This window comes from Desulfococcus sp., assembly GCF_041737845.1.
Classification (GTDB): Bacteria; Desulfobacterota; Desulfobacteria; order Desulfobacterales; family Desulfococcaceae; genus Desulfococcus.
This window is the reverse complement of record NZ_JBGSQX010000018.1, coordinates 115,053-171,919: the sequence shown is the minus strand read 5'-3', so window position 1 is coordinate 171,919 and position 56,867 is coordinate 115,053. Positions and strand designations below refer to the sequence as shown.

53 protein-coding genes (2 of these 53 cut by a window edge) are annotated in these 56,867 nt (G+C 59.5%); 28 read left to right on the top strand and 25 right to left on the bottom strand.

The window, feature by feature from the left end; all coding sequences use genetic code 11:
* Together ACEW8N_RS02550 and cytX are read right to left on the bottom strand one after the other, a co-directional pair.
* Positions 1-407, bottom strand: the 5' portion of a protein-coding gene (locus ACEW8N_RS02550; protein WP_373498223.1) for a DUF3786 domain-containing protein. 202 nt of this gene lie to the left of the window's left edge; the window shows 407 of its 609 coding nt (coding positions 1-407); the start codon lies at positions 405-407; the stop codon falls past the left edge of the window.
* Entirely contained in the window at positions 404-1,678 is a 1,275-nt protein-coding gene (cytX, locus tag ACEW8N_RS02545) for a putative hydroxymethylpyrimidine transporter CytX (RefSeq protein WP_373498222.1), read from the bottom strand. Before cytX ends, ACEW8N_RS02550 begins: the two co-directional genes overlap by 4 nt.
* A gap of 264 nt (positions 1,679-1,942) precedes the next feature.
* Here cytX and ACEW8N_RS02540 point away from each other — a divergent pair, with 264 nt between their 5' ends.
* The 9 genes from ACEW8N_RS02540 (at position 1,943) to fusA (ending at position 11,466) form a co-directional block, all read left to right on the top strand.
* Positions 1,943-3,610 carry a 4Fe-4S dicluster domain-containing protein gene (locus tag ACEW8N_RS02540; RefSeq protein ID WP_373498221.1) on the top strand — a complete coding sequence of 556 codons (1,668 nt, stop codon included), beginning with the start codon at positions 1,943-1,945 and terminating at the stop codon, positions 3,608-3,610.
* Positions 3,610-5,457 carry a ShlB/FhaC/HecB family hemolysin secretion/activation protein gene (locus tag ACEW8N_RS02535; RefSeq protein ID WP_373498220.1) on the top strand — a complete coding sequence of 616 codons (1,848 nt, stop codon included), beginning with the start codon at positions 3,610-3,612 and terminating at the stop codon, positions 5,455-5,457. Before ACEW8N_RS02540 ends, ACEW8N_RS02535 begins: the two co-directional genes overlap by 1 nt.
* A gap of 151 nt (positions 5,458-5,608) precedes the next feature.
* A complete protein-coding gene (locus tag ACEW8N_RS02530; RefSeq protein WP_373498219.1) occupies positions 5,609-6,004 on the top strand; it encodes a CrcB family protein in 396 nt (131 codons plus the stop codon).
* Between the two features lies 1 nt (position 6,005).
* Entirely contained in the window at positions 6,006-7,292 is a 1,287-nt protein-coding gene (locus ACEW8N_RS02525) for a DUF190 domain-containing protein (protein WP_373498218.1), read from the top strand.
* Positions 7,293-7,339: 47 nt separating this feature from the next.
* Positions 7,340-7,843 carry a zinc ribbon domain-containing protein gene (locus tag ACEW8N_RS02520; protein ID WP_373498217.1) on the top strand — a complete coding sequence of 168 codons (504 nt, stop codon included), beginning with the start codon at positions 7,340-7,342 and terminating at the stop codon, positions 7,841-7,843.
* Between the two features lie 332 nt (positions 7,844-8,175).
* Positions 8,176-8,409 (top strand): ribbon-helix-helix domain-containing protein, encoded by a 234-nt coding sequence (locus tag ACEW8N_RS02515; RefSeq protein WP_373498216.1) that lies wholly within the window; start codon positions 8,176-8,178, stop codon positions 8,407-8,409.
* Positions 8,396-8,653 (top strand): type II toxin-antitoxin system RelE/ParE family toxin, encoded by a 258-nt coding sequence (locus ACEW8N_RS02510; RefSeq protein WP_373498215.1) that lies wholly within the window; start codon positions 8,396-8,398, stop codon positions 8,651-8,653. The genes ACEW8N_RS02515 and ACEW8N_RS02510 overlap by 14 nt, the downstream gene beginning before the upstream one ends.
* Positions 8,654-8,739: 86 nt before the next feature.
* Positions 8,740-9,264, top strand: a complete 525-nt coding sequence (locus ACEW8N_RS02505) for an O-acetyl-ADP-ribose deacetylase (protein ID WP_373498214.1) — start codon at positions 8,740-8,742, stop codon at positions 9,262-9,264.
* A gap of 168 nt (positions 9,265-9,432) precedes the next feature.
* Entirely contained in the window at positions 9,433-11,466 is a 2,034-nt protein-coding gene (gene fusA, locus ACEW8N_RS02500) for an elongation factor G (protein WP_373498213.1), read from the top strand.
* Here fusA and ACEW8N_RS02495 read toward each other — a convergent pair.
* On the bottom strand, positions 11,432-12,943 hold the full coding sequence (locus ACEW8N_RS02495; RefSeq protein ID WP_373498212.1) for a M48 family metalloprotease: 1,512 nt from the start codon (positions 12,941-12,943) through the stop codon (positions 11,432-11,434). The genes fusA and ACEW8N_RS02495 overlap by 35 nt on opposite strands.
* 155 nt (positions 12,944-13,098) lie before the next feature.
* Here ACEW8N_RS02495 and ACEW8N_RS02490 point away from each other — a divergent pair, with 155 nt between their 5' ends.
* The 5 genes from ACEW8N_RS02490 to ispH are packed head-to-tail and all read left to right on the top strand — an operon-like array spanning position 13,099 to position 17,181.
* Complete coding sequence (locus ACEW8N_RS02490) at positions 13,099-13,863, top strand: ParA family protein (protein WP_373498211.1); 765 nt, start codon at positions 13,099-13,101, stop codon at positions 13,861-13,863.
* Positions 13,856-14,800 (top strand): ParB/RepB/Spo0J family partition protein, encoded by a 945-nt coding sequence (locus ACEW8N_RS02485; RefSeq protein ID WP_373498210.1) that lies wholly within the window; start codon positions 13,856-13,858, stop codon positions 14,798-14,800. The genes ACEW8N_RS02490 and ACEW8N_RS02485 overlap by 8 nt, the downstream gene beginning before the upstream one ends.
* Entirely contained in the window at positions 14,797-15,222 is a 426-nt protein-coding gene (locus ACEW8N_RS02480; protein WP_373498209.1) for a DUF3842 family protein, read from the top strand. Before ACEW8N_RS02485 ends, ACEW8N_RS02480 begins: the two co-directional genes overlap by 4 nt.
* Before the next feature lie 10 nt (positions 15,223-15,232).
* Positions 15,233-15,436 (top strand): CooT family nickel-binding protein, encoded by a 204-nt coding sequence (locus ACEW8N_RS02475; RefSeq protein ID WP_373498208.1) that lies wholly within the window; start codon positions 15,233-15,235, stop codon positions 15,434-15,436.
* 8 nt (positions 15,437-15,444) lie between these two features.
* A complete protein-coding gene (ispH, locus tag ACEW8N_RS02470) occupies positions 15,445-17,181 on the top strand; it encodes a 4-hydroxy-3-methylbut-2-enyl diphosphate reductase (protein WP_373498207.1) in 1,737 nt (578 codons plus the stop codon).
* On the opposite strand, the gene plsY is transcribed toward ispH, so the two are convergent.
* Complete coding sequence (gene plsY, locus ACEW8N_RS02465; protein WP_373498206.1) at positions 17,182-17,796, bottom strand: glycerol-3-phosphate 1-O-acyltransferase PlsY; 615 nt, start codon at positions 17,794-17,796, stop codon at positions 17,182-17,184. It lies immediately after the preceding gene.
* A gap of 145 nt (positions 17,797-17,941) precedes the next feature.
* Here plsY and ACEW8N_RS02460 point away from each other — a divergent pair, with 145 nt between their 5' ends.
* Entirely contained in the window at positions 17,942-19,369 is a 1,428-nt protein-coding gene (locus ACEW8N_RS02460) for a transferase (RefSeq protein ID WP_373498205.1), read from the top strand.
* Positions 19,370-19,580: 211 nt separating this feature from the next.
* Here ACEW8N_RS02460 and ACEW8N_RS02455 read toward each other — a convergent pair whose 3' ends face one another.
* The 3 genes from ACEW8N_RS02455 to ACEW8N_RS02445 form a co-directional block, all read right to left on the bottom strand.
* Positions 19,581-21,068, bottom strand: coding sequence for an SLC13 family permease (locus tag ACEW8N_RS02455; protein ID WP_373498204.1), 1,488 nt, complete (start codon positions 21,066-21,068; stop codon positions 19,581-19,583).
* 60 nt (positions 21,069-21,128) lie between these two features.
* A complete protein-coding gene (locus ACEW8N_RS02450; RefSeq protein WP_373498203.1) occupies positions 21,129-21,686 on the bottom strand; it encodes a CBS domain-containing protein in 558 nt (185 codons plus the stop codon).
* 135 nt (positions 21,687-21,821) lie between these two features.
* On the bottom strand, positions 21,822-22,319 hold the full coding sequence (locus ACEW8N_RS02445; RefSeq protein ID WP_373498202.1) for a CBS domain-containing protein: 498 nt from the start codon (positions 22,317-22,319) through the stop codon (positions 21,822-21,824).
* A gap of 483 nt (positions 22,320-22,802) precedes the next feature.
* On the opposite strand from ACEW8N_RS02445, the gene ACEW8N_RS02440 reads away from it, so the two are divergent.
* Positions 22,803-23,771, top strand: a complete 969-nt coding sequence (locus ACEW8N_RS02440) for a sigma-54 interaction domain-containing protein (RefSeq protein WP_373498201.1) — start codon at positions 22,803-22,805, stop codon at positions 23,769-23,771.
* A 30-nt stretch (positions 23,772-23,801) separates the two neighbouring features.
* Here ACEW8N_RS02440 and ACEW8N_RS02435 read toward each other — a convergent pair whose 3' ends face one another.
* From ACEW8N_RS02435 to ACEW8N_RS02405, 7 genes are all read right to left on the bottom strand, one after another.
* Positions 23,802-25,232 (bottom strand): DNA integrity scanning protein DisA nucleotide-binding domain protein, encoded by a 1,431-nt coding sequence (locus ACEW8N_RS02435; RefSeq protein ID WP_373498200.1) that lies wholly within the window; start codon positions 25,230-25,232, stop codon positions 23,802-23,804.
* 1 nt (position 25,233) lies between these two features.
* Positions 25,234-25,977: a hydrogenase gene (locus ACEW8N_RS02430; protein WP_373498199.1), complete on the bottom strand. Its 744-nt coding sequence runs from the start codon at positions 25,975-25,977 to the stop codon at positions 25,234-25,236.
* Positions 25,978-26,044: 67 nt separating this feature from the next.
* Complete coding sequence (locus ACEW8N_RS02425) at positions 26,045-27,565, bottom strand: NADH-quinone oxidoreductase subunit C (RefSeq protein WP_373498198.1); 1,521 nt, start codon at positions 27,563-27,565, stop codon at positions 26,045-26,047.
* Positions 27,565-28,992, bottom strand: coding sequence for a proton-conducting transporter membrane subunit (locus ACEW8N_RS02420; RefSeq protein ID WP_373498197.1), 1,428 nt, complete (start codon positions 28,990-28,992; stop codon positions 27,565-27,567). Before ACEW8N_RS02420 ends, ACEW8N_RS02425 begins: the two co-directional genes overlap by 1 nt.
* Before the next feature lie 4 nt (positions 28,993-28,996).
* Positions 28,997-29,626: a hydrogenase gene (locus ACEW8N_RS02415; protein WP_373498196.1), complete on the bottom strand. Its 630-nt coding sequence runs from the start codon at positions 29,624-29,626 to the stop codon at positions 28,997-28,999.
* Positions 29,627-29,634: 8 nt separating this feature from the next.
* Positions 29,635-30,630, bottom strand: coding sequence for a respiratory chain complex I subunit 1 family protein (locus tag ACEW8N_RS02410; RefSeq protein ID WP_373498195.1), 996 nt, complete (start codon positions 30,628-30,630; stop codon positions 29,635-29,637).
* Complete coding sequence (locus tag ACEW8N_RS02405; RefSeq protein ID WP_373498194.1) at positions 30,623-32,218, bottom strand: proton-conducting transporter membrane subunit; 1,596 nt, start codon at positions 32,216-32,218, stop codon at positions 30,623-30,625. The genes ACEW8N_RS02410 and ACEW8N_RS02405 overlap by 8 nt, the downstream gene beginning before the upstream one ends.
* Positions 32,219-32,941: 723 nt before the next feature.
* On the opposite strand from ACEW8N_RS02405, the gene ACEW8N_RS02400 reads away from it, so the two are divergent.
* From ACEW8N_RS02400 to ACEW8N_RS02390, 3 genes are all read left to right on the top strand, one after another.
* Positions 32,942-33,412, top strand: coding sequence for an HAD family hydrolase (locus tag ACEW8N_RS02400; RefSeq protein WP_373498193.1), 471 nt, complete (start codon positions 32,942-32,944; stop codon positions 33,410-33,412).
* A gap of 79 nt (positions 33,413-33,491) precedes the next feature.
* Positions 33,492-34,961: a leucyl aminopeptidase gene (locus ACEW8N_RS02395; RefSeq protein ID WP_373498192.1), complete on the top strand. Its 1,470-nt coding sequence runs from the start codon at positions 33,492-33,494 to the stop codon at positions 34,959-34,961.
* 9 nt (positions 34,962-34,970) lie between these two features.
* Complete coding sequence (locus ACEW8N_RS02390) at positions 34,971-36,533, top strand: ABC transporter substrate-binding protein (RefSeq protein WP_373498191.1); 1,563 nt, start codon at positions 34,971-34,973, stop codon at positions 36,531-36,533.
* A 59-nt stretch (positions 36,534-36,592) separates the two neighbouring features.
* Here ACEW8N_RS02390 and thrC read toward each other — a convergent pair whose 3' ends face one another.
* Together thrC and serS are read right to left on the bottom strand one after the other, a co-directional pair.
* Positions 36,593-38,095 (bottom strand): threonine synthase, encoded by a 1,503-nt coding sequence (gene thrC, locus ACEW8N_RS02385; protein ID WP_373498190.1) that lies wholly within the window; start codon positions 38,093-38,095, stop codon positions 36,593-36,595.
* Between the two features lie 12 nt (positions 38,096-38,107).
* Complete coding sequence (gene serS / locus ACEW8N_RS02380) at positions 38,108-39,388, bottom strand: serine--tRNA ligase (RefSeq protein ID WP_373498189.1); 1,281 nt, start codon at positions 39,386-39,388, stop codon at positions 38,108-38,110.
* Positions 39,389-39,619: 231 nt separating this feature from the next.
* On the opposite strand from serS, the gene ACEW8N_RS02375 reads away from it, so the two are divergent.
* On the top strand, positions 39,620-40,207 hold the full coding sequence (locus tag ACEW8N_RS02375; RefSeq protein WP_373498188.1) for a 5-formyltetrahydrofolate cyclo-ligase: 588 nt from the start codon (positions 39,620-39,622) through the stop codon (positions 40,205-40,207).
* Here the strand turns inward: ACEW8N_RS02375 and ACEW8N_RS02370 are convergent.
* The gene (locus ACEW8N_RS02370; RefSeq protein WP_373498187.1) at positions 40,204-41,235 is read right to left on the bottom strand and encodes a TrkA family potassium uptake protein; all 1,032 of its coding nucleotides are present in this window, start codon (positions 41,233-41,235) and stop codon (positions 40,204-40,206) included. The two genes, ACEW8N_RS02375 and ACEW8N_RS02370, sit on opposite strands and share 4 nt — an antisense overlap.
* A gap of 201 nt (positions 41,236-41,436) precedes the next feature.
* Here ACEW8N_RS02370 and ACEW8N_RS02365 point away from each other — a divergent pair, with 201 nt between their 5' ends.
* Both ACEW8N_RS02365 and ACEW8N_RS02360 read left to right on the top strand, forming a co-directional pair.
* Positions 41,437-42,096, top strand: coding sequence for a protein-L-isoaspartate(D-aspartate) O-methyltransferase (locus tag ACEW8N_RS02365; RefSeq protein ID WP_373498186.1), 660 nt, complete (start codon positions 41,437-41,439; stop codon positions 42,094-42,096).
* Positions 42,093-43,118, top strand: coding sequence for a DUF368 domain-containing protein (locus tag ACEW8N_RS02360; RefSeq protein WP_373498185.1), 1,026 nt, complete (start codon positions 42,093-42,095; stop codon positions 43,116-43,118). The genes ACEW8N_RS02365 and ACEW8N_RS02360 overlap by 4 nt, the downstream gene beginning before the upstream one ends.
* On the opposite strand, the gene ACEW8N_RS02355 is transcribed toward ACEW8N_RS02360, so the two are convergent.
* From ACEW8N_RS02355 to lpxC, 7 genes are all read right to left on the bottom strand, one after another.
* The gene (locus ACEW8N_RS02355) at positions 43,084-43,980 is read right to left on the bottom strand and encodes a selenium metabolism-associated LysR family transcriptional regulator (RefSeq protein WP_373498184.1); all 897 of its coding nucleotides are present in this window, start codon (positions 43,978-43,980) and stop codon (positions 43,084-43,086) included. The genes ACEW8N_RS02360 and ACEW8N_RS02355 overlap by 35 nt on opposite strands.
* 130 nt (positions 43,981-44,110) lie before the next feature.
* Positions 44,111-44,608, bottom strand: a complete 498-nt coding sequence (coaD, locus tag ACEW8N_RS02350) for a pantetheine-phosphate adenylyltransferase (RefSeq protein ID WP_373498183.1) — start codon at positions 44,606-44,608, stop codon at positions 44,111-44,113.
* Between the two features lie 19 nt (positions 44,609-44,627).
* Positions 44,628-45,194: a 16S rRNA (guanine(966)-N(2))-methyltransferase RsmD gene (gene rsmD / locus ACEW8N_RS02345; protein ID WP_373498182.1), complete on the bottom strand. Its 567-nt coding sequence runs from the start codon at positions 45,192-45,194 to the stop codon at positions 44,628-44,630.
* Positions 45,191-46,552, bottom strand: a complete 1,362-nt coding sequence (locus ACEW8N_RS02340; RefSeq protein WP_373498181.1) for a sigma-54-dependent transcriptional regulator — start codon at positions 46,550-46,552, stop codon at positions 45,191-45,193. The genes rsmD and ACEW8N_RS02340 overlap by 4 nt, the downstream gene beginning before the upstream one ends.
* 35 nt (positions 46,553-46,587) lie before the next feature.
* A complete protein-coding gene (locus ACEW8N_RS02335; protein ID WP_373498180.1) occupies positions 46,588-48,804 on the bottom strand; it encodes a PAS domain-containing sensor histidine kinase in 2,217 nt (738 codons plus the stop codon).
* A gap of 93 nt (positions 48,805-48,897) precedes the next feature.
* Positions 48,898-49,467: a DUF4390 domain-containing protein gene (locus tag ACEW8N_RS02330; RefSeq protein WP_373498179.1), complete on the bottom strand. Its 570-nt coding sequence runs from the start codon at positions 49,465-49,467 to the stop codon at positions 48,898-48,900.
* A gap of 4 nt (positions 49,468-49,471) precedes the next feature.
* Positions 49,472-50,389 carry a UDP-3-O-acyl-N-acetylglucosamine deacetylase gene (lpxC, locus tag ACEW8N_RS02325; protein WP_373498178.1) on the bottom strand — a complete coding sequence of 306 codons (918 nt, stop codon included), beginning with the start codon at positions 50,387-50,389 and terminating at the stop codon, positions 49,472-49,474.
* A 342-nt stretch (positions 50,390-50,731) separates the two neighbouring features.
* Here lpxC and ACEW8N_RS02320 point away from each other — a divergent pair, with 342 nt between their 5' ends.
* Together ACEW8N_RS02320 and ACEW8N_RS02315 are read left to right on the top strand one after the other, a co-directional pair.
* On the top strand, positions 50,732-52,264 hold the full coding sequence (locus ACEW8N_RS02320) for a YifB family Mg chelatase-like AAA ATPase (RefSeq protein WP_373498177.1): 1,533 nt from the start codon (positions 50,732-50,734) through the stop codon (positions 52,262-52,264).
* Between the two features lie 17 nt (positions 52,265-52,281).
* Positions 52,282-52,803 carry a hypothetical protein gene (locus ACEW8N_RS02315; protein ID WP_373498176.1) on the top strand — a complete coding sequence of 174 codons (522 nt, stop codon included), beginning with the start codon at positions 52,282-52,284 and terminating at the stop codon, positions 52,801-52,803.
* A 94-nt stretch (positions 52,804-52,897) separates the two neighbouring features.
* Here the strand turns inward: ACEW8N_RS02315 and ACEW8N_RS02310 are convergent, their stop codons facing one another.
* Positions 52,898-53,839, bottom strand: a complete 942-nt coding sequence (locus tag ACEW8N_RS02310; protein ID WP_373498175.1) for a methylenetetrahydrofolate reductase — start codon at positions 53,837-53,839, stop codon at positions 52,898-52,900.
* A 645-nt stretch (positions 53,840-54,484) separates the two neighbouring features.
* Between ACEW8N_RS02310 and ACEW8N_RS02305 the strand changes: the two genes are divergently transcribed.
* From ACEW8N_RS02305 to ACEW8N_RS02290, 4 genes are all read left to right on the top strand, one after another.
* The gene (locus ACEW8N_RS02305) at positions 54,485-55,039 is read left to right on the top strand and encodes a hypothetical protein (RefSeq protein ID WP_373498174.1); all 555 of its coding nucleotides are present in this window, start codon (positions 54,485-54,487) and stop codon (positions 55,037-55,039) included.
* A 17-nt stretch (positions 55,040-55,056) separates the two neighbouring features.
* Positions 55,057-55,872 (top strand): DUF3108 domain-containing protein, encoded by an 816-nt coding sequence (locus ACEW8N_RS02300; RefSeq protein ID WP_373498173.1) that lies wholly within the window; start codon positions 55,057-55,059, stop codon positions 55,870-55,872.
* Positions 55,869-56,672: a dihydroorotate dehydrogenase electron transfer subunit gene (locus ACEW8N_RS02295; RefSeq protein WP_373498172.1), complete on the top strand. Its 804-nt coding sequence runs from the start codon at positions 55,869-55,871 to the stop codon at positions 56,670-56,672. The genes ACEW8N_RS02300 and ACEW8N_RS02295 overlap by 4 nt, the downstream gene beginning before the upstream one ends.
* A 190-nt stretch (positions 56,673-56,862) precedes the next feature.
* Positions 56,863-56,867, top strand: partial view of an AtpZ/AtpI family protein gene (locus ACEW8N_RS02290; RefSeq protein WP_373498171.1) — the 5' end (the start) only. 214 nt of this gene lie beyond the right edge of the window; only the first 5 of its 219 coding nucleotides appear in the window; its start codon is at positions 56,863-56,865; the stop codon falls past the right edge of the window.

Below are 56,867 nucleotides of genomic sequence, written 5' to 3'. Positions count from 1 at the left end.
CCGACGTCGGTGCTCCCGCCCATCGTTTCCAAAATCCGGGGCAGGTGCTCCCGGACGGCCTCCACATGGGGGACGAGGGGCTCCTGGGTGTAGGCCGCGAAGGCCCCCACATAGGGCATGCTGCCCGGAAAATCCTTGAAGGCCTTGAACGGGGCCATGACCATGGGGCGGGAATCGGCGCCCAGGGCGTAGAGGGAGATGACGATCCCCACCGGCCCCGTCTGCTTCACGCCCGACAGGAAGATGCCCGCGGGAGAGATGCGGCAGGGCTCGCCGAAGGCCGAAAAAGAGACGCCGTCGCCGTCTGCCGCCCCCGGCAGCCGTGCTTCTAAATTCGCCGCGGCCCCGGGTTTGGCGAAAAGGGTGCCGATGTTGTTCTGAACGATGGCGGCGTAGTTGTCCTTCATGGTGTTTTCCTCGCTTGAACCCTTGTCAGGATCCAGTAAAGTCCCCCGGCGGCGGCCATTCCCGGAAGGGACCCGCCGACGGGGTATTTCATCACGGCGATGAGTTCGAACACGCCGAAGCCCACGGCCCAGGCCGCGACGGCGGCCACGTTGAAGCCGTTCCAATACCAGTAGGCCCCGCCGACCCTGTAGATCTCCCGGAGGTCGATCCGCTGTTTCCGAAGGATGAAATAATCGGTGAGCACCACCCCGAAGAGGGGTATGAACATGGCCCCGATGAACAGGAGGAAGTTTTCGTACTGCTCCGGCGGAAAGACGAGGGCCAGGGCGATGGAGAGGAGCCCCGCGATCCACATGAGGGTCCGGGCCTTGAGCCTCCGGGAGATGTTCAGCATGGAGCAGGTGGCCGAATAGATGTCCGGAAAGTCGGAGGTGATGGTGGAAAAGATCACCAGGATCAGGGCCGGGACGGCCAGGCCGATCTTCCCCATCATCGTCAGCAGCAGCATGGCCGGGTCGGTGTCGCCGGTGACCAGGGTGGCGGAGAGGCCGATGACGTACATCCACGAGGAGACGATGAAATATCCCCACCAGGTGCTCCAGAAGGCGGGGCCCGTCCGCCGGCTGAACCGGGAATAGTCGGCGACGAGTGGCAGCCAGGAAATGGGCATGGCGATGACCAGGTCGAGGCCGATCATGAAGGGGATCCCGCTGCCTTTCGGCGGGAGGGCGCTTTGGCCCAGCTCCCGCATGGAGACCCATGTCATCAGGACGACGATGAACAGCAGGGCCACCACCGAGGTGTTCTGGAGGACCTTCCAGAGCGGCCTCCCGGTGCACAGCGCCCAGAGCAGGGTCCCCATGCCGATGGTGACGACCCAGAAGCGGCTGTCGGCCAGGAGGCCGCCCGCCTGCGCCCCCAGCATGGCCCCCGCCTGCCCCCCGATGATGAGCATGATGGCCGCCCACCCGATGAGCTGGATGATGTTGAGCACCGCCGCGATGTCCGCGCCCCGGAGCCCGAAGGCGGGCCGAATGGAGACCATCGACGGGATGCCGTGGGTGGAGCCGATCATCCCGCCCAGACCCATGAGGGTGTTGCCGATGAGATGCCCCAGGAGAATGGCCCAGATCCCCATCCCGAGGCCCATGGGGGCGAGAAACCCGCCGGCCCAGATCTCGGCCAGGGAAATGGCCACGCCCGCCCACAGGAGAAAATAGTCCACGCTGCCGAGATTTCTGTCTTTTGCCGCAATCGGTTGAATATCCACGGTGTCTGCCTGTCTGTTGGGGGAAAAGGAATATCGAATCCGCCTTGTAATCCATTTGCTCCGGGGATTCAATCAAAGATTTGCCGTCCATGGCCCTTCGGATGGACCGCTGCGTCAGTTTTTTCTTGTGTTTTGCGCCGGAGTTTGCAAAACATTTCGATTAACATTTGGCAGTTATCCTTCAGGCGACGGCCCCGGAAGGCGCCTGAGGGGGGATCGATTTGAAAGAGGCGATCCGAACCAGACAGTCGAGGTGAACTGGAGATGAGTGTGGAACACGAAGAGATGCCGTTTGACGTGCTGTTTGTCGGCGGCGGGCCGGCCTGCCTTGCCGGGGCCATCCGGTTGATGCAACTGGCCCGTGAGAACCATATGGAACTGGAGATCGCCCTGATCGAGAAGGGCGCCGAGATCGGCGCTCATGCCGTGAGCGGGGCGATCCTGAACCCCGCGGCCCTCCGGGAACTGATGCCGGATTACGCGGACCGGGGATACCCCATGGAGGGCGTCGTCAGGGGGGATGCCTTCTACTTCCTCACGCCGGACCGGCATTACCGGATTCCCTTCGTCCCGAAACAGATGCACAACACGGGGCACCACATCATCAGCCTGTCGCGGTTCACCCGGTGGCTGGGGGCCGTCGCGGAGGAGATGGGGGTGAACGTCTTCCCGGGCTTCACCGGAATGGAGGTGCTCTATGGGCCGGACGGCAGGCGGATTGCGGGCGTCCGGACCGGGGACAAGGGGATGGACAAGGACGGAAAGCCCAAGACCAATTTCGAGCCGGGCATCGACCTCACGGCCAGGGTCGTCGTTTTCGGCGAAGGGGCCCGGGGAAGCCTCATGAAAGATCTCGCGGCAAGGCTGGGCCTCTTCGCGGGCAGGGAGCCCCAGGTCTTCGAAACCGGGATCAAGGAGGTGATCCAGCTTCCCGAGGAAAATTTCTTCAAGGCGAGCCCGATAAACGACATCCACCTGATGGGCTACCCCCTGGGGATGGACCCGCCGGGCGGCGGATTCATCTACGAGATGGACGGCAACCGCGCCGCCGTGGGGTACCTGACCGCCCTTTGCTACGAAAATCCCCACCTCGATCCCTACGAGGAATTTCTCAAGTTCAAGCAGCACCCGTTTGTCGCGGACATCCTGAAGGGCGGCAAGGTGGTGGAGCAGGGGGCACGCACCGTCTCCACCGGCGGGCTTTTCTCCATGCCGCGGCTCGCCGTGGACGGCGGCATGTTCATCGGCGGGGCCGCCGGCATGCACAACACCCCGGCGCTCAAGGGCATCCATGTGGCCATGAAGTCGGGCATGCTGGCGGCGGAGGCGTGCCTCACGGCGCTCCGGCAGGACCGCTGCGATGCCGAAACCCTGGGGGCCTACCCGCGGGGTTTTCAGGAGAGCTGGGCCGGGCGGGAGATGATCGAGGGGCGGAATTTCGCCCAGGGGCTCGCCAAAAAAGGCATCCTGAAGCTGATCTACCTCGGGTCCCAGTATCTCAGCGGCGGGCGCGGCGTGAGGGATTTCATGCCCCTTGAGGAGGACTTCCGCACCCTCGTTCCGGCAGGCAAGGCGGTCCCGCCCGAGCGGGTCGACCCCAGAACCCTGGACGGGATCCTCCATATCGACAAACTGACCGGCGTCTACCTTTCCAAGACCCTGCACCGGGAGGACCAGCCGCCCCATCTGATCGTCCACGACCGGGACCTCTGCGTCCGGGTCTGCTACCCGACCTATGGGAGCCCCTGCACCCGGTTCTGCCCCGGAAACGTCTATGAGATGGCGTCGGATGAGAAGACCGGAAGGATGCAGCTCAAGCTCAACCCCTCCAACTGCTTCCACTGCAAGACCTGTGATATCAAGGATCCTTACGAAAATATCACCTGGACCTGCCCGGAAGGCGGGGAGGGGCCGGGATACACCCTCGTCTGATGGGTCGGGGGGCGGCGCCCGCCTGCGTCCCCCCCCGAATCCATGACGGCATCAGTACCTCCACCACGAAGGAGATGGCGGTGATTTCCAGGAACCATCCACGCCGGCCGGGCGCCGGTTTTACCGGTATCGGGCTCCTCTTGTCATTCTGGATTACGGTCGCCGTGGCTGTTTCGGCCGAGATCCCTTCCAGAACGGCCGACCAGCCCGGCGTGGAGAAGCCGGAGCGCCATGGGAGGGAACGGCCCGACCTGCCCCCCTTCATCGAGGATGAGCCGCGGCAGGCACCGCTCAGGACCATGCCCGAGCCGCCGCCGGAGGGATCGACGCACCCGGCCTCGCCCCGGGTCTTCGTCCGGGCGATCCGGTGGTCCGGAAACACCGTTTTTTCCGATGACGACCTCTCCCGGCTCGCCGGGGATGTCCTGAACCGGGAGATCTCCTTCGCGGAGCTGGAGGCGCTGCGGCTGCAGGTGACCCGGCACTATATCGAGCGCGGGTATGTCAATTCCGGGGCCGTCATCCCGGATCAGAAGGTGGATTCAGGCGAAATCCGGATCCACATTGTCGAAGGCCGGCTCGCGGAGGTCCGGGTTTCGGGAAACAGTCGACTCCAGACGCCCTACATCCGAAGCCGCCTCATGACGGGGGCCGGCACGCCCCTCAATCTCAACGACCTTCAGGCGGAGGTTCAGATTCTCCATCAGAATCCCCTCATCGACCAGGTCAACGCCGAACTCAGCCCCGGACTTCGCCTGGGAGAGGCGATCCTGGACGCCGAGGTGGCGGAAGCCCCGCCCTACGTTCTGGGGGTTGAGGTCAGCAACCGGTGGTCCCCCCGGGTGGGCTCGACGGGGGGGGAACTGTACACGGCCCATCGAAACCTCTCCGGGTGGGGGGATACCCTGGGGCTCCGCTACGGGATGACCCGGGGTCTCCAGGAGGTGCTCGCCTACTATATCCTCCCCGTCACCCCGCGCGACACCCTTCTTAAATTCCGATACGAGTACACCGATTCGGATGTGGTCGAGGAGCCCTTCGACGACCTCGACATCACGGGCAGGGCCGACACCTTCGCGGTGGAGATCGCCCACCCGTTCTACCGGACGCCCACCCGCGAACTCACCATAGCCCTCCGGGGCGAGGTCCGCCACAGTGAAACCACCCTGCTGGGCGAGCCCTTCTCCTTCTCGCCGGGCGTAGCGGACGGGGAGAGCGATGTCTCGGTGGTCCGCTTCACCCAGGACTGGCTTTCCCGCAGCCGGACCCAGGTCATTGCCGTCCGCTCCGTGTTCAGCGTCGGCCTCGATGCCTTCGGTGCCACCATCCATGACGGCGGTCTTCCCGACGGGAGGTTCTTTGCGTGGCTGGGGCAGTTTCAGTGGGCGGGCCGGATGCCGGCCCTGGGCGGAAGCCAGCTTATTTTCCGGACGGACATGCAGTTCTGCGACCAGCCGGTGCTGCCCCTGGAAAAGTTTTCCGTGGGCGGTGCAACCAGCGTCAGGGGATATCGCGAGGATGAATTCGTCCGGGACAACGCCGTGGTCGCCTCCCTGGAGTTGCGGTATCCCGCCTTTCGGCTGCCCGTCCCCGGTCTTTCCAAAACCGGCGAGGACGGCATGGTCCAGCTCGCGGCCTTCGCCGACGGGGGGTGGTCCGAGAACGTGGATACGGAGACCTTCGGCCCCCGGACGATCGCAAGCGCCGGCCTGGGGTTCCGGTGGGACCCGTCGCCCGGGCTGCATGCCCATCTCTATTGGGGAATCCCCTTCCGGGATATCGATTACGGCAACGACGACCTCCAGAATGACGGCATCCATTTCCAGGTGAACTGCCTGATCTTCTGAAGGCCGTGCTTTAACGCCGTCCGGGCGTGCATTATTTTAGGAAAGCGGGGTTGGGTTCGAACGCATGTCTTTCGGCGGAGGGATCCGTGATCGGAGAGGATGCGCCGATGAGGGCGGCGGAAAAGCAGGGACGGGAGGGGCCGGGGAATTGATGGACATCCTGGTAAAGATCGGGCTGGTGATGGTTGGCGGAAGCCTGGGCGCCCTGTTCCGGTACGGCTTCGCCCTGGCCGGAGCCCGGTGGCTCGGGGTCCGCTTCCCGTGGGGGACCCTGCTGGCCAACCTGACCGGGTGCTTTCTGATCGGGGCGGCCTTTGCCCTGGGGGAGCGCACCGAGATCCTGCCGCCCTCCGCCCGGCTCTTTTTCGTCACCGGTTTTTTAGGGGCGTTCACGACCTTCTCCACCTATGCCCTGGAGTCGGTCAATTATCTCCGGGCCGGCAGCTACGCCGCGCTTGCCAGCTTTCTCGCCAACAACATCGGCGGCGGGGTGCTGGTGGTGGCCGGGTATGCGGTGATTCACATCATCCTGGAAGGAGGAAGATAACATGACCATCCGATACAGCGTCATTGAAATCTTCACCAGTGAGGGCGCAAGATGCCATAACCGCGTTCTGTACGAGGAGGTCCTGGCCTTTGTCCGGGGCCTGAAGATCGCGGCCCGGTGCACGGTGACCCGGGGCACCGACGCGTGCTACGAGGACGGCGGAACCGCGACCCAGAATATCGTCGATTTATCCTACAACCTGCCCCTCAAGATCGAGATCATCCTCCCGTCGGCCGAGCTGGATCCGGTGATGGAGGTGCTCGAGCAGATGGTCTGCGAGGGAATTGTGGGGGTCCGGGAACTGAGCGTCTACTGGCATAAGGCCAAAAAGCGCCTCCTGCCGCCCCAGATCAAGGTCCGGGACGTGATGACCGCAACGCCCAAAAGGGTTCATCGGAACACGCCGGTGGACGAGGTAGTCCGTCTCCTCTTATCTTCCACGTTTACCGGCGTGCCGGTGGTGGATGAACAGGACCGGCCCGTGGGCCTCATCTCCCAGAGCGACCTGATCTATCGGGCGGGGATGCCCATGCGCCTGGCCCTCATGGCCAATTCCGAGCCGGAGCGGGTCGACGGGATCCTGAAATCGCTTGCGGAGATGACGGCCGAGGCCATCATGACCCGGCCCGACGTCCATATCCAGGAGGACGCGCTCATGGCGGACGGCGTCAACCTGATGCTCGAAAAAAAGGTCAAGCGCCTCCTGGTGGTGGATGCGTGGGGAAAGCTCACCGGGATCGTCTCGCGCATGGACATTTTTCAAACCATCACCCGGGAGTCGCCCGACTGGAAGGCCGTTCGGAGAGGCGAAATCAAGATGGCAGACGCCCATTTCGTCTCCGACATCATGCGGCGGGACACCCAGACGGTCTCGCCCGACGCCCCGGTGGAGGAGGTCCTCCACCTGATCGACGCCGACGACATCCAGCGGGTGGCGGTGGTGGACGAGGCGGGGCGTCTTCTGGGCCTCATCTCCGACCGGAATCTTCTTTCGGCCTTTTCCGACGATCAGCCGGGCATCTGGCGGTACCTGACGCGGTTCCTCCCGTTTGCCGAGAAGGGGCAGCGCGAGAAGGCATTGCAGGAGCGGCTCCGCAGCCGGAAGGCCGGGGAGGTGATGAAAACGGAGATAGTCACCGTCCGGGAGGATGCCTTTATCGAGGACGCCATTCAGATCATGACCGAAAAAGGGTTCAAGCGCCTCCCGGTCGTGGACGAAGACGGCATCTACCGGGGAATGATCAACCGGGATTCCCTCCTGCGGGCGGGCTTCGAAAACCGGGCCTGACGGGCCCTGGAAACTTTCGTTAGAAAAATCAGCTTCACGAGGAAGAAATGCCGATATACGAATTCTATTGCAGGGAATGCCATACGATTTTCAGCTTCTTTTCGAGATCCATCGACACGACCACCTGCCCCGCCTGCCCGAAATGCGGGGTGCCCCGCCTGACGCGCCAGGTGTCGCTCTTTGCGGTCACGGGCAAGGCCAGGGAGAAAAGCGAGATGGACGATCTTCCCATCGACGAGTCCCAGATGGCAAAGGCCATGGCGGTGCTCGAAAAGGAGGCCGACCGGATCGATGAAAACGATCCGAGGCAGGCGGCGGGCCTGATGCGGAAACTGAGCGATATGACGGGGCTTCAGCTCGGCCACGGCATGGAAGAGGCCCTGGCGCGCATGGAACGCGGCGAGGACCCGGAGGCCATCGAATCGGAGATGGGGGATCTTCTCGAAGGGGAGGACCCGTTTCTCCTGCAAGGCAAGAAAAAGGGGGGCTCCTCGGGGCGGCAGAAAGCGCCCCGGCGGGACGAGACCCTGTATGATCTCAAGCCTGAGTAGTTTTGATACCGGGGTTTCCCTTGGTCAAGGTTTGCGCGCAGGATTTGCTTGGCAATGCTTTTGCTCGATAATTTAGAGAAAAATCTATATTTAAAACAAAGTCGCGATTTTTTTCATCCTAACAATTAGGCCAGCAATGGACCCACTCCAACTGAAGTCTATGATGGATGCGTGTTCTGAAGGAGAGCCTGCCGCCATTGAGGATTTTCCGCACCCGACCGGTGTTCCGTTGCGCCCCACATCCGCACGCGATGCCCGACATTCGCTTTACCATCATTGACACCATAACGTTTTAGCGTTATAATGCTATCCTAAAAAAGGAGCATGGTGTTATGGCAACTGAGGCAAAGCGGGTTACCGTCTATTTCAACCCGGATATTCACAAGGCCTTGAGGCTCAAAGCCGTTGAGACCTCTCGGACCGTATCCGATCTTGTCAATGAAGCCGTCCGGGAAGCCCTCGCAGAGGATGCGGAGGATATCAGGGCCTTTGATGAACGGGCTGATGAACCTCTGATCAGCTACGAAGAGATGATCAAGAGGCTTAAAGAAGATGGGCGGATATAGGGTTTTCTTTAAAAAATCGGTTCAAAAAGACCTTTCCGTCATTCCAAAAAAAGACCTGAAAAAAATTCTCAAAAGGATTCAAAGCCTGGAGGATGACCCACGGCCAACGGGGTGCGAAAAGTTGACCGGCCAAGAGCGCTACCGGCTTCGACAGGGGCGATATCGTATTTTGTACTCAATCCAAAACGATGAACTCTCCATTTGGATTGTGAAAGTCGGGCATCGCAAAAACATTTATCGCTGAAGCCAACATCGATTCAGGGATAGGGATCAGTACTCAAGCAAGGCACCCTGTACGAACTCAACCCGGAGTGCGGGAAAGGAGGGCTCATGGAAAAAGCGATTCTTGACCGTCTGGAGGTCCGGACGGGGGACATCACCCGTTTGAGTGCAGACGCCATCGTCAACGCGGCCAACAGCTCGCTTCTGGGCGGGGGCGGGGTGGACGGCGCCATACACCGGGCCGCGGGGCCGGGGCTTCTTGCCGAATGCCGGACCCTGGGCGGATGCCCGACGGGGGAGGCCAGAATCACCCGGGGCTACCATCTCCCGGCAAAATATGTGATCCACACCGTGGGGCCGGTCTACAAGGGCTCCCCCGAGGACCCGCTGCTGCTCGCGCGGTGCTATGAAAATTCCCTTCTGCTCGCGTCTGAACGCGGGCTTGATACCGTCGCGTTTCCGGCCATCAGCTGCGGCGTCTACGGATATCCCATGGACGAAGCCTGCCGCGTCGCCGTTTCGGCCGTGGCCAGATTCTTGAAAAGCCATCCGCTTCCGGAGCGGGTGATCTTCATGCTCTTTTCGGAGGATGCGCGGAAGGTTTACGAAGCCTGCCTGCAAGCGACGGCATGACGGCGGAACGGCGGCGGCGCCCGGGGCGGACGCGTCGCCTCTTTCCTTGACATCACCGGGGGTTTGGTCTATGAAAGGCTCCTTGTCCGGTGACACGCGCGTTGCCGAAGATCCCTGTTCAAGAAGATCCCTGTTCAAACAGACCCAAACGGTCAACTTGTGAAGACGATGAAAAAAAAGAGCGGTGTGGAAAATATCAGGAATATCGGCATCATCGCCCATATCGACGCCGGAAAGACGACTGTCACCGAACGGATTCTCTATTACACCGGGAGGTCCCATAAGCTGGGCGAGGTTCACGACGGCGAGGCCGTCATGGACTGGATGACCGATGAGCAGGAGCGGGGGATCACCATCACCTCCGCCGTGACCACCTGCCCCTGGAAGGGCCGGGACATCCAGATCATCGACACCCCGGGCCATGTCGATTTCACCATCGAGGTCGAGCGGTCCCTCCGGGTCCTGGACGGCGCGGTGGGCGTCTTCTGCGCCGTCGGCGGGGTCGAGCCCCAGTCGGAGACCGTCTGGCGCCAGGCCGACAAATACCATGTGCCCAAGATGGCCTTCATCAATAAAATGGACCGGATCGGCGCCGATTTTTTCGGCACCGTCGAGATGATGCAGGCGCGGCTCCATGCCCGGCCCCTGTTGCTCCAGCTCCCGGCGGGCATCGAGGACAGCTTCTCGGGCGTGATCGACCTTGTCCGCATGAAGCAGACCACCTGGAGAAACGAAGATCTCGGGGCCACCTTCGACGAGACGGAGATCGACCCCCGTTTTCTGGACGAGGCCGTATCCTACCGCGAAAAGCTGGTCGAAACCCTGGCCGAGACAGACGATGTCCTCATGGAGGCCTACCTGGCGGAGCAGGAGATCACCGAAGCCCAGCTTTACGGGGCGATCCGAAGGGCGACCATCGCCATGTCGCTGGTGCCGGTCCTGTGCGGTTCGGCCTTGAGAAACAAGGGCATTCAGCCCCTACTGGACGCCATCGTCAATTTCATGCCCAGCCCGGAGGACGTCCCGCCCATCCTCGGCACGAACCCCCTGACGGGCGATGAGGTCAAGTGCCTGCCGTTGGACAACCGGCCCCTTGCAGCCCTGATCTTCAAGGTGTCCATGATGGAGGGCCGAAAACTCACCTTTGTGAGGGTCTACAGCGGGAAGCTGAAGGCAGGCGAGGATGTTTTCAACACCAACCTCAACAAAAAGGAGAAGCTCTCCCGCATTCTCAAGATGCATGCCAACAAGCGGGAGCGGATCGAGACGGCCGGCCCGGGAAGCATCGTGGGTGCCGTGGGCCTCAAGGATTCCGGGACGGGGGAGACCCTCTGCCACCCGGATCATCCGGTCCTCCTCGAGAATATCGAGTTTTACGAGCCCGTGATCTCCATCGCCATCGAGCCCAAGACCCATTCGGACCAGGAGAAAATGGATCAGGTCCTGGCCAAATTCGTCGCCGAAGACCCGACCCTCAAGGTGCGGATGGACGAGGACACGGGCCAGACCATTCTGTCGGGGATGGGGGAGCTTCACCTGGAGATCATCATCAGCCGGATGATGCGGGAATTCAGCACCAGCGTCAGCGTCGGAAAGCCCCAGGTGGTCTACCGGGAAACCATTGCCCATGCGGCCGAAGCGACCGCGGTGTTCGACAAGGATGTCGCCGGCCAGCACCACTTTGGCGAGGTGCGCCTCAAATTGCGGCCCCTGGAGCGCGGGGCCGGGGTCCGCTTCGTGTCGGAGCTGACCGGCGAGGCGATCCCTGGGATATTCATCCCGGCCGTGCGGGAAGGGGTGGCGCAATCCCTGGGAAGCGGTTCGTTGATGGGGTATCCGGTGACGGACATCGAGGCGGTGCTCCTGGGCGGCGCATGGAAAGAATCCCAGGGGACCGAACTGGCCTTTCGCGTCAGCGCCTCCATGGCTTGCAAGGAGGCCATGGCCAAGGCCGGCCCCTATCTCCTCGATCCCATTATGCGGGTGGAGATCCTTGTTCCCGAGTCCTTCATGGGAGAGGTGATCGGCGATCTCAATTCACGGAAGGGGAAGATCGAGGCCATCGACATCCAGCGGGGCGTCCAGGTCATCAAGGCGGTCGTGCCGCTGGCCAACATGTTCGGGTATTCGACGAGCCTTCGGTCGGCGACCCAGGGGCGGGGCACCTTCACCATGCAGTTCTCCCATTTTGACCGGAACTGAACGGCGCGGCGCGCGTCCGCTGCCGGGGCCTGGGTGTCCTGACGGTCGACGATTCTTCTTCCTCCTCCTTGGCGGCCATTTCTTCCTTTCGCGCCGCTGACAGCATCTCCTCCGCCTCGGCTTTCTGGCGTGGATCCTGGGAGTGCTTGATCACCTGCCGGAGGTGAAACGCCGCCGTTTTCATATCGCCCCGGTCGTGATAGTACCTCCCCAGATAATAATGGGCGTCGCCCATCCGGCCTTCCTTTCCATAGGCCTCGCCCAGGTATTTGAATGCCTGGACATAGTCGGGCTGCTTTTCCAGAACCGTCCTCAGGGTGTCCGCCGCCTGGGCGTTTTCTTCCAGTTCGAGCTGGGTCCGCCCCAGCAGGAAAAAGGTTTCAAAGTCATTCGGATCGATGCCTTTGCTCCCCTCCAGGGCCGCGCGGGCCGCCTCGTACTGGCCGTCCATGAAGGCGATCTCCCCCATATCCTTCAGCATGACGGCGTCGAAGGGATTTTTCTCCAGCGCTTTCCTGACCTGGCGCAGGCCCTCCTTCGGCTGGCTGTTTCGGGCCAGGGCGATGCCGTAGCCGTGGCGGATCATCGGGTCGTCCGGGGATGCCTCGACGGCGGCCGTCATCTTCCGGAGGGCCGCGGTGGAATCCCCGTAGCCGGCGGTGAGGCGGGTCCGCACCCGGATGAACTCGGTGTTGTCGCGTTTGGCCAGGAGCTTCAGGGCATCGGGATGGCCCTGAATCCAGGTGTCCAGGTAGGCCAGGCGGTCATCGACCGCCGGGTGCGTCATGAGGTAGGAGGGGACGTCCGAGGAACCGAACCACTGCTTGTCGCGGATCTTCTTGAGCATGGTCAGCATGCCGGCCCCGCTGTACCCCGCGGCGGTCAGGGTGTTGATCCCCAGTTCGTCGGCCTGCATTTCATCCTGGCGGCTGTAGGCAAGGAAGGCCGACTGGGTGGCGGCCACGGAGCCCAGGGTGAGGGCGCTCCCCGCCTCGCCCGCGCCGCCGATGCCCAGGAAGATACCGGCCACCATGCCGGCCAGGGTGGCCCATTGAATCTTGGAGGCGAGTTCGATCCGGTGGGAGATATGGCGGGCCTGGACATGGGTGATTTCATGGGCCAGGATGCCGGCCAGCTCGTCCTCGTTGTCCATGGCCTCGATGAGGCCGCTGTGGATGAAGATGTTGCCGGCCGGCCCGGCAAAGGCATTGTAGACTTCCTGCTGGATGACGAAAAAGCGATACGAGAAGGGCTGGGGCGGAAGCTGCTTGAGAATCCTCCGGCCGACGGCGTCGACGTATCTTGCGACGGCGGGATCATGGATCACCCGGTAATGACGGGTGGCGAGTTTCAGGAACTCCTTGCCCAGGGTCTCTTCCTCCTGGATCGTGATGGCCCGGGCCGGTCCGGCAAGGAAAGCGTGAACGGCCAGGATGACGGCCATCCAGATGCCCAGGTGTTTTTTAAGTGTGCTCATGGTGTCCTCTGACAACGCTGACGGTTCCGTAATTCGGTGGGGGGCAGGGCGGGAAAACGGAACAAACCATATCTCTTCATGCTGCCTGTTGTGCCGATGGGCAAATTGAACTCATTTCTTCCCAAATATAAACATTTATGGTAAGATTCAAGATTATGACACAGATAATATGCATAGCCAATCAAAAAGGCGGTGTGGGAAAAACCACCACCGCCGTCAATCTTTCGGCGGCCCTTGCGCTGGCGGAGAAGCGAACCCTTCTGGTGGACTGCGATCCCCAGGCCAATGCCACCACGGGCATGGGCATCGACAAGAACGGTCTGGCCCAGACCCTCTACCACGGGCTGATCGGGGAGGCGGATATCGAGAGCCTCATCACCGCGACCGAGATCGACCGGCTCCAGGTGATTCCTTCCCGCGTGGAATTGATCGGCTTCGAAGTGGAGATGATGAACGAAAACGGCCGGGAACAGGTCCTTAAAAAATGTCTGTCCAGGATCGCCGACCGGTATGACTATATCATCATCGACTGCCCGCCGTCCCTGAGCCTGTTAACCCTCAACGCCATGGCGGCGGCCGACGTCCTCCTGATCCCCCTGCAGTGCGAGTTCTATGCGCTGGAGGGGCTGGGGCAGCTTCTCCAGACCAAGGCGCTCATCAACGGCGGCATCAATCCCGGCCTTTCCATTTCCGGCATTCTGCTCACCATGTTCGACAAGCGGACCAACCTCTCCCATCAGGTCGCCGAAGAGGCGATGAAATACTTCAAGGGGAAAGAGCGGGTCTTCAGCACCAGCATCCCCCGCAACGTCAGGCTGGGGGAGGCGCCCAGTTTCGGAAAGCCCATCCTGCTCTACGATGCCGGGTCCATGGGCGCGCAGAGCTATATTGCCTTGGCGAAAGAGATACTAGATGGTTGAACCTGGAGATGCGCCGCGGGAGGACAGCGAAGGGCAGCCGTCCGATCCCCTGAAGAAAAGAAAGAAGATGGCTTTGGGCAAAGGCCTGGGCGCCTTGATCCCCCATGTGGAACCCCGGGCCGTAACGCCTTCGGACGGGAAGTATTTCAAATGCGACGTCCGGCGGATCCACCCGAACCGGTATCAGCCGCGCCGCCGGTTTTCCGAAGAGGAATTGAGCGAGCTTTCCCGTTCCATCACGGAGCAGGGCGTCATTCAGCCCCTGGTGGTTCGCGAGAACGGCGACGGATATGAGCTGATCGCCGGCGAGCGGCGCCTCAGGGCCGCGAAAATGGCCGGGTTGACCCAGGTCCCGGTCGTGGTGAAAACCCTGGCGCCGTCCGGCCTCCTCGAGATGTCGCTGGTGGAGAACATCCAGCGGGAGAACCTCAACCCCATCGAGGAGTCGGATGCCTACCACCAGCTCCTGACGGAATTCGGACTCAGCCAGGAGCAGGTGGCCCTCCGTGTCGGAAAGAGCCGGCCCGCCGTGGCCAACTTCCTCCGGCTCAGGCTTCTTCCCGAAGAAATCCGGGCGTCCCTCGCGGAAGGGCGGTTCAGCATGGGCCACGCCAAGGCGGTCCTGGGCCTTCCCACCCACGCCAAACAGCTCGAGGTCTTCCGGCTGGTCGTTTCAAAAGACCTTTCGGTCCGGGAGACCGAGGTGTTCGTCAACCGGCTGAAGGAGGCCGGAAAGGATCCTGAAGCGCCGGAGCCGAGCTCCGAAGAGGTCTATTTCGCCGGCGTGGCGGAGGATCTCAGCCGGCGCCTGGGCACCAAGGTCCAGATCCAGCGGCGGGGGAAGCGGGGCCGGGTGATGATCGAGTTCTACGACGACGACGATCTGGACCGCCTGCTCAGGGTTTTCGACCGGGACGGAAAGGCCCGGACCCCATGAGTCACATCGGCGTGATGGACGGGCAGGGCGGCGGGATCGGAAGCGCCGTGATCCGCAAGATCAAAGAAATCTACGGGGAGAGTGTCGATATCACCGCCCTCGGGACCAATGCCATCGCAACGGCCCAGATGCTGAAAGCCCGCGCGAATCGGGGGGCTTCGGGCGAAAATGCCATCGTCCGGACGGTTCCGAAAATGGATGTGCTCATCGGGCCCATCGCTATCGTCATGGCCCACGCCATGATGGGCGAGGTCACCCCGAAGATGGCCGAGGCCGTCGCCATTTGCCCCGCCAGAAAACTGCTGATCCCGCTTTCCCAGGAAAACATCGAGGTGGTGGGGGTCCCTCCCGAGCCGCTCCCCCATCTCATTGAAACACTGATCTTGGAGCATTTAAGCCGCTATATGGATACCACCCCATGAGGTCATCATCATGTGCGAAGTCAGCGCGTATCTGATCGCGTATCAGATCAAGGATCAGGAACCCCGGTTGATCATGGAATCCGTGGACAGGGTCACCCCCGGGTCGGGCGGCCTCAGCCTGGTCAACATCTTCGGCGAGCAGAAATTCGTCAAGGCCCGGATTCATTCGCTTGAACTCGTCGAACACAAGATCCTTCTTGAAGAAATCGCCTGAGAATATCCATGAAGATATCCGTCGCTAAAAATGCCGGTTTCTGCATGGGCGTTCAGCGGGCTGTCGAGATGGCCCTGAATGCCTCGCATCGGTATCCTCCCCCGATTTACACCTATGGCCCCCTGATCCACAATCCCCAGGTGCTCGGTCTGCTGGCCGAGAAGGGGATATCCATATTGACGGAGATCCCTGAAAAGGCCTCCGGGACGGTTCTGATCCGGGCCCACGGCGTCCCCCCCGACACCAAGGAGCGCCTGGAGAAGGCCGGCCTCTCCGTGATCGACGCCACCTGCCCCAGGGTCATCAAGGTCCAGGCCATCATCCAGAAGCATGCCCGGGAGGGGTATGCATCCATCATCGTCGGCGACCGGGACCATCCCGAGGTGGCGGGCCTGATGGGGTATGCCGGCGCAAACGGCCACGTGGTGGGAAGCATCCACGACCTGGAGAATCTGCCCGCCTTCGACAAGGCCATTCTTGTCGCCCAGACGACCCAGAACGTCCAATTTTTCGGGTCCGTGAAGAAATGGGCCCAAAAGCATCACCCGCGCTACAAGGTGTTTGAAACCATCTGCGGTTCGACGGAGGAGCGCCAGAGCGAGACCAAGCGTCTGGCCGAGGATGTGGATGCCGTGATCGTCGTCGGGGGCCGCGACTCCGGGAATACCCAGCGGCTTGTGGAGATCGTCCGGGAAACCGGAAAGCCCGCCTGCCATATCGAAACCGAGAGCGACCTGGACATGGAACTCCTGAGGGCCGCCAGGCATATCGGCATCACCGCAGGGGCCTCCACCCCCAACTGGATCATCAAGCGGATCTACCGGATCATCGAGTCCCTTCCCCTGGAAGGCGAAAAGCTCTGGAGGCGGCGACTGTTCGAGATCCAGCGCATCGCCCTGGCCACCAACGCCTACATCGCCGTCTGCGCCGGCGCGCTCTGCTACGCCTGTTCCGTCCTGCAGAACGTCCGCAACCCGTTTCCCTATATCCTGATCTCCACCCTCTACATCCTGTCGATGCACACCCTGAACAACCTGACGGGCCTGAAGGAAGCCCGCTACAACAACCCGGACCTGGCCGTCTTTTTCGAAACCCACAAGACGAACATGGTCCTGGTGGCCCTGGCCTCGGGCGGCATCGGATTGTTCGTGGCGGCCAGCATGGGGATTCTGCCCTTTGTCCTGCTTTTGATCATGACGCTTCTGGGGCTCTCCTATAATCTGAAGCTCGTCCCGGACAGCGTCCGCACCGCCAAGTATCGCTGCATCCGGGATATCCCGGGATCCAAGACCATCCTGATTTCGTTTGCCTGGGGGGTGGTGACGGCCCTCTTTCCCATTCTCTCCGCGACGGGCGCCATCGCGTGGGCCACGATTCCCACGTTCGCCTGGGCCGTCGGCACGGTTTTCGTCCGTTCGGCCTTTTTCGACGTGCTGGACATGCAGGGGGATCAGATCGTCGGGAAGGAGACCCTGCCGATCCTCATGGGCAAACGTCCGGCCCTCGCCCTGCTGCGGATGACGCTTCTGTTTCTTTTCGTCATCCTGTTTCTGTCGACGGCGGCCGGCATCCTGCCGGGTCTCGCCCTCGCGCTCATCCTGTGCCCGATCTACATGGCGGTGCTCATCTCGTTTCACCGGCAGGCATACATCCGCCCGGGGATACGGCTGGAGCTCCTGACCGAGTCCCAATTCCTCCTGGCGGGGGTGATCACCCTGGTCTGGAGCATCGGGTTCCGCCACTGACTATATCCGGGGCTCCTTCCCCGAAAGGAGGCGCCGGATGTTCTCCCTGTGGCGGAGAACGATGCCCGCGGCCATCAGAAATCCCAGGGCCGCGAAGACCGGGGATCCGGTGAATATCCAGAGCGCCGCCGGGAGCAGGGACGCACCGGCCAGGGACCCCGCCGATACCCGGCGTGTCAGGACGACCACCAGGATGAATCCCAGAACGGCAGCGCCCACGGCGGCGGGCGAGACGGCGAGGATGCATCCGCCGGCCGTGGCAACGCCCTTCCCGCCGTTTTTGCCTTTCATGTAGATGGGAAAGAGATGTCCCAGAAAGGCGGCAAGGGCTGCGGCGGACACGTAGAGATCGCTTGCGGCGTCTTCCCGACCCGCAAGGAGCAAGGCCAGGAAAGTCGGGAGCCAGCCCTTCAGGATGTCCAGGGCCAGGGTGAGCAGTCCCAGAAAGGTCCCGGCCGTGCGCCGCACATTGGTGGCGCCGATATTGCCGCTTCCCGAGGTGCGGATGTCCACGGAGGTGAAGGCCCGGGTCAGGACCAGCCCCCAGGGAATGGACCCCAGGGCATAGGCTGCGGCGGGCAGTGCCAGAAAACCGGCGGTGCGGATGAGGGGCATGGGAGAACCTCTTTGAGTCGCTCGGATTGGCGGCACGGGCCACCTGGGGATGTGTACGGCATTTGGGCGGCGGTTTCAAGAGGATTGTAGGGACCTGACCGCCGCCTGGCGGCAACGTCTGCTGAAACTTCAAAAGGAGAGCTGAATGAAGAAACTGAGCAATCTGATGGATCGGATCATCAGCCGGGTCAACTTCAATCTTCGGATATTTTCCATTGATGTGGGAGATTACCTTCGCGGCCTGGTGCCGGAAAATCAGTTGGTCAAATTTTATGCATTCTACGGCATCTGGTCCAACCACCCGATCCATTTTCATTTCAGCAATTCCAACCTTGCCGGAAGCTGCTTCCTGGGCCGCTGCAAAATCGACAACTCCATCCTCTATAAATGCGACATCCGCGGCGACGAGCTCAAGGTGAAGGGCGAGGTTTTCCATGTGGACGACAAGACCCTCAACGTCGAGGAGGACGAGGTCATCTGGATCAAGGACAGCCTCCTCGTCAAGACCCTGGTTCACAATTATTCCCACAACCCGGAAAAACTCGAGCTGTTTCTCATCAAGAACTCGGCTTCGGCCCCCTATGCCAATATTCACGGGTCTCCCATCGAGGGATGCTTTCTCGAACCCTTCTCCACGGTCGACCTCACGACCCTCCACGACTGCCGGGTGGGCACCTACACCTATCTCCAGGTCGGCGAACTGTCCCACATTGAGGTGGACGCGGGCTGGGTTTGGATCCGGAACAAAAATCTCTTTGATTTCAACTACAATCATCCCGAGGATGTTCTGCGCAAACGATATATCGCCTTTGTCCCCGGCAAGGGCGCCATGGGGATGTTCATGGACTTCGCCGAGGACCGCAAGATGGATTTTCAGCGGCTCTACGACGTGGTGAACCTGGAGTCGCCCATCAAGGAGATCCCTCCGGGGGCGTCCATCAACCGGTACAGCGTCTGGAAAGGCAAAAACCACATCAGCAGGAACGTCCTGGTTTCCCAGAGGGCCTATCTGGAGTCATCCTGGCTGGGCGAGGGTGCCAACGCCCAGGAAAACTGCTACATCAGCTTTTCCCGGCTGGAGGGATTCAACGTGACCGCCCACGGCGCCACCATCATTTATGCCACGCTCGGCAGAAAAGTTTTCGTGGGGTTCAACTCCTTCATCCTGGGAAAGGCCGACTGCCCGCTGACCGTCGGCAATGAGAGCATCATCATGCCCCACACCATCATTGATCTCGTCGAGCCGGTCACCATTCCCGGCAATCATCTGGTATGGGGGTATATCCGGAGGCAGGCGGACCTGGAAGAGCACAGCATGCCGCTGGAGCGGCTTTCGAAAATCAAGGATCAGATCACGATCGGCAGGATGCGGTTTCGCGGATCGGGGGATGCGTTCGTGGAGGTCTTCAGGCAGCGGATCCACCATATCCTGGAAGCCAACGGCGCCTTCTTCGACGGCGAAACCGGCAGGGGGCACGCCCAGACCGGGCAGACCATCTCGTTCAACATCATCCAGCCCTACCCCACCGGGGAAGCCCGGGGGCTCTATCCCACCATCGACATCGAACCCTGACCCGCTCCACATCCAGGCGATCCGGCTGCCGTTTTTTTCCGGGCCGGAAAGAGACAGCCGGATCGCACCACCTTTGGCGCAACCTGTCCCGGAAAAACAAAAAGCGGGCCCTGCCGCATGTGACGCGGCAGGGCCCGCTTTTGTTTCATGGCGCCCATCGGGGCGCCGTGGAGAGGATTCGGAGGGTCCGCGTAACGCGAAAAACCCGCCCCTATTTCAGCAGGATGGGCATCCCCATCAGCGGCCACAGGATATACACCGCAAACGCCACCACCACCAGGAGAAGGACGCTCGCCATAAGGCCGTACAGGAAGAATTCGCCCGGGGTGAACTGCTTGGAGTCGTAGGCGATGGCATTGGGGGCGGCCCCCACCAGGAGCAGGAAGGGCATGCCCGCCGTGACGAGGGAGGCGAAGAGGATGACCTCGCCGGTCACGTTCAGGTAGGGGGCGATGACCAGCGCCACCGGCAGGGATATGGCGATGGCGGCCACGTTCATGATGAAGTTCGTCATGACCATGACGAAAAACGAGATCCCCATGACGAAGACAAACCAGTTGGATTCCCTGAACATGGTCAGCCAGTTGATGGCGAGCCATTCCGCGGCCCCGGTTTCCCAGAGGCAGAACCCGATGCTCATGGCGCCGGCAAAGAGCAGGATGATGTTCCAGGGGATCTCCTCGAGATCGTTGATGTCCAGGATGCCGAACACGAAGAAGAGGATGGTGGAGATCAGGAGGATGCCGGTCTTGTCGGGCGGCGTGAATCCGGGCATGGTGCTCTTCAGGACGGCCGTCAGTCCCAGGACCAGGATGACGGTGCCGACGATCACGGCGGCAATGACCTCTTTTCTCGTGATCCCTCCGAGTTCCTTGTTCAGCCGCCTGGCCCGGTCTTTCAGACCCGGAATGGTATCCTTTTCGGGCTTGAGCACGACCATGAAAAATCCCCAGAGCAGGAAAACCATGAGCCACCCCACCGGAGCCATGTAATAGGTGAGTTCGAAAAAGCCGATCTCCTGCTTCATGATGTCCTTGTAAAAGCCCAGGGCCACCGCCCCCCGGGCGGCGCCCAGGAGGGTGATGATGGAACCTGCGCCGGCGATGTAGGCCATGCCGATGAAGAGCCCCTTGCCGAATTTGGTTTTCTTGTCGCCTTCGCCGTAAAGGGAGTAGATGGCCACCAGGAGGGGGTAGATGGTGGCGGCCACCGCAGTGTGGGCCATGATGTGGGTCAGGGCCGCCGTGACGAGAAAGCAGCCCAGGTAGATCATGCTCGTCTTTTCACCGACGATGATGAGCATTTTGTAGGCGAGCCGGCGGGTCAGCCCGGTTTTCGTGAAGACCAGACCGATGACGACGGAGCCGAAGATGAACAGGACCGACGGGTCCATGAAATCCTTGAAGGCGACGTTGGCCGGACGGATCAGGAACAGCACCTGCAGTACGCCGATGGCCAGGCTGGTGACGCCGATGGGGACCACCTCGAAGACCCACCAGGTGCCGGCCAGGAGAAACACCGCCAGTGCCCCTTTTCCTTCCCGGGTCAGGGTGAAGGCCTTGCCCGCGGGATCGACCGCGTCGGGCCACATGGGGGAGTAATATACGATGAGAAACAGGAACACCCCTAATAAAATGAAGATATATTTCTTCCAGTCAATGCTGTTTTTGTCGAGTGCTGCTGCAGCGGCGCTTGCCATAAACTCTATCCTCCTCTGTTGACCGGCAGGGTTCCACCGTTCGATTGAATGTATAAAAGATTAAATGCCGCAAGCGATGATCATGTCGGAAACCGCCGTGAATACGTCCGTCAGCCTTAAGACGCCCACGATCTTTTTGTCTTCCGTCACCAGCAGGGACTGGTGATGCCCCATGACCAACTGGTGGATCGCTTCGTTGAGGGAGGCGTCCTGTTCGATATACTCCCCGTCCTCGGGGATGACCATGAAACTGTCCACCCTGACATTCGATGCCTTCTTGCAGATGTGTTCCAGCGGCGCTTCCCAGAGTTTCAATTGATTCAGCATGGCTTTCTGGAACTGGCGGGTGAAGCCCATGTGCATCGGCCGCTTGTCGGATATCATCTGGTCGTATTTCGGCTCGAGCGCCCGCAGCATGCAGATCAGGCTCAACTTTCCGATGACGTTCCGGCTTTCGTCGCACACCAGAACGGCTCTGTGGCGGTATTTCGTCGGATCGCATTCCGCATGGGACCTTTTCAGCGCCATAACCGCCTCGGCAAGGGTTGCATCCTTGTAGACGGTTACATATTCCGAAAGCGGCACCATTAAATCCTTTACGAGTTCTGCCTTCAACATGGACCTCCTTGGTTTGTGTTTCAAAAATACTTTTTCAGAATTCTTTTATATATACCGATTCCGTTCAAATCGGAATCACTTCATCTCGGTTCAGGCGACGATGTCCCAAGGCGTTCCGGTCGGCGCGGATCGGCCTCACGGCTTTTTTCGGGACGCCATCCCGACGAGCACCTTCAGGATGTCATCCAGGTGGATGACCCCGACCACCTCCGTCCGCCTGACCACGGGCATGAAACTGGCCCGGTGCTTGTTGAGGAGAAAGATTGCCTCGAGAATGTTCTGGGAACTTCCCGCGCATACCGAAACAGGCGCCATGATCTCCGACACCCGTTTTGAAAACGCTTCCGGCGCCTCGTTTTCAAGCAGCCCTTCCCAGAAGATCGGGCCGACCCTTTCCGAACCCCTGAGAACATGACCCGCGACACCGAAAACGATGTCGCAGGGGGATACAAACCCCCGGATGGTCTCATTGGCGTGCCGGTCTTTCCCGATCACCATGAGGTGGGGCATCTTCCCCGTCAGAACGGCTGTCGAGAGCAGCTCAAGGGCGCGGTCGACCCGCTCGTCCTCCCCGACCGCAGAATATTGATGAAGGGGATGCATGACGGTTTCGACAATGGTTTTCGAATGCATCCTGAAATATTCTCCATTTCCTGATATTTAAAAGATCCCAATTTGTAAGCAAATAAAATGCCAAAAAATGCAGATGGGGTGAATCTGTCTGTAATTATCTGGAAAAAAGAAGCAATGTGTCTGCGACAGTCATCCGGCCGAGGTTCATGGCCGCAGCATCCAGGCAAATCCTTGCCGCTTGCGGTAGAACCTTGCCGATTTCCCATTGACAAGGGATATGGATTAAGCTACTTCGCAGAACGGAATTGCATACCGTTAGGATCGTGAACAAAATGAAGTAAACAAAGATCGCGCTGGATTTTGGGTCGTCTTCAAGACGCGTCAAAGGTCGCATACTTTACGGTTTCGGCCGTTGGCCCAACGCTGAAGACGGCCCAAAAGACAAGCAGGATTGTTCAATTCATATCGTTTCCGATCCTTAAGACTGAGGGTGACGACATGAGACCCCATTACACTTTCCCTGAATCCGCGGAACGGTCGGTAATGAATGAATTCGTTATCGACTGTAACTCCATGAGGGAAATCATGAAAGTGGTCCGGCAGGTGGCATGCTACGATGTCAACGTGCTGATCATGGGTGAAAGCGGGACCGGAAAGGAGATGCTTGCCAAGATCATTCATCTCCAGAGCCCTCGGGCGTCGCGTCCCTTTGTTCCCGTCAACTGCGGCATCCTCTCCGGAATGATGTTCGAAGACAAGCTTTTCGGGCACGAGAAAGGGGCCTTCACCGGTGCGGTCGAACAGAGCATCGGCTGTTTCGAAGCGGCCCACGGCGGGACCCTTTTTCTGGACGAGGTGGCGGAGCTTCCCATCGACAACCAGGTCGATTTTCTCCGCGTGCTCGAGGATTTCCGGTTCATGAGGATCGGCGGCAGGGAGTTGATCCAGGTGGACGTCCGCGTGATTTCCGCGACCAACAAGGACCTCAAGGAGGAGATCAGAAAAGGGCTCTTCCGGGAGGACCTTTTCTACCGCCTTCAGGTGATCCCCATCTATCTTCCGCCCCTGAGAGACAGAAAGAACGCCGTTCCCGGCATGGTGGCCTATTTCATGAACCAGTTCGAGGCGATATATAAAAAAAACAAGCCCAGGCTTCATGACGAGGTCATCGATCTCTTCGTCCGGTATGACTGGCCCGGAAATATCCGGGAGCTGAAAAACCTGTTGGAGCGGATCTTTATCATCAGCAGCGACAAGGCCGTCGGCGTGGACGATCTGCCCCCGGATTTCCTCTGGCATTTCCGGGAACCGTCGAAGACGATGGACCTGGCCGAAATCCGGGAGAAGGCCGAAACCAGGGCCATCCTGGAGGTCCTGCGCCGCACCGGCGGGGACAGGGAAAAGGCTTCGAAATTGCTGAAGATCAGCCCCCGGACGCTTCGCCATAAACTGCAGAAATACGATATCCGGGTCGACCGGAACGCAAACGGCGCGCCGCCGCTGGACTCCTGACGGCCGGCCCCCGGGTCGGGCTGAACGGCGCTACGGGGATCTGTTAAAGTAGGTCTCCAGGGTCGGCGGCGTGGTGACATAGCCGTAAAGCGGCTTCCATTCACACCGCGCCGTCAGTTCGACCCCGCCCTGAATGACCGAGACCGGGCGATCCGCCGAGACCACCACGGCCATGAGGTGATCGTGGAGATTGGTGAACCGGAGGGCTGAATTGTAGCGGGCCCCCCTCGACCGGTCCTCTCCGGGAACGGCATAGCCGTCCAGAAGACAGGCGAAACTGTGAAGATGCAGGTCCCCGCCGATGTGAAGGGCCCCGTCCACCCGGGCCAGGGACTTGGCCAGTTCCAGCAGATGCTCCTGCCGCATGTCCAGGGGATGTTCCAGGTGCTGGCCGGAGATCTGGATGGGTTCAGGGTTGAGGTCGATGACCAGGGTGCATCCGTGCCTTTGTTCCTGTGCGTTGTGGACGATGTTTGCGATGATCTTGAACAGCGTGGTGCCGTTGTCTGAATCCTCCCCCCATTCCAGCAGCGCCTCCTCCACCTGAACGAGTTTTGCCCTGCGGGTCGAGGAGTGGAACCTGCCGTCAAAGAAGCTGCAGATCAGATCCCCGTTCAGGCGCAAAAACCCGTGGCCGCCCCGGAAATCCGCGATGATGCAGCCCCGGGGCATCGGGCCGATGGCGATGCCGATGATATTCTTGCCGTCGGAGATGAGCCGCCTTTCGGAGTTCTCCACGGAGAGGAGAAGCTTGCGGACGTGCTTGTAGTTTTTCAGTTGGGGGCGCTCCAAAGTGGGAAAGCGGGCGATGAACCGAATGTCGCTGACGGCGGAGGGCTCGACAAATACCAGCACCCCCCGGGGCCAGACGCCCTCTTCAAAGGTCTCGGATATCCCCAGGACGGCATCCAGGGTGGGGTAGACCCGGATATGGGTGTCCCAGCCGATGAGGTTGATCCGTTCGTCCACGATATAGTCGCGGACGGCGTGGGTGGCATATTCCCGGAGAACATATCCGGATGTCCCGATGCAGGGGACCTCGGCATTGGCCATGTCCTGGGAAAGCAGCCACACGGCATGTTCGAGCCATCTTTCGGTCGGGCCGGTGGAGCACATGTCCGGATGGTGTTCCGTGAACCACATCTGGTAGGCGATGGACCGGGACCGACCCCCGAAGGAGATGAGCCCGGCCAGTTGCAGGTTGCCTTCGTGATGGACCTCGAACCGTTTCATCCAGTTGGCATCGAATTCCGGATTTCGCCAGGCGTCGCTGTCCAGGTAAAGCTCCTTCAGCTTGGGCTCGTGCTCATGCAGGAGAAGCTGGGGGTCGTAAATTCGGACGGGATCATCGGGGTGGACGGCATAAATCAACGCTACGCGGCTGGGCGGGGAAAAATGGGAGAGCCCTTCGCGCAGGCCGTCAAATACATGAAAGATGCACTGATTTTGAACGGATTCCATGCTATTTAAAAAAAGTCAGCAAGGCATGCAGATTGGTCATCGGATGCGGCGGGCATCCCGGAATAAACAGATCCACGGTCAAAATGCTGTCGAGACCCTCCGTAATTTCCGGGCTTCCTGAAAATGGGCCCCCGGAAAGTGCGCAACTGCCCACGGCGATGACCACTTTTGGGGACGGGACCGCTTCATATGTATCCCATAATGCCTGTTTCATATTTCTCGAAACAGGACCGGTCACCACGATGCCGTCAGCATGGCGGGGTGATGCCACAAAGTTGATGCCAAACCGGGCCAGATCAAAAAAAGGGGTGGCCAGCACGTTTAAATCCGCTTCACAGGCATTACAGCCCCCGGCGGATACTTGACGAAGCTGGAGCGACCGTCCGAACAGTTTTTTAAAGTGCTGCCGCGCATGGCGTGCAAGATCCGGCAGTGTCCCGTCGGTCATCAGGTAATCTTTTTCAGCCACTGCCAGCTCAAAATTCCTGGTAAATGAGACGAAGCGTCCTTTTGAAATGCGCTCACAGGTTCCGCAAAACACACAGCGCCCCATATCAATCAATTTTTTCTCCGCATCAATGGCATGCTGCGGGCAGGCTTCCGCGCATTCCAGGGCCAATTCGGGGGGCGCATCCCTGTAAATCTTCGGCATCCCGCGATAACGCGGCGGCAGTTCAATTTTTTCTTTGGGATAGCCTGAGGTTCGGCATCCCTGTTCAAGTCTGTTTCTCAGAATTTTGAGCATCGTGAGGTCACTTTTAGGTACCGGGTTATCCGTTCTCGCTTGTTTGAGATTTTTCTTTCATCCTTAATTAAAGGTCAACCCCGCAGTATGACAGGTTAAAGCTCTTGTTATTCAACGGAAAATCTGAAATTCCCGTGTTCCGGAGCGCCATGGCCAGGCCGTTCCAGTTATGGAAAGACGGGTCCTTGATCTTGTATCGCAACATCCCGCCTTCGGCGTTGGTGATAATGCAGTGGGAAATCTCGCCGCGCCAGGCTTCGTTGACAGTGACCACAAAAGATGACGGTGTCAGCTCAAACTTCCCGGGATTAACCTGTCGTGTTTCGATGGGGTGATCAAGCAATGACTTGACAATGTTGATGGACTGCAGGATCTCGTCCGCCCTGACCCAGGCCCGGGCATACACATCGCCGGTGAATTTCGGATTTTCAGGAATATGAAGATGGACGTAATACTCCATGGGAAAGCAGCGGCGCGCATCATAGGCGAGCCCGCTCGCTCTTCCGGCAGGGCCCACCAGCCCGAGCTTCTCGGCGTCATCGGTCCTGACGATCCCGCACCCTTCAAAGCGGGCCAGAACACTCGGGGTCATCAACAGCAGATCCAGGACATGCCGGACCTGGGGTTCCAGTTCATTGATGCGGTCCATGAGCAGCCGGCGGAGTTCGCCGTAAATGGCAAACCGAACCCCCCCGGGCCGGACCAGTCCCTTGCCGAACCGGTTGCCGCAGATCAATAAGGTCAGGTTCAGAAAGTCACCGCGGATTCTCCCGAAATAATTCGCGGGCGGAAGAAACGCCACATCCCCGCTGAGCGCGCCAAGATCCCCGATATGATTGGCCAGGCGTTCCAGCTCCAGCCCGATCGTGCGGATGATTATCGCCCCTTCATCCGGCAGGATGGATGACCCGTTAACGCTCAAGGCCTCGATGGCCTGAGCCATGCTGACCCCGTGACCGACGGCGGTGTCTCCGGCAATGCTGTCGGCGATCACCGGCAGTCGTTTGGGATCCACCTTGAGCAAGAGGGATTCAATCCCCCGGTGCTGATATCCAAGCTGGATTTCCAGATGCAGCACCTTTTCACCGATGCAGTTGAAACGGAAATGGCCTGGCTCGATCACTCCCGCATGAACCGGACCTACCGCCACTTCATGAATTTCTTCGCCTTCCACTGAATAGTAGTCGTAGTTTCCCGGAATATCCTTTTGATAATCATTTCCGAAAACATCCTCTTTTCCCCGATAGTTGGGATGATACCGCACCAGCTTGAGCCAGGGATGGCCTTCGGGGCGAATACCGAACTGTTCGGCGATCTCACGCTCAAACAAATGGAACTGTTCACACTGAGCGCTCAATGAGGGATAGGATTCCGGCGCGTCACACCCGGCGACCATCAGCTTGTCGGTCCGCAACACAGCCATCAGCTTATCGGTATCGCCATCCGTGTAGGCGAAAAGCTGGACCACTTTGCCGCCGGACGCAACGATATCGAGGGCCTGTCTCCTGAAATCAGTAAACCCCAGATGAGGAATCCCCGGTCTGTGAACCGCCGTGCCGTTCAATACTTCAACAAAAGAATCCGCCATCAAAATCCTCCGCCCATCGCTACTGTCGCTTCGATAATCGTATGATAAAAAATATCAGGCATCCACACGCACAACGCCGGAGAAGTAAGCAACAGCACATACTGGGGCCAGACCAGACCCACTTTTTCAGGAACTGCGTCTGGGAGGTTTTCTGCAGGGTCACCGAACGACATTTTCAGGATTTGATTGGAAAAACCGGCAAAAATAAAGCACAGACTTACCATGAAGATGGCGGCCAGCGTGTAATGACCGGCCCGGAATGCCCCGACAATGATCAGCAATTCTCCGATAAACATCCCGAACGGCGGAAACCCGGCGATCCCTGCGGAACCGGCGAAAAAAGCAACGAATGTTTTGGGCATCCGGCCGGCGAGATCCCCGACGCTGTCTATAAGCCAGGTTTTATAGCCGGCGTTAATATTTCCGGAAGTCAAAAACAGGGAAGACTTGATGAGACTGTGATGGATCAGGCACAATATTGCCCCATACGCCCCGATGCCGCCGATGCCGGTGCCGAAAGCGATGATTCCCATGTTTTCGATGCTGGAGTAGGCCAGCATTCGTTTGTACTCCGTCTGTTTGATGATATATGTGGCCGCCGCCAGGATGGACAGCAATCCGAACACCATTAAAATCATCCCGGAAAACTCTCCCTGGCCCGCGGCCACCATGATTTTATTGGTTTTAAAAATCCCCAGGAAAGCGCAGTTCAGCAGCACTCCGGAGAGCATGGCGGATGCCGGACTGGGCGCTTCGCTGTGGGCGTCCGGCAGCCAGGTATGCATGGGCGCAAGCCCCATCTTGGTGCCGTATCCCACAAAAATAAAAACAAACGCCGCCTTAAGCCATACCGGGTCAAGCTGCCCGGCGACCCCTGCCAGCGCGGAAAAGGAAACCGGCGCATTCACATGCCCCACATCCATAGCCAGCGTGATGAGGACTGACCCCAGGAGTGCCATGGCAATACCCACGGAACAGATCAGTAAATACTTCCAGGTCGCTTCAAGCGCCTTTGGTGTCCTGTGGATGAATATCAGGGGCGCGCTGGTCAGGGTGGTCGCCTCGATGGCGATCCACATCACCATGATATGATCCGCAAGGGCGACCATGGTCATGGTGGATAAAAACAACAGCAGGGAGCCGGTAAAAATGTTTTCATGCTGCATGCGGGCTTGCTTAAGGTATTCCACCGTATAACTGGAAATCAGAACAAACAGCAGGGATATGATGCTCAAGGAAAGCAACCCTTCGGGCCACACCCCGAAATAACCTTGAAACATCGCTGCGGGAGGATTCACCCAGAGTCCGACCGTCAATAGCAGGTGGATGATTCCCGTGAGAACCATCAGCCACCGTCCGGCCGTTCTTGGCAAAAAAAATACCGCCAGCCCGGCGAAAAAAGGAACCAGAAAAATAATTTCAAGCATCGCCCTATTCCTTTAATTTCCTGAGCTGGGCGGTATCGAGGTTCACATATTTATTCTGGATGCTCTGGAGCATGACGCCCATGATCATCACTCCCGCCAGAACGTCCAGAAGAATGCCGAATTCCACGATCGTGTGTGCGCCGGCGGAGAGAGGAACACCCAGCAGGGAAATCCCGTTTTCCATCATGATATAGCCAAGCACCATAACCATGGCGTTTCGTCTGGCCATGAGCAGAAACAAACCGGCCACAATCAGGCTGATGGCAGTGGAAACCATCAAACTGCTGCCGCTGAAATCGCTGAGATTGAATTTGCGGCTCAACATCTGTGACACCACAATCAAGATCAGACAGAAAAACAGCGATCCGAGGTAGCCGACGTTGATTTCCAGGGCCCGCTTGATTCCCATTTTTTTAATCATCGCATAGAGGCTCCAAGGGATGATGACGCCCCGGATGATTAATATCGACATCGTAAACATCACGCTGCCGAACGTCATGGGATGCTTAAGAAAAAACGGCATAACGGAAACCACGACGCCCTGCAGGGCGACAATGTGGATCATCACCACCAGACGGCTGGTGCCGAAGGAAAACAGGACCGACAACAATACTAACGATAAAAGGATGTCCACTGAATGACTCACTTGGTCAACTCCTGGGTGATGACGAATGCAAAAAATGCAAGGGAAAACGATACAACCAGCAATCGTGGAACGATCTCCATCCGGTAACGGGCCATCACCGATTCGATAACGCCCGTGGCGCCATACACCACAAAAAGGGCCAGGCCGAAAATCCCGATGTCTATAAGCGGCTTGCCTGTATGCATGGGACAAATGAGTCTGGCAACAATAGTGGAATAGAAAAACAATTTGATAAAAGACCCCATCTCAATCAGCCCCAGGTCCGGGCCGCTGTGATCCAGCACCATGACCTCATGAATCATGGTCAGCTCCAGGTGAGTAGCCGGGTCATCCACCGGCAGCCGCGAGTTTTCCGCAAGCAGGATAATGAAAAACGCCATCACCACAAGCATCATGGGTGCGCCGGCAATTTGCCAGAGATCGGCGGGTTGACTGCCGGAAAAATAGGCGGCCAGGCGCAGATCACCGGTCAAATGAAAAAAAAGAGCAAGAATCATAAACAGGGCGGCCTCGCAAAAAATGGGGAAAAAGGCTTCCCGGGCCGCGCCCATTCCTTCAAAAGGAGATGCCGTGTCCAGGGCCGCCGCAATGGTGAAAAATCGACCCAACCCCAGCAGGTAAAAAATAAAGATCACATCGCCGTTAAACGAAACCACCGGGGAAAACCCGGCAATGGGCGTAAACAGAAGCACCGTCAGAAGAGTGCTCAGGGAAACCACCGGTCCCATCTTAAAAATGAACGTGGTGCTTGTGCTGTAAACCGAGCCCTTTGTAAACAACTTGACCAGGGTATGATAATTGATCAAAAGGGGCGGCCCTTTTTTTCCGCCGAAAAACGCTTTGACCTTACCGATGATCGCTGCATAAAACGGCGACAGGAGAATCGCCAGCGTCCATAGAATGATGGATTCAATCATATATCCGTCTCGCTTGCCCGTTTGACCCCCGTAACGTGTGCCATGCAGAACCCGTAATCGGATCCGTTTAGACAAAAAACAAAAGCACGACGATAGCCATCAGCACATACCCGATATAGCGGTGAATATCGCCATTTTGAACCCATCGCAGTTTATCGAAAAACAGCAGCACCGGCCGCACAATGACAACACCCATGGATTTTTCTGCAATATCATCGAGGCGGCTTTGGTAATGGGTCGGCTTCGGAAACAGCCCTTGAACTTCGGGGTAATTCTGGTTCATCGGGGCTACCGTTCTGAAAAATATAAGAATCGATCGGGCATAGGAAGCGCCTGTATACTGCATCTTAGCCGTTGGACGGGTAAAGCCGCATCCCCATGTGCCTGCGCGGGCAATCGATTTGCCCTGGTAGAGAAAATGGCGAAAGACCAGGGTGCAAATAAGAAGGATCAAAAAGATCGCTGCCGACTGGGTAATATTCCCGGTCGTCTGAAGAAGCGGTTCAAACGGAATATGACCGTATCCCAGATGGAGCGCAGAAATTCCTCGAAGGGTCATGAGAAGAAAAACGTTCGGAAAAATACCGATAATGGCGCAGGCAATCGCCAGGACGACCATGGGGATCAGCATCATGAGCCCCTTTTCATCGGCGTTGGCGGCTCCTTCGCCTCTAGGCTCCCCTTGAAAAACCACCCCCACGACCTTGGTGAAACAGGCCATGGCCAGACCGCCGATCACCGCCAGGCTGATAATGGCCATCATGCTCAGGATAAAGGATAATTTATCCAGGCCGACGCCTTTGAATCCACCCATATAGATCAAAAACTCGCTCACAAACCCGTTCAGGGGCGGCAGTCCGGAAATAGCCAGAGAACCCGCCAGAAATGAGATGCCGGTGACAGGCATTTTTTTCATGAGTCCGCCCAGAGCGTCAATGGACCGAACCCCGGCCTTCTTTATCACGATACCCGCGCCCATGAAGAGGAGGGACTTGAAAATCGAATGGTTCAGAACATGCAGCAGGCCCCCGGCAAAACCAAAGGCCGCCATTACCGGATTGCCGGCGGACTTGCCCATCATGCCGATGCCAAATCCAATTAGAATAATCCCGATATTTTCGACGCTGTGATATGCCAGAAGCCGTTTGAGGTCATGCTGACCCAGGGCATACACGACGCCGAGGATACCGGAGATCATGCCGGCGGTTACGATAATTTCGCCATACAGGGGGCTTGCGCTATTCAGCGAAACATACATGCGGAGAATGCCGTAAATGCCGATTTTGATCATCACGCCGGACATGACGGCGGATATGTGACTGGGGGCCGATGGATGGGCCTGGGGCAGCCAGACATGAAACGGAAAAACGCCGGCCTTTGAGCCGAACCCGATAAAGGCCAGAACAAAAACGATGATTTTGACCCACTCCGGCAGCAGAGCCGCGCCCTCAAATCCGAAACTGCCGGAAAAGCCATACATCAGACCGAACGCCGAAAGAATAAACATGGCCCCTGCGTGGGAAAATACAAAATACAGATAACCCGCCTTTCGGTTTTCGGCTTTCTCATAATCATAGATCACGAGAAAAAAGGAAGACAGGGACATTATTTCCCAGAACAGCATAAAGGTGATCATATTGTTTGCCGTCACCACCAGTGCCATGGACGCGATCAGGATGGCGAAGAACAGGTACCCCGCGGCGGTTCGCAGGGGTTTATCCGGCGCGTCCAGGTAATGAAAGCTGTAGACAGCCGCCAACATGGAAACAAGAAAAATGGCTGCCAGGAAAAAAGCCGCCATGCCGTCGATGGCGAAGGCGAGGGAGAGTCCGTCAAGATAATGAAAGGAAGCATAGGACGTTCCCGATATTGACAGGTTTCGCCCGGCGTCGATCAAGCCCAGGAAGCAGCCTGTTGCAATGCCGAAAACGCTGACCGCCTTCATCAAAGAAAAATGTCGATTAAAAAAAAGAGGAAAAAATCCTCCAGCCAGAATGAGCCCTAACGACACAAAAAAAAAATCCATAAATTCACCGGTTATTCAGACCGCACCAAAGCGATTCATAAACAACGCAACTTTCGAATTTTGTCCTCCAACCCGGACATCACCGCCCTCTGTAAGTCGAAAGTTGAGTAAACAAAAAAAGCCCTGGACCTCCAAAGGGTGGTATAATGATATCTTTACAGCCGAAGACGCGCTTCGCAACGGGCAACCCGACTAAGGCAATGGCCATATACAAAAATTTATATTCCTTTTCGGCAGGGGGCACAAGAGGTTTTTGAGAGGGGGCGGATACCCTCAAAAAAGAGCCTTCACGTCATCGGTTAAATGGGGTAAGAACAGGATTCGTCAGGCCTTGAATATTTCTTTCCAAAGGAGATGCGGATGATCGAGATCGATGTCCCCGGATACAAGACACTGCGCCTGTCGCACCTGGTGCTGGATTACAACGGCACCCTGGCCGTGGACGGCCGGATGGTCGACGGAGTCAAGAGCGCACTGCACGAGCTGGCCAAGCACATTGAGGTTCATGTGATTACGGCCGACACCTTCGGGAAGGCCGGGGCGGCCCTCGCGGAGGTGCCGTGCCGTCTCTCCATTCTGTCCCCGGGGCGGCAGGACGAGGCAAAGCTTTCCTATGTGAGGCAACTGGGCGCGGAAGAGAGCGTGTGCATGGGCAACGGCCGGAACGACCGCCTCATGCTGAAAGCGGCCGCACTGGGCGTCGCCGTCATGCTGGCGGAGGGGGTCGCGGCCGAAACCCTTGCGGCCGCGGATATCGTGTGCGGCGACATCGTTTCAGCCCTTGCGCTCCTGTCCAACCCGCTGCGGGTGGCGGCGACCCTTCGGTCCTGATCCCCGCGGGTCCGGGGCCTCGCTCGCCATGCTTCTACCGGATACCGATACATGATAAACAAGGAAGGAGACCCTCAACGTGCTGGAGCTGAAATCCGTCAATCCCAAAAAAGAGCGCATCAAAACCCTCGTCATTCCCGTGTGCGAGGACGCCGATATCCATGATATCCGGCCTGTCGGGGTGCTGACCAAAAAGGCGATGAAACTGGAGGAGTTCAGCGGCAAGGCCGAGGAGGAGGTGGTTTTCCACCATCCCGCGGAGCTGGCGGCGGACCGGGTGATCCTCATGGGCGCGGGGCCGCTGGCATCGGCGGACCTCGAAACCTATCGCGCCCTGGCCGGACGGGCGGTCAGAGGCTGCATGACCCGGGGGATCGATGATGTCCTCATCGCCGTCCCGTCCGAGGGAAAGAGCGGGATCGGGGCGGCGGACCTGATTACGGCCATGATGGAGGGGGCCTTCCTGGCCAACCACATCTTCGATCGGTACAAGAGCGACAAGAAACAGGCCCCGCTGAAAGACATCGCCCTCTGGGTCAAGGCCCGGGATGCCGGTCGCCTGGCCGGGCTCCCGGACCGGGTCGCGGCGGCGTGCGAGGGGACCCTCCTGGCCCGGGACTGGGTTTCGCTCCCCGCCAACGACAAGCGGCCGGATGCCTATGCGGAGTCGATTGCGGCCCGGGCCCGGGACCGTGGCCTGATTGCCGAGGTGTGGGACGAGAAGGCCCTTGAAGAAAACGGTTTCGGCGCGCTGCTGGCCGTGGGGCAGGGCAGCCTTGCCCGGCCGCGGCTGGTGATCCTGGAATACCGGCCCAAGAACGCCGCGAAAACCGTCTGCCTGATCGGCAAAGGGGTCACCTTCGATTCGGGCGGGTTGAACCTCAAGGTCGGCGGGTCCATGGAGGGTATGAAGATGGACATGGCCGGCTCGGCCGCCGTGGCGGGGGCCCTCATCAGTGCGGCCAGGCTTACACCCAAGGTCAATATCGTGGGGATCCTCCCCCTTGTCGAAAACATGCCGTCGGGCGGGGCCATCCGCCCCGGGGACATCATCCGGACCTATTCCGGCAAAACGGTGGAGATCGGCAACACCGACGCCGAGGGGCGGCTCATCCTGGCCGATGCCCTTGCCTATGCCGTCAACACCTACCACCCCGATACCCTCATCGACCTGGCGACCCTTACCGGCGCCTGCGTGGTGGCCCTGGGGGAAAAAATCGCCGCCGTCTTTACGGCGGAAGATGCGCTGGCCGAGGCGATTCTCGCATCGGGCAGGCGGACCCACGAGCGGTGCTGGCGGATGCCCATGCCCGAGGACTACAAGGAGCTTCTCAAGAGCGATTTTGCCGACATCAGCAACATGAGCAGCTCCAAATGGGGCGGGGCCATCACGGCCGCCCTGTTCCTGTCGTCCTTTGTCAAGGATACCCGGTGGGCCCACATCGACATCGCGGGTCCCGCCTACGCCAAGAAGGCCGGCCCCTATTGCGGCCCCGGCGGCACGGGATTCGGTGTGAGGCTCCTTCTGGACCTTCTGGAGAGGATCTGACCGGGGCATATGAAGAGATTCTGCGCACTGATGATCCTGGCGGTATGGATGGGGTGCCTCGGGGCGGCGGCAGGGGCTTCGGAGGGGCGGACCCTGAAACTGGCCACGGATGCCGATCCCATCTCTCTGGATCCCCACGCCCAGCTCTCCGGCGAAATGCTCCAGTATTCCCACCTGGTGTTCGATCCGCTGCTGCGCTGGACCGCGAAGATGACCTTTGAGCCGCGCCTGGCGTCCCGATGGGAGCGGGTCAGCGATACGGCCGTGCGGTTTTATCTGCGCAAGGATGTCGTGTTTCACAGCGGCAACCCGTTTACCGCGGAGGATGTGAAATGGACCCTGGACCGCCTGATGAAAAGCGAGGATTACAAGGAGCTTTTCGAGCCCTTCGAGGGGGCCAAGGTCATCGACGACCACACCGTCGATATCGTGACCCGGAAGCCCTATGCCCTCGTGCTCAATATGGCGACCTTCATCTTTCCCATGGATCGCCGGTTCTATTGGGGGGTGGATGCTTCGGGGCGCTACCGGGACGCCGTCGTCAAGGCCGGCCCCTCTTTTGCCCTGACCCGGGCGTCCGGCACCGGGAAGTACCGTGTGACGTACCGGGACCCGGGCGTCAAAACCGTTTTTGAGCGGTTCCCGGATTACTGGGACAAGGCCTCGCCGGGAAATGCCGCCACCATCATCCTGACCCCCATCAAGAACGACGCCGCCCGAGTGAACGCCCTGATGACGGGCAGGGTCGATCTCATCATGCCGGTCCCCATCCAGGACCACGCCCGGATCCGGGCGGATGAAACCCTCCAGCTCGTCACCGCCACCGGGAGCCGGGTGATCACCCTGCAGCTCAACCAGAAGCGCCGCGCTGAATTTCGAAACCCCAAGGTGCGGCAGGCCATGGTTTTTGCGGTGGACGCTTCAACGATCGTCGAGAAGATCATGAAGGGGGCGGCTACCGCCGCGGGGCAGCAGGGGCCTAAAGGCTTTTCGGGGTACAAACCGAGCCTGGCGCCCCGCTACGATACAGCAAAGGCCAAGGCCCTGATGAAGGAGGCCGGATATGAAAACGGCTTCGCCTGCACCATGATCGCCTCCAACAACCGGTATCTCAATGACGCGAAGATCGCCGAGGCGGTGGTGGGCATGTTGTCCAAGATCAACATCACGGTGAATCTCAAAACCATGCCCAAAAGTCATTACTGGGACCGCTTCGACGCCCAGGACGCGGACATCCAGATGATCGGCTGGCACCCGGAAACCCAGGATTCGGCCAACTACACGGAGTCGCTCCTGATGTGCCCCGATGCGGAGACCGGCTACGGCCGGTACAACTCCGGGAATTACTGCAACCCCAAGGTGGACGAGCTGGTCCTCGCCGCCCGCATGGAGACCGGCGAGGCCCGTCGCAGGGCCATGCTCCAGGAGGTCGAGCAGATCCTCCACGACGAGGCGGCCTTCATCCCCCTCCACTGGCAGAACCTTTCCTGGGGGGGAAAGAGGAGCCTTAGGATCGGGGCCATCGTGAACATGCAGAATTTTCCCTACTTCGGGGAACTGGTGATCGAATAGCTGCGGGGGAAACGCTGCGGGCCGGGGCGGCGGTTCTTGCCCTCCCGGCCCGCGGAGCGTCAGCTCCCGGGGAGATCCAGCGCTTTGGCGATATCTTCTGCGACCCTGCGGACGAAGGTTTTGAGCGCCTCCCCATCGATGGGGCTCCCGGGCGCGGGCACCTCTTTCAGGTCTTCCGGACACATGAAGGCAGGCCGGTTCATCAGCCGCGGATCCGGGTGAACCCCGTATTCCTCCGGGAAACGGTCTTCGAAGTACATCTCCTGAAAGCCGGCGAATTTGAGGGCATGGGCCGTAGAGTCCACCACTGCCGTCTCGTCTTCCGCCACAATCCCCATCTTCCGCGCCCGAACCAGACCGGCCAGGGATTCCCCGCCGTGGGTGCAGGCGATGTGGCCGTTGCGGTTGGCCGTAAGCTCCCAGTCCATGATCTCCTGCTCCGAAACCTCGACGAAGAAGACCCGCTGTTCGCCGCTGACCTCGTTGTACTTGCGCGCCAGATGGATGACCCGGGGCATGGAGACGGGGTTCCCGATCATGGCCGCCTGGGCCACGCTGGGCTTTACGCTCACCGGGACGAATTTGCGTTTGTCGGGATCGGGCTCGAGGTAGTAGCGGTAGACCGGATTGGCATGTTCCGACTGGACCCCGATGATCTTGGGCAGGGTGTCGATGATCCCCGTTTCGAAAAACTTCAGGAAGCCGCTCATGACGGCGGTGATGTTGCCGGCGTTGCCGATGGGGACGACCACGGCCTTGCCGGCCATCTCGTATTCGAAATCCTGGGCGATCTCGTAGGAATAGGATTCCTGCCCCAGGATGCGCCAGGCGTTTTTCGAATTGAGGAGGGCAACCGGATAGTTCTCGGCCAGGTGCTCCACCACCTTCATGCAGTCGTCGAACACGCCGGGGATCTCGAAAACCCGTGCGCCGCTGCCCAGGGGCTGGGAGAGCTGCTGGGGGGTGACCTTCTTGTGGGGAAGGAGCACGGCCGATTTGACGTGGGGCTGGAGGTAGGCGGCATAGAGGGCCGCGGCCGCCGAGGTGTCGCCCGTCGAGGCGCAGACGGCCAGCACGTCCCTTGCCAGACCGCTGTTCACCAGAAAGTGGATGTAGCTGAGGGCGCTGGCCATCCCGCGGTCCTTGAAGGAGGCGCTGGGGTTCTGGCCGTCGTTCTTGAAGTAGAAGGCCCCTCCCGCCAGGGCCGCAAGCGTCCGGTTGGCGGCGATGACGGGGGTGTGCCCTTCGCCCAGGTAGACGATGTCCGCCAGGGGGAGGACCGGGCCGATGAACTCGTGGTAGCGGTAGATGCCTTTCAGGGCCGGGATCCTGAGCATCCGCCGGTAGTCGAAGATCCGGTGCCAGAGCCATCCGGGAATCTCCTTGAGGCGGTCGAAGTGTTCATCCTGGATGAGCAGCACCTGGCCGCAGTCCGGGCAGGTGTACAGCAGCTCCTCGATGCCGTGGGTCCTGCCGCAGCCGAGGCAGCGGTAGACGAGCCGGCCGGTTTTCCCGGGGATCAGGTATGGCTGAATCTCTTTCGGAAAATCTTCTGGTTTCACCGCGCACCCTCTCTATGTTGTGGGTTCTATTTTCTGAAGGCCCCCCATGTAAGGCCGCAGGGCCTCGGGAATGACCACCGACCCGTCGGCCTGCTGGTAATTTTCGAGGATGGCGGCGAATGTCCGCCCTACGGCGAGGCCGGAGCCGTTCAGGGTGTGGACCCATTCCGTCCCTTTTTTGCCTTTCCGCCGGAAGCGGATGTTGGCGCGCCTGGCCTGGAACGCCTCGAAATTGCTGCAGGATGAGATCTCCCGGTATTTGTCCTGGGCCGGGAGCCAGACCTCGATGTCGTAGGTCTTGGCGGCGGAAAACCCCATGTCGCCGGTGCACAGGGTGATGACCCGGTAGGGAAGGTTCAGGCGCTTCAGGATGGTTTCGGCGTTCTCGAGGAGGGATTCCAGCTCGGCATAGGAGTGGTCCGGGTGGGCGAACTTGACGAGCTCCACCTTGTTGAACTGGTGCTGCCGGATGAGGCCCCGGGTGTCCTTGCCGTGGGACCCGGCCTCCGAGCGGAAGCACGGCGTATAGGCTGTGTAGCGGATCGGGAGCGCTTCCTCGTCCAGGATCTCTCCGCTGTGGATGTTGGTGACGGGGACCTCGGCGGTGGGGATCAGAAAATAGTCCCAGTTCTCCAGCTTGAAAAGATCCGCCTCGAATTTGGGGAGCTGGCCGGTGCCGGTCATGGTGGTTCGGTTGACGATGAAGGGCGGCAGGGTTTCCAGATACCCGTGCAGGGTGGTGTGGATATCGAGCATGAAGTTGATGAGCGCCCTCTCCAGGTGCGCGCCCTGGCCGAGATAGAGCGGGAACCGGGACCCGGTGATCCGGGCGGCCCGCTCGAGGTCGAGGATGCCGAGCCTCTCGCCGATATCCCAGTGGGCCTGGGGCGGAAAATCAAATTCCGGCGGGGCGCCGACCTGTCTGACCGGGACGTTCTCCGTCTCGTCGCGTCCGACGGGAACCGAGGCATGGGGGAGGTTGGGCAGGGTCATCAGGATACCCTGGAGGATTTCATCGAAGCCGGCCAGCCGGCCGTCCAGCGTCTTGATGCGGGAGGAGACATCCCGCATTTCCAGAACGAGGTTTTCGGCCTCTTCCCCTTTTTTCTTCAGGTCGGCGATCTGATCCGAGACCACGTTTCGACGGTGCCGCAATGCCTCGATCTCCTGAAGAATTTCCCGGCGTTTTTCGTCCGTCTCGATGAAGGTGCTGAGGTCGGCTTTGTCGTTTCGGGCAGCCAGGGCGTTCTGAACCTCCGCTAAATTTTGTCTCAAAAACTTGATTTCCAGCATAATAATTCCTATAATCTCAAAAGTCGGTTTATTCTGAAGAGGAAAAAAATCCTTCATCGGCAGTTGGCGGCACGGATGGCCGGCGGCGCCGGAAAAAATGGCAAAAAACTACCATGGGCGATGGGGGGAGTCAATGGCTAATATTGGTTGACTTTACGTTCTGAAATTGTATATATATTTATAATTTTTATAAAAAATTGTCTTGGAAAGACGTGTCTAGGGGAGTTCCACATGGATGAGATCAAAGAGAAGAAAATCAGTATCCGGACCGAGATGATCAAGAGCGTAGATGCCCTTTCCGAGGATGATTTCAAGGAGAAGACCCGGCGCGTTGCAGAGCGTCTCTTTGACTTCGCCAATTTCATGGAAGCCAAGATCCCTCTCCTGTACATGAACCTGCCGCATGAAATTCCGACCCGGCCCATCCTTGAGTGGTGCTTCGAACAACACAAGATCGTCGTCCTTCCTGCCTTCGGCAGAGAGAAGCGGACCATGACTCTTTTAAAGGTTGATGATATCCAGAAAGATCTCAAGATCGGCCCCCGGGGCGTCCTCGAGCCGGATCCGAACCGCTGCAAGCGGGTGCCCATCGACCAGGTGGACATTGCCGTCATCCCAGGGGTCGCATTCGACGAAAAGGGCGGCCGCATCGGCTCGGGGCTCGGATATTACGACCGTCTCATCCCCAAACTGTCCGTCACCACCCGGAAGGTCGCCCTGATTCTGGAATCCCATATCATTCCTCAGGTTCCCATGGAATCCCATGACAAATATATCGACATCATCATCACCGATCAGCGGATCATCTACAAAATTTAACGCCCTGCCCGCAGGGGACCGGACGGCTCGTGCGGGTTTAAAATCTTCTCCAGTTTTTCCAGATTATCCGACTCTCCCACGGCGATCAGGGTATCGCCGTTGTTGATGGTCGCCTCAAAGGAGGGGTTGAACAGCATGCCGCCGTCGGATTTCTTGATGGCGATGATGATGAGATTGAAGTTCTGGCGAATGCCCGAATCCTTGAGCATCTTGCCGACGAGGGAGGAGTCTTCGCCGACCGGAATTTCTTCCATCTGGATGTCTTTGCGGTGGTAGGTGAAGGCCAGGTCGAGAAAGGTGGTGACCGTGGGTCTCAGAATGCGGTTGGCCATGTTGGCGGCACCCATGGCGTACGGCGACTCCACCCGGTTCGCCCCGGCGGCCGTGAGTTTGGCCATGGACGCCTCGTGGCCGGCCCGGGCGATGATCTCGATGGTTTTGTTGAGCTGCCGGGCCGTCAGGACCAGAAAGACATTGTCCGTGTCCGTGGCGAGGACGGCCACAAGGCCTTTCGCGCGGTCGATGCCCGCCTTCAAAAGCAGCATTTCGCTGGCGGCGTCGCCCGAGAGATAGAGCATCCCGTCGGCCTCCATCACGGCGATCAGTTCGGGGTCCTTCTCGATGACGACGATGCCCATGGGCCTGCTTTTCAGCTTCTTGCAGAGGACCCGGCCGATGCGGCCGTATCCGCAGATGATAAAGTGATTTTCGAGCTGGTTGATCTTTCTGTCCAATCTGCGCCTCCCCAGGGCATTGCGGATCTGCCCTTCCACCATGAACTGGACCACGGCCCCGGCGACATACACGAAAAATCCAAGTCCCAGAAAGATCAGGAACATGGTGTAGATCCGGCCGGCGGAGCTGAGGGTCTGCACCTCGGAGTATCCCACCGAGGCGACGGTGATGACCGTCATGTAGAGTGCGTCGAGAACCCCCCAGCCCTCGATCACCATGTATCCTCCGGTACCGGCGATGATCATGACGATGGACAGGAAACAGACGATCACAAGATGTTTTGCACTGTTCATCGGGTCGATTTCAATCCTTCTGTTTGCCGTTGGGCGTGATATACCATAAGATACGCCAAGAAAATAAGAAAAACAGACGGACGCGGCATGGCCTCATTTTGCGAAGTCCCGGGGGGATTTGGTCTAACTTATTGGTAATTATAATTAAAATAATAGGTTAATCCTTGACGTAACGCCACGGACTTGATAAGAAAAGAGATTATGGATAAAGAGACATCAAAATATCTTCGCCGGCGTGAAGAGATGGTCAAACGTCAGATCGAGGCGCGGGGAATCCGGGATGAACGGGTGCTTGCCGCCATGCGCAGTGTGCCGCGTCATCTCTTTGTGAGCGAAGCGCTGGAGGACCAGGCCTACGGCGATTTCCCCCTGCCCATCGGCGACGGGCAGACCATTTCGCAGCCCTATATCGTCGCGGAGATGACCCAGGCCCTCCGGGTGGGGGAGAAAGACCGCGTGCTCGAGATCGGCACCGGCTCGGGATACCAGGCTGCGATTCTCGCCCGGATCGTCTACCGCGTCTACACCATCGAGAGGATCCACTCGCTGTACATCAAGACCCGCCGGCTCTTCGACACCCTCAAATACCACAACATCGTCACCCTGTGCGCCGACGGAACCGGCGGCTGGAAGGAGCAGAGCCCCTTTGACGCGATCATCGTCACCGCGGGCTCCCCCGTGATCCCGCAGCCGCTGATCGAACAACTGGCGCCCGGCGGTCGCATGGTGATTCCCGTGGGAGACCAGCACATCCAGGATTTGATCCAGGTGGTCAAAGACGATCACGGCGTCCACCAGGTCAGCCTCGGCGGGTGCCGCTTTGTCAAGCTGGTCGGCGAGCATGCGTGGAAAAAGGAATGACCGGTAAAACCAGAAAGGAAGGCACCGACGCGCTCATGCCATCACTGATTCTGCTCTATCTCAAAGGGATTGCCATGGGGGCGGCCGACGTGGTCCCCGGGGTGTCCGGGGGGACCGTCGCCTTCATTTCGGGCATTTACGAGGAGCTGCTTCTGGCCATCCGCTCCTTTGACGGCCGGGCACTGGGACTGCTTTACCGTCGCGAGTTCAAGGCGCTCTGGCGGCATGTCCACGGGACCTTCCTGACCGTGCTGCTCGCCGGCATCGCAACATCCATTCTCATCTTTTCGCGCCTGATCCTCTACTGGCTCACCCATTTTCCCGTGCTGATCTGGGCATTTTTCTTCGGGCTGATCATCGCATCCATCTTGGCCGTGGCCAGAAGAATCGGGGCGTGGGGTCCGTCAATCCTCGGTTTCGGACTCCTGGGGGCGGCGCTGGGGTATTACATCACGGTCGCCGTTCCCGCCCGGACCCCCGAAGCGTTGTGGTTTGTCTTTCTTTCCGGCATGATCGCCATCTGCGCCATGATCCTGCCGGGAATATCCGGGAGTTTCATCCTGGTACTGCTGTCCAAATACGAATATATCTTTTCCGCGATCCGGGATTTCAACCTTATGGTCATCGCCGTTTTCGGCTGCGGCTGCACCGTGGGCATTCTCTCCTTTTCCCACCTGCTCTCCTGGACCCTGAGGCGCTGGCATGCGCCGACCATCGCCTGCCTGACCGGGCTGATGATGGGGTCCCTGAACAAGGTATGGCCGTGGAAGATCGTGGTCGAGACCTTTATCTCGTCGGCGGGAGAGGTGAAACCGCTCGTGGAAAGAAATGTTTTCCCCGGATCCTATCTCGAATCGACCGGAAACCAGCCCTATCTCGCGGGGGCCGTTCTGGTCGCCGTCTTGGGGTTTCTGCTGGTCTTTTTCATCGACAAGCTCTCTTCGCGTTCGTCCGTGGTGGCGGTCATCCACGAACGGGAGGCGCGGATCAGGAGTGAATCCGACGCCTCAGGAAGCCGATGAACGCCCTCGACAGAGGGGAAAGGGTCTTCCTGCGATGGAAGGTCAGGTAGAAGTGGCGTTTCAGGGTTATTCCGCTGACGGCGACGGCTTTCAGGGTGCCCCGGGCGAGCTCCTCGGTGACCGCTATCCGTGACAGGATCGAGATGCCCACATGCCCCTTGATCCCCTGGATGACGGCCGCCGTGCTGCCCATCTCGGCGATGACGTTGAGCTGATCGATCCCGCTTGATGCTGCCGCCAGTTGATTCTGGATGGATGCAAGTGTTCCCGAGCCCGCTTCCCTGATGATGAAGGGCGCCTTTTTCAGCTCGGGCAGCCCGATCTCACCGGCGTCTGCCCAGGGATGATCGGCGGGTACGACGAGGCAGAGTTCGTCTTCAACAAGGGCCTCCTGCTGGATCTGCTTCGGCCCGGTTTTCGCCCCCACGATGCCGATCTCCAGGAGCCCGCTGAGAATATCCTCGATGATGCCCTCCGTATCCCCGATGCGGATGGCGAGGGTGACATCCGGATAGGCGCCGACAAACGCGCCCGCCATCCGGGGCAGGATGTAGACCCCGGGAATGGTCGAGCCGCCGACCACCAGCCGACCCCTCAGGCTCCCCTGAAATTCCGCCAGGGCCGTTTCCGTCTCTTCCTTGAGGGCGATCAGCCTTCTGCCGTATTCATAAAGGAGTTCACCGGCTTTGGTGGGGATCGCCTCCTTGGCCAGGCGGTCGATCAGCCGGCACTTGAAATGGGCCTCCAGCTCCTTGATATGGCTGCTGACCGTGGGCTGCGACAGGTGAACGGCTTCTCCGGCTTTCGAGAAGCTTTTGAGTTCGATGACCTTGCAGAATATGTTGAGCTGCCAGAGATCCATAGCGGTGATGTGGCGGGGTTCGGTTAAAGGTTGACACCCTCGCGGAGTGCCCAGTCGCAGACGGAGGCGTCAGGGCTCCGGCCGGAAGAGACCAGGGCATCCCGGATACCCTCTCCGGGGGCAGGATGAATCAGGCGGCAGTGCCGGCCCGGGCCGCTTTTTCTCTCAGTTTTCGATTCACGAGGGGCGGCACCATGTCTTCGATATCCCCGCCGAATTTGGCGGCTTCCTTGATAATGGTGGAACTCGTGAAGATCCACCGAAGCCCGGTCATCATGAAGACCGTCTGGATGTCCCGGTTCAGCTTCCGGTTCATGAGGGCCATCTGGAATTCGTATTCGAAATCCGAAACGGCTCGCATGCCGCGCAGGATGGCATCGGCCTGCCGCAGGCGGCCATAATCCACGAGGAGCCCGTGAAAGACGTCCACCTCCACGGCGGGAAGCTCCGAGAGGCTGTCCTTGAGCATTTCCACTCGCTCCTCGATGGTGAAAAGGCTCGTCTTGGCAGGATTGCAGAGGATGGTGACGATGATCCTGTCGAAGATCTGAAGTCCTCGGTGAATGATATCCAGATGTCCGTTGGTGACGGGGTCGAAAGAACCGGGATAAATCGCTGTTTTTGGCATGAGATCGTCGTCCCTGTGGTTATGCTTGTGCGTCCATAACATAATTGAGCAGGGACACAAAGGTTTTTCCGTACTTTCGTTGATCCGCGAGCGCATATGCCGCCATCTCTTCCGGCAAGGGTTCCGAAACGGCGTGTTCGACCACAATCAGGGCGCCCGGCAGAAGAGCGCCGCAGTCGGCGAGGTGGAGAAGGGCCGGCCCGACCAGGCTTTTCTGGTAGGGCGGATCCATGAACACCAGATGGATGTCGGGCGTCTCGGCCCTGAGGCAGTTCAGGTTTCTTGCGGCGTCCCACAGGATGACCCGGGAGCGGTCCCCGATGCCCAGAAGATCGATGTTTTTCCGAACCACGGCAAGGGATGCTTTCCGGCCGTCGATGAAGACCGCTGACCTTGCCCCCCGGCTCAGGGCCTCGATGCCCATTGCGCCGGTGCCTGCGAAGAGATCCAGCACCCGGGCGTCCCGGATGTCGGAGGCGATGATGTTGAAGACGGCCTCCCGGACCCGGTCTGCGGTCGGGCGGATGTCGCTGCCGCGGATGGGGATGAGTTTCCGGCCCCGCAGACGGCCGCCGATGACCCTCACACCGACACCCCGAACTGCCGGAGTTTCCGGCGCAGTTCGGCCGGGTCGATCCCGATCACGCTTGCGGTCTTGGTGAGATTGTTGCCGTGCCGGGAGAACTTCCTGCGGATGAACTCCATCTCGAACCGCTCCTTGGCGGCGGAGAGCTGGTCGATGCGGAAAAGCTCCTCTTCCGATTTTCCCCGCTCTCCGGCAACGGGGTTGTAGGGAAACGGGATGTCCGCGGCCGCGATGACGGGCTTGTCCAGAATGATCATGAGGCGGCCGATAAGGTTCTTGAGCTCCCGGACATTGCCGGGCCAGGGATAGGACAGGAGCATCGCCATGGCTTCGGGGTCCATTCCCGTCGGGGAGGGGCCGTTCTTTTTTCCGCGGTCTTCGAGAAAGATCCGCATCAGGAGGGGGATGTCCTGGGTCCGGCTTCTGAGCGGCGGGACGTGGATGGGGATTTCGTTGAGCCGGTAATAGAGGTCCTCCCGAAACCTGCCCTGAGCGATTTCGGCTTCGAGGTCCTTGTTGGAGGCGGCGACGATCCGGACGTCGACGCGGATGTCCCTGCCGCCGCCGACCCGCTGGAAGGTCTGTTCCTGGAGCACCCGAAGCAGCTTGGCCTGGGTCTGAAGGCTCATGTCGCCGATCTCGTCCAGAAAAAGTGTCCCCGAATTGGCCATCTCGAATCGCCCGCGCTTCCGTGTGTCGGACCAGGCGACCGCCCCCTTTTCGTGGCCGAACAGCTCGCTTTCCAGGCGCTCCTCGGGAATCGCCGCACAGTTGATGTCGATCATGGGCTGTTCCGCGCGCTTGCTGAACTGATGGATGGTCCGGGCCACGAGTTCCTTGCCGGTGCCGTTTTCCCCGGTGATGAGGATCCAGGAGTCCGTGGGGGCGATGACGGCGATCTGTTTTCTGAGTTCCGCGATGGCGGGGCTGTCGCCGTTGATGGCGTGCTTTTCGAGCGTCTTCTTCCGGAGGTAGCGGTTTTCCTCCTCGATCCTTCTGAAGTTGAGGGCGTTGTTGATGTCCACGATGATCTTGTCGATGGAGAGGGGCTTTTCGATGAGGTCAAAGGCCCCCAGTTTCGTGGCCTTCACCGCTGTTTCAATATTGCCGTGGCCCGTGATGATGATGACCTGCAGGAAGGGGTGGTGGCGTTTGATCTCCTTCAGGGTCTCGATACCGTCGATGCCCGGCATCCATATGTCCAGGAGGACAAGGTCCGGCGACTTCTCTTCGATCAGCTTGAGCCCTTCGTAACCGTTGCTTGCGGTGATGACCTCGAAGCCTTCGTCCGACAGGAGCCCGCTCAGGGATTTCAGGATGCTGGGCTCGTCGTCGATGATCATGATGGTGGGGAACATGAATTCTCCTTTTCGTGGTGTTTGGCCGGCCTCCGCTACACCGGCAGCTCAATGACAAATACCGTTCCCTTGGGATGGTTGTCCTGGACGCGGATGGCGCCCTTGTGATCCGCGACAATGGAGCTGACGATGGAAAGCCCCAGACCCATCCCGGTCTTTTTCGTGGAAAAATCGGGTTCGAAAAGCCTTGTTTTATCCCGCGGGGAGATCCCCGGGCCCGTGTCGGCGACGTCGAGCCGCACGGTCTTCCGGGAAGGATCGTGGCTCGCGCCAAGGGTGATGGCGCCGATTCCGCCCATGGCGCTGATGGCGTTGTCCAGGAGGTTGATGACGGCCTGCTTGATCTGGAAACGGTCCAGATTGAGCGGCGGCATGTCCGGGGGGAGGTCCAGCTCGAATCGGACGCCGGGGTGTCCCTCCCTGAAAAGCGCCACGCTCTCCTCGATGATGGGCGCAAGCCTGCACTGCTCCGGATTGGCCGCCGGGAACCGCGCGAATTTCGAAAATTCATTCACGAGGTTGCGGATCAGCTCGACATGGTCGATGATCATCTGGGTGCACTCGTCAAAGACCGGGTCCCCGATCACCTGCCGGTATTTCCGACGGAGCCTCTGGGCCGAAAGGGAGATGGGGGTCAGGGGGTTTTTGACCTCGTGGGCGATTCTCCGGGCGACCTCCCGCCACGCCGCCATCCGCTGGGCCTTTTCCTGGTCTGTCAGGTCGTCGAAGACCACGACCAGCCCGAGGTGGCGCCGTTTATCGTCCCGGAGAGCGTTGATGTGAATCATGAAGCTGCGGGGCCGGTCATTGATGGTGAGCCGGAGGGGCATCGCGACGGCGCTTTCCCCGGAGTCGACGAATTTTTCCAGGATATCTGCATCCAGGTCCAGCTCGTGACCCTCGAACAGCCTTCGGTAGTTCTTTTGGAGGATCTCCTCCGATTTCAGGTTGAGCAGCCGTTCCGCCGACTTGTTGGCGGTCCGGATGACCCCCCGTGCATCGATGCTGATGACGCCCGTGGACACGTTCCGGAGCACGATTTCCATGTACTGCCGCCGTTCCTCGATCTCCTCGTTCTGCTCCCGGAGCTTGCGCGCGGAGAGCTCCAGTTGCTCCCGGTTTGCCCGGAGGTCCCGGGTCATCCGGTTGAACGAATCCACGAGGCTGCCGATCTCATCGTCGCCGACCATGGCGATGCTGAAACTCAGATCCCCTCCGGCCACACGCCGCGTGCCTTCGGCCAGTTCCTTGATGGGGACGCTGATGGATTTTGCCAGATAGAATCCGAGCCAGATGGCCGAAAAAAGCACCAGCAGCGCGACAATGGAGAGGGTGATATAATAGGTCGCCTGGATGGGCTGTTTCAATAGTTTGATCTGCTGGTACTCTTCGTAGCCCCGGGAAATGGATGCCAGGTTTTCGCTCAGATTCGGCGGAATCAGGGTGGAGAGGATGATGAATCCCCGGGCGTTCCGGGGATGGGCCCCCAGGGGGATGGTGCTGATCGTCCGGCTCAGTTCCCCGCTGGGCACCTCCTCGGATATGGCCCGGATGGATTGATCCCCCAGATATTGGGTGAAGCGGGTTTTGGGCATGGCCGGCGGCGGCGCCGAGAGTGATTCGCCCACGGCGGCGGCAACCCGCCGGGCATTGGCGTCGTAAAACTCGACGGCCTCCAGATTGAATTCCCGCTGAACGACACGGGAATATTTATTCAGGGATTCGGTCCGTGATCCGTCAATGTAATCCCGCGTATCGACCTGATAGATGATCCGTTTCAGGAAAAAGCGGTTGTTGTTTTCGATATATCCATAGAGTTGCCTGCCGACCTTGAGGGAGTTGTCCAGGGCCTGCTCGATGGGGACATTGAACCAGAATTCGATGCTGGTGGTGATGAAATGGATGGAGAAAAAAAAGAGGACCATCGTCGGCAGGAGGGTGAGCCCGATGAAGGCCATCACCAGGCGGGTCCTCAGATTGGCGCCCATGACCTTGCGTTTCCGCTCGTACAGGAGCTTGACGAGGTTCCTGAAGACGAGAAAGATTACCAGCAGGAGAAGCAGCAGGTTGATGTTGATGAGGATGAACATCAGAATGGTGTTGGATATGGGGAAATCCGAGGCAGATTGAAAGAGGCGGTTCTCGACATAGGTCAGCGCCGCAACGACGGCGAGGATGACGGCGATGATGATGATTTCGCGCCTCCGGCGTCTTCTGTCCACCGGGGTCAGGAAACTGGCGCGTCGGGTCATTCGGTTTTTTCGCATGGCATGATCGGGGAAAATGGTTTTATATTTGATGCCAAGAACGCATCGCAACGGCACCGGGCGGCATGGAGATCTCTGTCAGTATGTGAATTCGATGGTGTGCCAGTCGGTTTCGAACTCCCACATGGACGCCATCACCATGATGGTGCGGAGATAAAACGGCAGATTCATTTTGCTGAGTTTGGCTTTGGCCTGGATCCGGTAGGTTTTGCCCTTCTTGAGGCGGTCCAGCCGGACCACCTTGAATCCGTCGATCCGGGTCATCCGCTCCCGGGCCTCCTCGATTGTTTTCAGGGGCACGGGAATCTCCTCTTCCCAGGATCGCCTCACGGTGAATTCCTTTTTGAGGTTGGAATACTTGATCGTATGAGAGAGGGTCTCTTCCGCCAGGGTCTGGTTGGCCCAGAGCCATCGGACCTCCTCAAGGATGATGAAGAACGAGAAGGTGGTGGGGAGGCCGCTCGACACGGCATCCAGGATCGGCCTCGTGAAGGCGTCCTTGACCTTCAGGTAGAGCAGCAGGTCCTCCCGGCTGTTCGTGACGGAAATGTCTGCGATGACCGCCCCCCGGACAACCGCCGCGGGGAACTGCAGCATCAGGGTCAGAAAGCAGATGACGCCGATGTTCCGGTATTTCGAAAGCGCCATGATGTCAGAAAGGCTGACTCCGGAGGCCGCCCTCTTCCCGGGCCGGCGCGATTCCGCAGGCGCTGTCGAGGGTGAGGGTTTCCCATGATCCCTTCTGATGGAAGAAGGTTTTCAGGAATGCATGGTTGAAGGCATGCCCGGAGCGATGGGCGACGATATGGCCCAGTATGGGCAACCCCAGCAGAGAAAAATCACCCAGGCAGTCGAGGATCTTGTGGCGGACGAACTCGTCCGGAAACCGGAGGCCACCCTCGTTGACCACACCGTCTTCCGAGACGACGACGGCATTGTCGAGAGATCCGCCCCGGGCGAGGCCGTAGCGTTTCATATATTCGACCTCGTGGAGAAATCCAAAGGTTCGGGCGCTGCTGATCTCTTTTTCGAAGCGTTCGGGCGTGACCTCAAGGGTATAGGTCTGCCGCTGGATCAGGGGATGCGAAAATTCGATGGTGCAGGTGATTTTGTAGACGGGGGCCGGATAGATGGTGACCGATTTTTCGTTTTCCTCGAGGGTGATCGGTTCCTTGACCCTGAAATAGCATTTGGGGCCTTTCTGAGCCGCCGTGCCTCCCGACCGGACCAGGCGGGTGAAGGGGCCGGCGCTTCCGTCCATGATGGGGATCTCATAGGAATCGATCTCCACCAGTGCATTGTCGATGGCAAGGCCGGCAAAGGTCGCCATCAGGTGTTCGATGGTGGAGACGATGCATCCGTCGGCCCCGATGACCGTCGCCAGACTGGTGTCCACGACCCGGTTGAAATGGGCCGAGATTCTGGGGCTGCCCGGCAGGTCTGTCCGGGAGAATTGAATGCCGTGGTTGATGGGGGCCGGCTGGATGGTCAGGTTGACGGTTTTACCGGAATGGACACCCAGACCGGAACAGGAAACGGGCCTGGCCAGGGTTTGCTGATGGGTTTGCATCGGGTGTCTCCTCCAACTCCTGTTGACGGTTCCAATCCAAGGGGTGCCGGATGATCCGCCGGTGATCCTCGTCCGGGGCCGGATGTCGACGCCGCCTCGATATTCCCGCACATCGTTCGTCCGCATGGTTATTTCTAACCACTTTTAGCCTAATGTTCAAGGATTTGGCAACACATTCCGGAAAAACTTCGGGGGCTTCGGGCGGGATAAATACATTGTGCTCGCTCCAGCGCTCTGTTATGATTTGGAAAAATAGGCTGAAGGCTGAAGACCGAAGGCTGAAGACTGTAATCTTTCCGTTTTCCTTCAGCCTGACAGCTTCAAAATAAAGAGGAGACGGGTGTGCTATCCAAAGTGTCGAGCGGTGCGGTGATCGGCATCGATGCCTATGTGGTGGAGGTGGAGGTGGACATCTCGGCGGGGCTGCCTTCCTTTACGACGGTCGGCCTGCCCGAGGCATCGGTCAAGGAGAGCAAGGAGCGGGTCAAGGCCGCCATCCAGAATTCCGGGTATGCCTTTCCCGACGATCGGATCACCATCAACCTGGCCCCTGCCGACATCAAAAAAGAGGGCACGGGTCTGGACCTTCCGATTGCCCTGGGGATTCTTGCCGCACTGGGCCTCATCCCGAAGGACGTCCTGGCGGACTATATGATCATGGGCGAACTCTCCCTGGACGGCCGGGTCAAACCGGTCCGGGGCGCGCTCCCAGCGGCATTGACCGCCCTGCGGGCCGGGTATCGGGGGATCATGGTTCCCCGGGACAACAGCCGGGAGGCCGCCGTGGTAAGGGAGATCTCCGTGCTGCCCGTCACCCACCTTGCCCAGGTGGTCGACTTTTACCGGGGGCTCGCGGCCATCCCGCCGGTCGAGGCCAATCTCGACGAGGTGTTTTCCGAATCGGAGCACTATGGGGATGACTTTTCCGACGTCATGGGCCAGGAGCACGTCAAGCGGGCCCTCGAGGTCGCGGCGGCCGGGGCGCACAATCTCATGATGATCGGCCCGCCCGGCTCGGGGAAGACCATGCTGGCCCGGCGGATCCCCTCCATCCTGCCGCCCATGACCTTCGACGAATCCATCGAGACCACCCGGATTTACAGCGTGGTCGGAGGCCTGGAAAAGGACCAGGCCCTGGTGGTCCGGAGGCCGTTTCGGTCGCCCCACCATACGATCTCGGACGCGGGCCTCATCGGCGGCGGTCGGATCCCCCGTCCGGGCGAGGTCAGTCTCGCCCACAACGGGGTTCTCTTTCTCGACGAACTGCCGGAATTCAAGAAGAATGTCCTGGAGGTGCTCCGCCAGCCCCTGGAAGACCTCTCCGTCACCATCTCGAGGGTCAACTCCAGCCTGACCTATCCCGCCGCATTCATGCTCATATCCGCCATGAATCCCTGCCCGTGCGGATACCAGGGGGATGCGGCCCACGAGTGCCGATGCTCCCCGAGCCAGATCGACCGCTACCGATCCCGGATCTCCGGGCCGCTCCTGGACCGGATCGACATCCACGTGGAGGTCCCGGCCGTGCCGTACCAGGAGCTTGCCGCCGGAACGCCGGCGGAGTCATCGCCTGCCATCCGCCGTCGGGTCTCCGCCGCGCGCACGTTGCAGACGCGTCGTTTTTCCCGGGCCAACATCCACTGCAACGCCCAGATGGGCAGCCGCCATATCCGAAAGCACTGCGCCATCGACAAGGCATCCGCGGACCTTCTGGCCACCGCCGTGAGCCGGCTGGGCCTCTCGGCCCGGGCCTACAACCGCATCCTCAAGATCAGCCGGACCATCGCCGACCTGGACGGGTCGGAGACGGTCCGCATCGACCATCTTTCCGAGGCCATCCAGTACCGGAGTCTGGATCGCAGGGGACGGCCTTAGTCGCCGTGGAGAAGAGGATGACACCGGTGGAACCTCTTCGATGCCCGCCCTGGGGGGATCGGGACGTCTGGATCGAGGTCAACCGAAGCATCGCCTGGCTCGCGGCCCGACACGGAACGGCGATCGCGTCGCTTGCCGAGACGGCCGGGGCTGTTCGTAACCGGCTGGCGCTGGCGTCGCCCCTGCTGGACGCCCTGTGCCGGAGCACCTGCCGTCATTGCCCCGAGCCATGCTGCCTGGGGGCCAAGATCTGGTTCGATACCGCGGACCTCCTGGTGCTGCACCTTGCCGGTCTGCCGGTGCCGGAGGCCCAGCCCATTTCCGCCTGGGACGAGATCTGCCGTTATTGGGGTCCAAGGGGGTGCCGGCTGGATCGGCTCTGCCGGCCGTGGATCTGCACCTGGTATCTCTGTCCGGCGCAGACGGCCATTTTGAGAAGGGGGGGTGGGGAAACAGACCCGGAGATATTTCGGGTCGTGGCGGAGATCAAATCCCTTCGCAAGGCCCTGGAAGAGGGGTTTGTCCGCACCACGTCCTGAATGAAAAAAGGCCGCTTGAATCCGCCCCCGGGGGGCGGGGGGTTCAGGCGGCCTGGATGTCTGTGTCGGAGCGGCGGCGCGGTGTGCGGGAAGGCTATTCCACCGGCGCGTCGTCAAAGGTGGGTCTGGGAAGCATGCCCGCCAGCTCGGCGATTTCAGGGACCTTGTGCTCCCACTCGATGGCCATGAGATGGACGCCCGCGACGCCTTTCATCTCTTTGAACTCCGCGATCTGTTCGCAGGCCATTTTGATGCCCTCCTCCGCATGTTTGCCCTTGGGGGCGCCCTTCAGGCGATCGATGACCTCGTCGGGTACGTCCATTCCGGGGACGTTGTTTTTCATGTATCGGGCCATACCAAGGCTCTTCATGGGGGTGACGCCGGCCAGGATGTACACCTTCTCCGTGAGACCCATTTCGTTGGCCATCCTGACCCATTCCCGCATTTTTTTCATGTTGTAGATGCACTGGGTCTGGATAAAATCCGCACCGGCCTCGATTTTCTTGGCCAGGCGGTGAACCCGCCATTCAAAGGGCTCGGCAAACGGGTTGGCGGCGGCGCCGATAAAAAATTTGGGGGCGACGTCTATTTTCTGACCGCTCATGAATTTGGATTCATCCCGCATCTTCTTGATGGCTGAAATCAGCTGGGTAGAGTCGATATCGAAGACGCCCTTGGCGTTGGGATGATCCCCGAACTGCTGGTGGTCCCCCGAAAGGGCCAGGATGTTGCGGATACCGTGGGCCGAGGCCCCCAGAATGTCTCCCTGCATGGCGAGCCGGTTGCGGTCACGGCAGACCATCTGGTAATTGGGTTCGAGGCCTTCTTGAATAGCGATCAGTGAAGCCGCCCAGCTGGACATCCGGACCATGGCCGTCTGATTGTCCGTGATGTTGACGGAATCGACCATCCCCTTCAAGTAGCGAGCTTTATGTCTCACTTCTTCCACATTGGCGCCGCGCGGGGGTCCGAGTTCACCTGTGAAAGCAAAATGTCCGGCTCTCAGTACCTTCTCCAAATTACTGCCTGATTTCATATTCAATTACCTCTCGTTTATTTGTTGTGGGTCTCGGTTCTCCGTTTCGACCGATAACCCGGCTTTAACCGTTTGCGGGCCTCCGCAGGTCTTGGGTGAACGGAGGGCGCCGTTTCAGGCGAGCGGGAATTGCCGGCGCTGGCGATGCTGCGGACAACGGGGACGGCCGGCGACGCACCGTCAACCTCATCCTGGTTGCTGCGATCTCTCTCTTGAGTTTTCACTTGCTGGTCAAAGCGTTTCTATTAATCCCATTTCAACATATCTGTCAATAAAAAGCTCTTCCGATATGGAAGGGGTGAGAGCATAAAAAGGTTGGATGAAAATATCGAAATCAAAACCGGAAAGTTAGGAGAGATATCATTCGCCTTGAGGCACTGATTCACGGCAGCCCGTTTCCGACACGAGCGACATTTTTCGCAATGGGCTGTAATGATCCATCGGAGGGGAAGCGATGTAACAATTTGTTTTGGAAACGATAACATTCGAATCCATGGGAAGATGGCATCGGATGGGTCTCGGCCGGCAATCGGTCCGTGTTGACCTTCGCGTCGAAACAGGATAATGGGGACAAACGGATAAAGGGGGACGATGATGAGCTTGGAAGCCGGTTCAGAAAAGATGCCTGGGCATCGGGCCGTGGGAATGCTGCTTATTTGCGTTCTCTTTGTCGGATGCAGTAGCTGGCTTCCCAGCGCCAAGCGCGATACGATAACGACCTGGAGTTCCTATGACGAGGCCAGGACCACCTTCAACACGATTGTTCCCTACAAAACGACGGTGGCGGACCTGAAACAGATCGGCTACGACCCCTTTGTCACCCCCAATATCACCCTGCTGACCTACATTGAGCTCCTTCACCGGTTTTTGCCCAACAACTCCATCACCAAATCAGACCTCGACGAGGGCGTTCAGGACTGCCTGGCCGCAAAGGATGCGTGCACGGCATACGAGCTTGCGTTGAAGAAATCTCATGAAGAGCGTTTCGGCAATGTTCTCATGGACCTCTTCGGCTTCCGGCGCAAGACGAAGGTAAGCGGGTGGGAATTCAATGCGTTCATCATTCTTAAGGGAGACCTGGTGGTGTATAAGCTGAGCGGTGGGAAGCCCAATATTGACGAACTGATCGATGAGAAGCGGCCACTCGGCCCGCTTCAGGACCTGGGCGGAGACAGGTTGCTCCGGGCCGCGGGCCTGTGAGGTGGCTCGGGCGATCGATGGGGTTGCGCCTCCGGGCGTCCGCAGGAGCGCTCCTGGCCCTGGGGTGCATGATGGGGCGGGTCGCCGCGGCGGAGGCCCCTCCGGAAGGTCTGGCGGCCTTTCAGCCCGGCGAGCGCTTGGTCTACGCCCTAAAATGGGAGTTCATCACCGCGGGAGAGGCGACCCTTGAGGTGCTGCCCGATGCATCCTTGGAGGGCCGGAGCGTCCGCCGGTTCGTGCTGACCGCCGGGACCAACAGCTTCCTGGACAAGATTTACAAGGTCCGTAACCGCATCGAGTCCTTTACGGACCTTTCCATGGACCATTCGATCCTGTACCGGAAAAAGCAGCGGGAAGGGCGCCATGAGGGCGATATCATCGTCCGGTTCGACTGGCATCGCAAGACGGCGGTATATACCAATTTCGGCAGTCCGAGGAACCCCGTGGCGCTGATGTCGGGCGCCTTCGATCCGCTCGGCGCCTTCTATTTCGTCCGCACCGTCGGCCTGGCGACGGGGAAGGTGGTCGATCGGCCCGTGAGCGACGGCAAGAAATGCGTTCTCGGGCGGGTGAGGGTGCTCGGAAGGGAGACGATCCGGGTGAACGGCAGGGACTATGACACCTATCGTCTGGATCCCGATCTCAAACATGTGGGCGGCGTCTTCAGCAAGAGCCGGAATGCCAAAATAGAGCTGTGGGTGTCGGCCGATCACCGGCACATACCCGTCAGGATAAAGAGCCGGGTGGCGGTGGGGAGTTTCGTGGGGGAACTCATATCCGATTCCGGCGCAGCCGCTCCCGGGCCGGGAATAACCTTTGGGGGGATGAAATGAGACAGGAACGCGTTCGGGTTTTGTGGAACCGCATTGAATGCTCCGGATATTTCCGCATGGGGCTGACGTGCCATCCCGACTACGCACGGTCAAAACCCGGCCAGTTCGTGATGGTCCGGGTGACGGACCGGATGAACCCCCTGTTGCGGCGGCCGTTTTCCATACACCGTCTGATCCGCTCGGAAGCGGGGACCGTCTATGGCCTCGAGATCCTGTACAAGGTCGTCGGGACGGGGACGGAGCGACTCGCCATGTGCGGGAAGAGCGACGGCCTGAGTCTTCTGGGGCCTCTGGGCCGCGGTTTCGGCCTTCCCGAAAAGCCTGGAACGATCTTTATCGTCGCCGGAGGGATCGGTGTCGCGCCCATGTGCTTTCTGACGGAAACGCTCCGGGAAAAGGGGTTCGACACCTCCCGCTGCATGGTCTTTATCGGCGGCCGCTCCAAGGATGACCTGTTGTGCATGAACGATTTCTTCACCATGGGCGTCCAAACGCTCAATATCACCACGGACGACGGCACGGCCGGAGAGAAGGACGTGGTGACCGGTCCTCTCGAAAGGGCCGTGAGAGACCGCCGGCCGGACCTGATCTATGCCTGCGGCCCGCTTCCCATGCTGCGGGCGACGAGCCATATCGCCGGGAAATACGGCATTCCCTGCCAGATTTCCATCGAAACCATGATGGGCTGCGGCATGGGTGCATGCCTGGGCTGCGCGGTGGCGGCGGCGGCGGATCCGGAAACATACCTGCATGCCTGCGTCGACGGGCCGGTTTTCAATGCATCCGACATCCTCATCTGAGGGTGCCGATTTTCATGCCGGGGTGCCGCGAGTCGGTGCGGAGAAGCCCGGTGCACCAGCGTTCGGCGGGCGGCGGCGCGGGCGGAAATCTTCATCTGGAAGTATGAGAGGCGGTCGAATTTTCGTTGACTTGGAGACCGACCTGTGTTAAACGACAAACCTTAAATTACAGGCGGGTTTTTTCCCATAAATGGC

Excerpts from the sequence above, each read along its gene's own strand:
- ACEW8N_RS02440 (WP_373498201.1), top strand. The coding sequence starts at position 22,803 with ATGAATGAATTCGTTATCGACTGTAACTCCATGAGGGAAATCATGAAA.
- ACEW8N_RS02540 (WP_373498221.1), top strand. The coding sequence starts at position 1,943 with ATGAGTGTGGAACACGAAGAGATGCCGTTTGACGTGCTGTTTGTCGGC.
- ACEW8N_RS02330 (WP_373498179.1), bottom strand. The coding sequence starts at position 49,467 with ATGGCGCTTTCGAAATACCGGAACATCGGCGTCATCTGCTTTCTGACC.
- ACEW8N_RS02525 (WP_373498218.1), top strand. The coding sequence starts at position 6,006 with ATGACCATCCGATACAGCGTCATTGAAATCTTCACCAGTGAGGGCGCA.
- ACEW8N_RS02505 (WP_373498214.1), top strand. The coding sequence starts at position 8,740 with ATGGAAAAAGCGATTCTTGACCGTCTGGAGGTCCGGACGGGGGACATC.
- ACEW8N_RS02305 (WP_373498174.1), top strand. The coding sequence starts at position 54,485 with ATGCTGCTTATTTGCGTTCTCTTTGTCGGATGCAGTAGCTGGCTTCCC.
- ACEW8N_RS02475 (WP_373498208.1), top strand. The coding sequence starts at position 15,233 with ATGTGCGAAGTCAGCGCGTATCTGATCGCGTATCAGATCAAGGATCAG.
- ACEW8N_RS02355 (WP_373498184.1), bottom strand. The coding sequence starts at position 43,980 with ATGGATCTCTGGCAGCTCAACATATTCTGCAAGGTCATCGAACTCAAA.
- ACEW8N_RS02520 (WP_373498217.1), top strand. The coding sequence starts at position 7,340 with ATGCCGATATACGAATTCTATTGCAGGGAATGCCATACGATTTTCAGC.
- lpxC (WP_373498178.1), bottom strand. The coding sequence starts at position 50,389 with ATGCAAACCCATCAGCAAACCCTGGCCAGGCCCGTTTCCTGTTCCGGT.
- ACEW8N_RS02370 (WP_373498187.1), bottom strand. The coding sequence starts at position 41,235 with ATGAACAGTGCAAAACATCTTGTGATCGTCTGTTTCCTGTCCATCGTC.
- ACEW8N_RS02485 (WP_373498210.1), top strand. The coding sequence starts at position 13,856 with ATGGTTGAACCTGGAGATGCGCCGCGGGAGGACAGCGAAGGGCAGCCG.
- ACEW8N_RS02315 (WP_373498176.1), top strand. The coding sequence starts at position 52,282 with ATGACACCGGTGGAACCTCTTCGATGCCCGCCCTGGGGGGATCGGGAC.
- fusA (WP_373498213.1), top strand. The coding sequence starts at position 9,433 with ATGAAAAAAAAGAGCGGTGTGGAAAATATCAGGAATATCGGCATCATC.
- ACEW8N_RS02420 (WP_373498197.1), bottom strand. The coding sequence starts at position 28,992 with ATGCTTGAAATTATTTTTCTGGTTCCTTTTTTCGCCGGGCTGGCGGTA.
- ACEW8N_RS02490 (WP_373498211.1), top strand. The coding sequence starts at position 13,099 with ATGACACAGATAATATGCATAGCCAATCAAAAAGGCGGTGTGGGAAAA.
- ACEW8N_RS02340 (WP_373498181.1), bottom strand. The coding sequence starts at position 46,552 with ATGTTCCCCACCATCATGATCATCGACGACGAGCCCAGCATCCTGAAA.
- ACEW8N_RS02300 (WP_373498173.1), top strand. The coding sequence starts at position 55,057 with ATGGGGTTGCGCCTCCGGGCGTCCGCAGGAGCGCTCCTGGCCCTGGGG.
- ACEW8N_RS02425 (WP_373498198.1), bottom strand. The coding sequence starts at position 27,565 with ATGGCGGATTCTTTTGTTGAAGTATTGAACGGCACGGCGGTTCACAGA.
- ACEW8N_RS02310 (WP_373498175.1), bottom strand. The coding sequence starts at position 53,839 with ATGAAATCAGGCAGTAATTTGGAGAAGGTACTGAGAGCCGGACATTTT.
- ACEW8N_RS02515 (WP_373498216.1), top strand. The coding sequence starts at position 8,176 with ATGGCAACTGAGGCAAAGCGGGTTACCGTCTATTTCAACCCGGATATT.
- ACEW8N_RS02535 (WP_373498220.1), top strand. The coding sequence starts at position 3,610 with ATGGGTCGGGGGGCGGCGCCCGCCTGCGTCCCCCCCCGAATCCATGAC.
- ACEW8N_RS02460 (WP_373498205.1), top strand. The coding sequence starts at position 17,942 with ATGAAGAAACTGAGCAATCTGATGGATCGGATCATCAGCCGGGTCAAC.
- ispH (WP_373498207.1), top strand. The coding sequence starts at position 15,445 with ATGAAGATATCCGTCGCTAAAAATGCCGGTTTCTGCATGGGCGTTCAG.
- ACEW8N_RS02335 (WP_373498180.1), bottom strand. The coding sequence starts at position 48,804 with ATGACCCGACGCGCCAGTTTCCTGACCCCGGTGGACAGAAGACGCCGG.
- ACEW8N_RS02455 (WP_373498204.1), bottom strand. The coding sequence starts at position 21,068 with ATGGCAAGCGCCGCTGCAGCAGCACTCGACAAAAACAGCATTGACTGG.
- ACEW8N_RS02295 (WP_373498172.1), top strand. The coding sequence starts at position 55,869 with ATGAGACAGGAACGCGTTCGGGTTTTGTGGAACCGCATTGAATGCTCC.
- ACEW8N_RS02405 (WP_373498194.1), bottom strand. The coding sequence starts at position 32,218 with ATGGCACTGGTGGTGACGGCAAACAATATGATCACCTTTATGCTGTTC.
- coaD (WP_373498183.1), bottom strand. The coding sequence starts at position 44,608 with ATGCCAAAAACAGCGATTTATCCCGGTTCTTTCGACCCCGTCACCAAC.
- ACEW8N_RS02365 (WP_373498186.1), top strand. The coding sequence starts at position 41,437 with ATGGATAAAGAGACATCAAAATATCTTCGCCGGCGTGAAGAGATGGTC.
- ACEW8N_RS02530 (WP_373498219.1), top strand. The coding sequence starts at position 5,609 with ATGGACATCCTGGTAAAGATCGGGCTGGTGATGGTTGGCGGAAGCCTG.
- ACEW8N_RS02375 (WP_373498188.1), top strand. The coding sequence starts at position 39,620 with ATGGATGAGATCAAAGAGAAGAAAATCAGTATCCGGACCGAGATGATC.
- ACEW8N_RS02430 (WP_373498199.1), bottom strand. The coding sequence starts at position 25,977 with ATGCTCAAAATTCTGAGAAACAGACTTGAACAGGGATGCCGAACCTCA.
- ACEW8N_RS02495 (WP_373498212.1), bottom strand. The coding sequence starts at position 12,943 with ATGAGCACACTTAAAAAACACCTGGGCATCTGGATGGCCGTCATCCTG.
- serS (WP_373498189.1), bottom strand. The coding sequence starts at position 39,388 with ATGCTGGAAATCAAGTTTTTGAGACAAAATTTAGCGGAGGTTCAGAAC.
- ACEW8N_RS02480 (WP_373498209.1), top strand. The coding sequence starts at position 14,797 with ATGAGTCACATCGGCGTGATGGACGGGCAGGGCGGCGGGATCGGAAGC.
- ACEW8N_RS02450 (WP_373498203.1), bottom strand. The coding sequence starts at position 21,686 with ATGTTGAAGGCAGAACTCGTAAAGGATTTAATGGTGCCGCTTTCGGAA.
- ACEW8N_RS02510 (WP_373498215.1), top strand. The coding sequence starts at position 8,396 with ATGGGCGGATATAGGGTTTTCTTTAAAAAATCGGTTCAAAAAGACCTT.
- ACEW8N_RS02445 (WP_373498202.1), bottom strand. The coding sequence starts at position 22,319 with ATGCATTCGAAAACCATTGTCGAAACCGTCATGCATCCCCTTCATCAA.
- ACEW8N_RS02390 (WP_373498191.1), top strand. The coding sequence starts at position 34,971 with ATGAAGAGATTCTGCGCACTGATGATCCTGGCGGTATGGATGGGGTGC.
- ACEW8N_RS02400 (WP_373498193.1), top strand. The coding sequence starts at position 32,942 with ATGATCGAGATCGATGTCCCCGGATACAAGACACTGCGCCTGTCGCAC.
- ACEW8N_RS02360 (WP_373498185.1), top strand. The coding sequence starts at position 42,093 with ATGACCGGTAAAACCAGAAAGGAAGGCACCGACGCGCTCATGCCATCA.
- ACEW8N_RS02435 (WP_373498200.1), bottom strand. The coding sequence starts at position 25,232 with ATGGAATCCGTTCAAAATCAGTGCATCTTTCATGTATTTGACGGCCTG.
- plsY (WP_373498206.1), bottom strand. The coding sequence starts at position 17,796 with ATGCCCCTCATCCGCACCGCCGGTTTTCTGGCACTGCCCGCCGCAGCC.